Source organism: Pseudobdellovibrio exovorus JSS, assembly GCF_000348725.1.
In the GTDB taxonomy this organism is placed as follows: Bacteria; Bdellovibrionota; Bdellovibrionia; order Bdellovibrionales; family Bdellovibrionaceae; genus Pseudobdellovibrio; species Pseudobdellovibrio exovorus.
Genome location: NC_020813.1, coordinates 2,127,711 through 2,185,381, shown reverse-complemented (window position 1 = coordinate 2,185,381; position 57,671 = coordinate 2,127,711). Strand labels below are relative to the sequence as shown.

The 57,671-nt window shown below is 40.9% G+C and carries 54 protein-coding genes (2 of these 54 cut by a window edge); 25 read left to right on the top strand and 29 right to left on the bottom strand.

Annotation, left to right across the window (positions count from 1 at the left end; translation table 11 throughout):
• The 11 genes from A11Q_RS10800 to A11Q_RS10750 form a co-directional block, all read left to right on the top strand.
• A protein-coding gene (locus tag A11Q_RS10800) for a FliH/SctL family protein (RefSeq protein ID WP_015470850.1) crosses the window boundary here: on the top strand, positions 1-260 show its 3' end. The gene continues 529 nt to the left of window position 1, outside the view; the window shows 260 of its 789 coding nt (coding positions 530-789); the start codon falls outside the window, past its left edge; its stop codon occupies positions 258-260.
• A complete protein-coding gene (locus tag A11Q_RS10795; RefSeq protein ID WP_015470849.1) occupies positions 257-1,576 on the top strand; it encodes a FliI/YscN family ATPase in 1,320 nt (439 codons plus the stop codon). The genes A11Q_RS10800 and A11Q_RS10795 overlap by 4 nt, the downstream gene beginning before the upstream one ends.
• Positions 1,577-1,615: 39 nt before the next feature.
• A complete protein-coding gene (gene fliJ, locus A11Q_RS10790) occupies positions 1,616-2,095 on the top strand; it encodes a flagellar export protein FliJ (RefSeq protein ID WP_015470848.1) in 480 nt (159 codons plus the stop codon).
• Positions 2,079-2,822, top strand: a complete 744-nt coding sequence (locus A11Q_RS10785; protein ID WP_015470847.1) for a MotE family protein — start codon at positions 2,079-2,081, stop codon at positions 2,820-2,822. The genes fliJ and A11Q_RS10785 overlap by 17 nt, the downstream gene beginning before the upstream one ends.
• 43 nt (positions 2,823-2,865) lie before the next feature.
• Positions 2,866-4,416: a flagellar hook-length control protein FliK gene (locus A11Q_RS10780; RefSeq protein ID WP_015470846.1), complete on the top strand. Its 1,551-nt coding sequence runs from the start codon at positions 2,866-2,868 to the stop codon at positions 4,414-4,416.
• Positions 4,417-4,449: 33 nt separating this feature from the next.
• A complete protein-coding gene (locus tag A11Q_RS10775) occupies positions 4,450-5,445 on the top strand; it encodes a flagellar hook assembly protein FlgD (protein WP_015470845.1) in 996 nt (331 codons plus the stop codon).
• Between the two features lies 1 nt (position 5,446).
• Positions 5,447-5,908 carry a TIGR02530 family flagellar biosynthesis protein gene (locus A11Q_RS10770; protein WP_015470844.1) on the top strand — a complete coding sequence of 154 codons (462 nt, stop codon included), beginning with the start codon at positions 5,447-5,449 and terminating at the stop codon, positions 5,906-5,908.
• Between the two features lie 116 nt (positions 5,909-6,024).
• Complete coding sequence (locus A11Q_RS10765; protein WP_015470843.1) at positions 6,025-7,311, top strand: flagellar hook protein FlgE; 1,287 nt, start codon at positions 6,025-6,027, stop codon at positions 7,309-7,311.
• 234 nt (positions 7,312-7,545) lie between these two features.
• Positions 7,546-8,793: a TolC family protein gene (locus tag A11Q_RS10760; protein WP_015470842.1), complete on the top strand. Its 1,248-nt coding sequence runs from the start codon at positions 7,546-7,548 to the stop codon at positions 8,791-8,793.
• Entirely contained in the window at positions 8,786-9,730 is a 945-nt protein-coding gene (locus tag A11Q_RS10755; protein WP_015470841.1) for an efflux RND transporter periplasmic adaptor subunit, read from the top strand. The genes A11Q_RS10760 and A11Q_RS10755 overlap by 8 nt, the downstream gene beginning before the upstream one ends.
• Before the next feature lie 3 nt (positions 9,731-9,733).
• A complete protein-coding gene (locus A11Q_RS10750; protein WP_015470840.1) occupies positions 9,734-11,680 on the top strand; it encodes a MacB family efflux pump subunit in 1,947 nt (648 codons plus the stop codon).
• A 262-nt stretch (positions 11,681-11,942) separates the two neighbouring features.
• Here A11Q_RS10750 and A11Q_RS10745 read toward each other — a convergent pair whose 3' ends face one another.
• Together A11Q_RS10745 and A11Q_RS14080 are read right to left on the bottom strand one after the other, a co-directional pair.
• Positions 11,943-12,452 carry a hypothetical protein gene (locus tag A11Q_RS10745; RefSeq protein ID WP_148284990.1) on the bottom strand — a complete coding sequence of 170 codons (510 nt, stop codon included), beginning with the start codon at positions 12,450-12,452 and terminating at the stop codon, positions 11,943-11,945.
• Positions 12,452-12,685, bottom strand: a complete 234-nt coding sequence (locus A11Q_RS14080; protein WP_476704231.1) for a hypothetical protein — start codon at positions 12,683-12,685, stop codon at positions 12,452-12,454. Before A11Q_RS14080 ends, A11Q_RS10745 begins: the two co-directional genes overlap by 1 nt.
• A 25-nt stretch (positions 12,686-12,710) precedes the next feature.
• Between A11Q_RS14080 and A11Q_RS13900 the strand changes: the two genes are divergently transcribed.
• Complete coding sequence (locus A11Q_RS13900; protein WP_158320373.1) at positions 12,711-12,863, top strand: hypothetical protein; 153 nt, start codon at positions 12,711-12,713, stop codon at positions 12,861-12,863.
• An 85-nt stretch (positions 12,864-12,948) separates the two neighbouring features.
• Here A11Q_RS13900 and A11Q_RS10740 read toward each other — a convergent pair whose 3' ends face one another.
• From A11Q_RS10740 to A11Q_RS10730, 3 genes are read right to left on the bottom strand one after another with little or no spacing between them, the layout of a single operon-like run.
• Positions 12,949-14,019, bottom strand: coding sequence for a hypothetical protein (locus A11Q_RS10740; RefSeq protein WP_015470838.1), 1,071 nt, complete (start codon positions 14,017-14,019; stop codon positions 12,949-12,951).
• Positions 14,016-17,609 (bottom strand): RHS repeat protein, encoded by a 3,594-nt coding sequence (locus A11Q_RS10735; RefSeq protein WP_015470837.1) that lies wholly within the window; start codon positions 17,607-17,609, stop codon positions 14,016-14,018. Before A11Q_RS10735 ends, A11Q_RS10740 begins: the two co-directional genes overlap by 4 nt.
• A 9-nt stretch (positions 17,610-17,618) precedes the next feature.
• Positions 17,619-18,941, bottom strand: coding sequence for a hypothetical protein (locus tag A11Q_RS10730; RefSeq protein WP_015470836.1), 1,323 nt, complete (start codon positions 18,939-18,941; stop codon positions 17,619-17,621).
• Between the two features lie 365 nt (positions 18,942-19,306).
• Here A11Q_RS10730 and A11Q_RS10725 point away from each other — a divergent pair, with 365 nt between their 5' ends.
• Positions 19,307-22,303, top strand: coding sequence for a transglutaminase domain-containing protein (locus tag A11Q_RS10725; RefSeq protein WP_015470835.1), 2,997 nt, complete (start codon positions 19,307-19,309; stop codon positions 22,301-22,303).
• Here the strand turns inward: A11Q_RS10725 and A11Q_RS10720 are convergent.
• The 20 genes from A11Q_RS10720 to A11Q_RS10625 form a co-directional block, all read right to left on the bottom strand.
• Positions 22,300-23,004, bottom strand: coding sequence for an ABC transporter ATP-binding protein (locus A11Q_RS10720; RefSeq protein WP_015470834.1), 705 nt, complete (start codon positions 23,002-23,004; stop codon positions 22,300-22,302). The two genes, A11Q_RS10725 and A11Q_RS10720, sit on opposite strands and share 4 nt — an antisense overlap.
• Positions 22,997-23,782 carry an ABC transporter ATP-binding protein gene (locus tag A11Q_RS10715; protein ID WP_015470833.1) on the bottom strand — a complete coding sequence of 262 codons (786 nt, stop codon included), beginning with the start codon at positions 23,780-23,782 and terminating at the stop codon, positions 22,997-22,999. The genes A11Q_RS10720 and A11Q_RS10715 overlap by 8 nt, the downstream gene beginning before the upstream one ends.
• Positions 23,775-24,737: a branched-chain amino acid ABC transporter permease gene (locus tag A11Q_RS10710; RefSeq protein WP_015470832.1), complete on the bottom strand. Its 963-nt coding sequence runs from the start codon at positions 24,735-24,737 to the stop codon at positions 23,775-23,777. The genes A11Q_RS10715 and A11Q_RS10710 overlap by 8 nt, the downstream gene beginning before the upstream one ends.
• 1 nt (position 24,738) lies before the next feature.
• A complete protein-coding gene (locus A11Q_RS10705) occupies positions 24,739-25,638 on the bottom strand; it encodes a branched-chain amino acid ABC transporter permease (protein WP_015470831.1) in 900 nt (299 codons plus the stop codon).
• Positions 25,639-25,657: 19 nt separating this feature from the next.
• Positions 25,658-26,782, bottom strand: coding sequence for an ABC transporter substrate-binding protein (locus A11Q_RS10700; RefSeq protein ID WP_015470830.1), 1,125 nt, complete (start codon positions 26,780-26,782; stop codon positions 25,658-25,660).
• A gap of 44 nt (positions 26,783-26,826) precedes the next feature.
• A complete protein-coding gene (gene pfkA, locus A11Q_RS10695) occupies positions 26,827-27,810 on the bottom strand; it encodes a 6-phosphofructokinase (RefSeq protein ID WP_015470829.1) in 984 nt (327 codons plus the stop codon).
• Between the two features lie 136 nt (positions 27,811-27,946).
• Entirely contained in the window at positions 27,947-28,219 is a 273-nt protein-coding gene (locus A11Q_RS10690) for an HU family DNA-binding protein (RefSeq protein ID WP_015470828.1), read from the bottom strand.
• A gap of 186 nt (positions 28,220-28,405) precedes the next feature.
• Positions 28,406-30,244, bottom strand: coding sequence for an APC family permease (locus A11Q_RS10685; protein WP_015470827.1), 1,839 nt, complete (start codon positions 30,242-30,244; stop codon positions 28,406-28,408).
• Positions 30,245-30,305: 61 nt separating this feature from the next.
• Positions 30,306-30,527, bottom strand: a complete 222-nt coding sequence (locus A11Q_RS10680; RefSeq protein ID WP_015470826.1) for a DNA gyrase inhibitor YacG — start codon at positions 30,525-30,527, stop codon at positions 30,306-30,308.
• Positions 30,528-30,535: 8 nt separating this feature from the next.
• The gene (locus A11Q_RS10675; RefSeq protein WP_015470825.1) at positions 30,536-31,306 is read right to left on the bottom strand and encodes a hypothetical protein; all 771 of its coding nucleotides are present in this window, start codon (positions 31,304-31,306) and stop codon (positions 30,536-30,538) included.
• Between the two features lie 179 nt (positions 31,307-31,485).
• Positions 31,486-32,244, bottom strand: coding sequence for a prolipoprotein diacylglyceryl transferase (locus tag A11Q_RS10670; RefSeq protein WP_015470824.1), 759 nt, complete (start codon positions 32,242-32,244; stop codon positions 31,486-31,488).
• The gene (gene lspA / locus A11Q_RS10665; protein ID WP_235044604.1) at positions 32,241-32,741 is read right to left on the bottom strand and encodes a signal peptidase II; all 501 of its coding nucleotides are present in this window, start codon (positions 32,739-32,741) and stop codon (positions 32,241-32,243) included. The genes A11Q_RS10670 and lspA overlap by 4 nt, the downstream gene beginning before the upstream one ends.
• 8 nt (positions 32,742-32,749) lie before the next feature.
• Positions 32,750-35,548 (bottom strand): isoleucine--tRNA ligase, encoded by a 2,799-nt coding sequence (gene ileS / locus A11Q_RS10660; RefSeq protein ID WP_015470822.1) that lies wholly within the window; start codon positions 35,546-35,548, stop codon positions 32,750-32,752.
• Positions 35,549-35,666: 118 nt separating this feature from the next.
• Positions 35,667-36,215, bottom strand: coding sequence for a hypothetical protein (locus tag A11Q_RS10655; protein WP_015470821.1), 549 nt, complete (start codon positions 36,213-36,215; stop codon positions 35,667-35,669).
• A 90-nt stretch (positions 36,216-36,305) separates the two neighbouring features.
• Positions 36,306-37,886 carry a sigma-54-dependent transcriptional regulator gene (locus A11Q_RS10650; protein ID WP_015470820.1) on the bottom strand — a complete coding sequence of 527 codons (1,581 nt, stop codon included), beginning with the start codon at positions 37,884-37,886 and terminating at the stop codon, positions 36,306-36,308.
• A gap of 139 nt (positions 37,887-38,025) precedes the next feature.
• Positions 38,026-39,906, bottom strand: a complete 1,881-nt coding sequence (locus A11Q_RS10645; protein ID WP_015470819.1) for an ATP-binding protein — start codon at positions 39,904-39,906, stop codon at positions 38,026-38,028.
• Between the two features lie 124 nt (positions 39,907-40,030).
• The gene (locus tag A11Q_RS10640; protein ID WP_015470817.1) at positions 40,031-41,398 is read right to left on the bottom strand and encodes a radical SAM/SPASM domain-containing protein; all 1,368 of its coding nucleotides are present in this window, start codon (positions 41,396-41,398) and stop codon (positions 40,031-40,033) included.
• A gap of 52 nt (positions 41,399-41,450) precedes the next feature.
• Positions 41,451-43,268, bottom strand: coding sequence for a sensor histidine kinase (locus A11Q_RS10635; RefSeq protein ID WP_015470816.1), 1,818 nt, complete (start codon positions 43,266-43,268; stop codon positions 41,451-41,453).
• Positions 43,265-43,852 carry a DUF4126 domain-containing protein gene (locus A11Q_RS10630; RefSeq protein ID WP_015470815.1) on the bottom strand — a complete coding sequence of 196 codons (588 nt, stop codon included), beginning with the start codon at positions 43,850-43,852 and terminating at the stop codon, positions 43,265-43,267. Before A11Q_RS10630 ends, A11Q_RS10635 begins: the two co-directional genes overlap by 4 nt.
• The gene (locus tag A11Q_RS10625) at positions 43,849-44,307 is read right to left on the bottom strand and encodes a YkgJ family cysteine cluster protein (protein WP_015470814.1); all 459 of its coding nucleotides are present in this window, start codon (positions 44,305-44,307) and stop codon (positions 43,849-43,851) included. The genes A11Q_RS10630 and A11Q_RS10625 overlap by 4 nt, the downstream gene beginning before the upstream one ends.
• Positions 44,308-44,374: 67 nt before the next feature.
• Between A11Q_RS10625 and A11Q_RS10620 the strand changes: the two genes are divergently transcribed.
• From A11Q_RS10620 to A11Q_RS10575, 10 genes are all read left to right on the top strand, one after another.
• The gene (locus A11Q_RS10620; protein ID WP_015470813.1) at positions 44,375-45,334 is read left to right on the top strand and encodes a polyprenyl synthetase family protein; all 960 of its coding nucleotides are present in this window, start codon (positions 44,375-44,377) and stop codon (positions 45,332-45,334) included.
• A complete protein-coding gene (locus A11Q_RS10615; protein ID WP_015470812.1) occupies positions 45,334-46,416 on the top strand; it encodes a UbiA family prenyltransferase in 1,083 nt (360 codons plus the stop codon). The genes A11Q_RS10620 and A11Q_RS10615 overlap by 1 nt, the downstream gene beginning before the upstream one ends.
• Complete coding sequence (locus A11Q_RS10610) at positions 46,413-47,138, top strand: class I SAM-dependent methyltransferase (RefSeq protein WP_015470811.1); 726 nt, start codon at positions 46,413-46,415, stop codon at positions 47,136-47,138. Before A11Q_RS10615 ends, A11Q_RS10610 begins: the two co-directional genes overlap by 4 nt.
• Complete coding sequence (locus A11Q_RS10605) at positions 47,135-48,091, top strand: hypothetical protein (RefSeq protein WP_015470810.1); 957 nt, start codon at positions 47,135-47,137, stop codon at positions 48,089-48,091. Before A11Q_RS10610 ends, A11Q_RS10605 begins: the two co-directional genes overlap by 4 nt.
• A gap of 20 nt (positions 48,092-48,111) precedes the next feature.
• Positions 48,112-48,981, top strand: coding sequence for a PP2C family protein-serine/threonine phosphatase (locus tag A11Q_RS10600; protein ID WP_015470809.1), 870 nt, complete (start codon positions 48,112-48,114; stop codon positions 48,979-48,981).
• 49 nt (positions 48,982-49,030) lie between these two features.
• Positions 49,031-50,167 carry a citrate synthase gene (locus A11Q_RS10595; RefSeq protein ID WP_015470808.1) on the top strand — a complete coding sequence of 379 codons (1,137 nt, stop codon included), beginning with the start codon at positions 49,031-49,033 and terminating at the stop codon, positions 50,165-50,167.
• 9 nt (positions 50,168-50,176) lie between these two features.
• Positions 50,177-50,620 carry an LEA/WHy family protein gene (locus A11Q_RS10590; protein WP_015470807.1) on the top strand — a complete coding sequence of 148 codons (444 nt, stop codon included), beginning with the start codon at positions 50,177-50,179 and terminating at the stop codon, positions 50,618-50,620.
• A gap of 18 nt (positions 50,621-50,638) precedes the next feature.
• On the top strand, positions 50,639-51,097 hold the full coding sequence (locus tag A11Q_RS10585; RefSeq protein WP_015470806.1) for an LEA type 2 family protein: 459 nt from the start codon (positions 50,639-50,641) through the stop codon (positions 51,095-51,097).
• 40 nt (positions 51,098-51,137) lie between these two features.
• On the top strand, positions 51,138-51,530 hold the full coding sequence (locus A11Q_RS10580; RefSeq protein ID WP_015470805.1) for an HIT family protein: 393 nt from the start codon (positions 51,138-51,140) through the stop codon (positions 51,528-51,530).
• Between the two features lie 375 nt (positions 51,531-51,905).
• Positions 51,906-53,318 (top strand): aldehyde dehydrogenase family protein, encoded by a 1,413-nt coding sequence (locus A11Q_RS10575; protein WP_015470804.1) that lies wholly within the window; start codon positions 51,906-51,908, stop codon positions 53,316-53,318.
• On the opposite strand, the gene A11Q_RS10570 is transcribed toward A11Q_RS10575, so the two are convergent.
• From A11Q_RS10570 to A11Q_RS10555, 4 genes are all read right to left on the bottom strand, one after another.
• Positions 53,319-53,516 carry a hypothetical protein gene (locus tag A11Q_RS10570; protein ID WP_015470803.1) on the bottom strand — a complete coding sequence of 66 codons (198 nt, stop codon included), beginning with the start codon at positions 53,514-53,516 and terminating at the stop codon, positions 53,319-53,321.
• An 87-nt stretch (positions 53,517-53,603) separates the two neighbouring features.
• Entirely contained in the window at positions 53,604-54,683 is a 1,080-nt protein-coding gene (locus tag A11Q_RS10565) for a D-alanine--D-alanine ligase family protein (RefSeq protein WP_015470802.1), read from the bottom strand.
• 14 nt (positions 54,684-54,697) lie between these two features.
• Positions 54,698-55,546, bottom strand: a complete 849-nt coding sequence (locus A11Q_RS10560) for a hypothetical protein (protein WP_015470801.1) — start codon at positions 55,544-55,546, stop codon at positions 54,698-54,700.
• A complete protein-coding gene (locus A11Q_RS10555) occupies positions 55,543-56,667 on the bottom strand; it encodes a GNAT family N-acetyltransferase (protein WP_235044603.1) in 1,125 nt (374 codons plus the stop codon). Before A11Q_RS10555 ends, A11Q_RS10560 begins: the two co-directional genes overlap by 4 nt.
• Before the next feature lie 137 nt (positions 56,668-56,804).
• Between A11Q_RS10555 and A11Q_RS10550 the strand changes: the two genes are divergently transcribed.
• Together A11Q_RS10550 and nth are read left to right on the top strand one after the other, a co-directional pair.
• Complete coding sequence (locus A11Q_RS10550; protein WP_015470799.1) at positions 56,805-57,047, top strand: ferredoxin; 243 nt, start codon at positions 56,805-56,807, stop codon at positions 57,045-57,047.
• Positions 57,022-57,671, top strand: partial view of an endonuclease III gene (gene nth / locus A11Q_RS10545; protein ID WP_015470798.1) — the 5' portion only. The gene runs 34 nt beyond the window's last position; 650 of the gene's 684 nt are visible here — the first part of the coding sequence; its start codon is at positions 57,022-57,024; its stop codon lies beyond the right edge, outside the window. The genes A11Q_RS10550 and nth overlap by 26 nt, the downstream gene beginning before the upstream one ends.

Below are 57,671 nucleotides of genomic sequence, written 5' to 3'. Positions count from 1 at the left end.
AAGCTGACGAGAATGTGAATGTTCTGGTAGCTCCTGAACAATTGGCTTTCCTAGAACATGTTCAGCAATCAGCGGGACGTCAAAATGACTTTTTGAAAAAAATTAAATTTGTCGCGTCTGACAGTGTCTCTGTTGGTAGCTGTGTTGTCGAAACTAACTATGGTGTGATCGATTCTCGAATTGAAGAACGGGTCAGTAAATTATGGGCTGAATTAAAACAGGCCGTACCTAAGGTGAAATCGCCAATCGAGCCCTCATGATTATTAACTTTGATAAATATCAAAATTTAATTAACAACACTCACCTTACTAATGACAGTGGTAAGGTAACGGAAGTAACGGGCCTCATTATTAAAGGCTACATTCCAGGTGTAAGTGTCGGCAGTATCTGTGAAATTCAGACTGCGGCCTCTGATAAGCCGGTGTTGGCTGAGGTCGTAGGATTTCGTGATCGCCATGTCTTGATGATGAGTTTGGGAAGCCAACAGGGTATTTCCATGGGCTCAAAAATTACTCTTAGTAAATCTATAGCGACAGTTAAAGTCAGTGAAGAACTACTTGGACGTGTTGTTGATGGTATGGGAAAAGCGTTAGATAACGGCCCTGAAATCGAAATCACCAATGAAGTTTCTTTATATGGCGAAGTCGTTAATCCACTGATGCGGGCTCCAATTCGCGAGTCTTTAGATGTGGGCGTGCGCGCCATCAATGCGGCCATCACCGCAGGCCGCGGGCAGCGTGTGGCGATTATGGCCGGTTCAGGTGTGGGTAAGTCCGTTCTGATGGGAATGATGGCGAAACAGACCGAAGCCGATGTGAATGTGATCGCACTGATCGGCGAGCGGGGCCGCGAGGTCCGTGAATTTATTGAAAATGAATTGGGTGAAGAGGGTATGCGCAAAACAGTGGTTGTTTGCGTGACCAGTGATCAAAGTCCTCTATTACGTATGCGTGGAGCCTTTGTCGCAACAGCTATTGCTGAGTACTTTGCTCACACAGGCAAAAGCGTGTTGCTGGTGATGGATTCCGTAACTCGTTTTGCCATGGCCATGCGTGAAATCGGATTGAGTATCGGTGAGCCACCGAGCACAAAAGGTTATACACCTTCTGTATTTTCAACTTTACCAAAGCTTTTAGAGCGCGCCGGAAACTTTGAAGGTTCTGGTTCTATTACAGGTTTTTACACCACCCTTGTTGAGGGTGATGATATGAATGACCCTATCGGGGATGCAGTCCGCTCTATTGTGGACGGGCATATTGTTTTAAGCCGTGCTATTGCTCATAAAGGGCATTTCCCCGCGATTGACGTCTTACAAAGTGCAAGCCGTGTAATGAAAGCGGTGACAGACCCAGATCACGTGCGTATGGCGCAAAAACTACGCGAGATTCTAGCGACCTATCGTGATGCCGAGGATCTTATCAATGTGGGAGCCTATAAAGCTGGAGCTAACCCTAAGATCGATAAAGCGATTAAGCTCATTGACCCAATTAATGAGTTCTTACGTCAAAGAACAGAGGACCACTCGAATATGGAGCAGTGTATGCGTAAGCTGTCCCAAATCGTAGCTGGTGCCTAAGACCACAGAACAAGCTGAAGATAATACGGAAGCCAAAAGATGAAGAAGTTTAAGTTCACTTTAGAAAAAGTACTCAAACAGCGCCAAATCGCTGCGGACATGGCCCAGAAGGGCTTTGCCGAGGCACAGGCGGCTTATGACGAGGAAGTGGCTAAAAGGGACGAAATGGTTCATGTTAAAAATAGTTCGCTTGATCAAAGGGCGACTATGATCCAACAGGGCTCTGGTTGGGTTAATTCTGTTGAACAAATTAATGAATTTGTAATCGGGCAAGACTTAAGAATTAAAAACCAGAACCTACGTCTACTGGAATTCGAAAAATTGGTCGAGTTGAAACGTGAAATTTTGCGACAAGCCGTTTCTGAGGTTAAGATATTAGAGAAGCTTGAAGAAAAGCAGCGGGCTGAGCATAAAGCACAGACTGATCGCGAACAACAAGCGGATATGGATGAGTTAGCTGTATTGAGGTTTTCTAGGAAGGAAAATCTAATAAAAGGAAGTCATGAAGACGGGATATGATCAACACTTCAAAAAAATGAAACAGACGCCTCAGACGTCTGCTACTCAGGTAAAAACTAAGAGTTCATCTTCTGTGGCAAATAACAGAAGAAAGGAAAAGAAATCTTTTCCAGTGATGCCTCTTTTTAGTTTTATGTTGATTGCCGCTGCCGGATTATTGTTTTTAGAAAACTTTGACTCGGTTGAATCTTATTTTAAAAAAATTGAAATCAGTGTGGGCACAGCGCAGGCGAATGAAACGACAAATGCCCAGCCTGTCGAGGCGACTCCGGTTGTTCCTGCCGGAACAGTGGATAAAGTTCCGACTGTAGATGCGAAAAAAGTAGATGATACGGATTATCTATTTAAACTAGCAGAACGAAAAAAGCAGTTAGATCAACGTGAAGAAGAGTTGAATAAACTAGCTGAAAAAATCGAAAAACAAAAAGTAGAGATCGCTGAAAAATTGCAAAAGCTAGAAGAAACGCGTGCACGTATTTCGACGGCACTAGAAGAAAAAATTCGCGACGACGATACGAAAGTGGATACGCTGGTGCAAATGTACTCGAACATGAAACCGCAACAGGCGGCAAAAGTTTTCGAGACATTGGATGAAGATTTAGTTATCGAAATTTTAGGTCGCATGAAAAAGAAAAATGCGGCAGATATTTTAAATTTAATTGCTCCTGAGAAAGCTCAGGTGTTTGCAGAGCGCTATACGGGATATAGAGCTCCAGCAAGCAAGTAGCTGGATCGGTAAATGAGTAACAAGAACGGCAACAAGGAGGGAAATGCTCGATAAAATGATAGGTGTCAGCCCCCCACAAAAGGGAGAGGCTCTAGAAACCAAACTTGCAGAGAGCAAGCGGTTTCGTGATACTTCCGGTGGTGACTATCGAAAAGACTTCGAAAAAGCACTACAAGACAAACTAGATCGGCGATTGGAACAAAGAAAAGACGATCTGGCGGCGAAACGGGAAGAAGAACGAAGAAACGCAGCACAAAGGCAAGAAGGGTCAAGAGCTGAAAAGGATTCAGAAGGGCAAAATAAAAAGTCACTTGGGGGAACAAAAAAGAGAGTGACGGAAGATGAAGACAAGATAGTTTCAAATGTTATGGCCTCAATCGAGAATAATATTGAAACTCCAGAGTCGAAGATAGACGGACTGGCGAAGATCGAAGTTGGAATCACAGAAAATGCTCAATTAGCTGATCTACTAGCCAAGGCTTCATTGCCTGCGGCAGAGGGATCTGATGTTATGGCTCAGACCGTGTCTGCAGATGCAGAGCTGTCTTTAGCACAACTGTCAGACCAGATGCCGACGTTAGAGGGCGAAGTGGCCTCTTTGTCGCCAGAGCAAGCTTTAGAAGAAGCGGCTTTGCAACAGCAGGATAAAGCGTTGTCATCGAAGTTGGCGTCATCGTCTTCTTTACAAGCTGACTTAGAAGCGGCTGTGGATTTCACAGAGGGTTCTAAATCTCTTGTTTCAGAGGGGTTGAATGCGCAAGCTAAGCCTTTGAATGAGGTGCAAGCACAAGGGGCTCAGAAAGCGCAGCAATTCGAGCAAGATATTTTAAGTAAGCTTCAGCAAGATAAAACATTTAGTGTACCTCAGGCTCAAAGCAAAGGATTTTCAGAACAAAGTCAGTTCGAACAAAAAAGTTTCGAGCAGATGAAAGATCTAAGATCTGACCTGATGGGAAATAATGGATTACATCAAGCTGCAGGACAGTCTCATGGCGAATTTAAAACTCATTTGCAAGCGACAGCAAGCACTTCGACAGCAATGGCGAATGCTGATGTCAATGCCGATGTGGGTGACGCCAGCATCCGCGAAATTATGAATCAAGCACAGTTCTTGGTAAGACGCGGTGGTGGTGAAGTTAACGTGAAGATGACTCCTGAAGGTATGGGCGAGGTTCAGTTAAGAGTTCTTCTACAGAATGGAAAACTGAATGTTGAGATGCAAACTCAGACTCATGAAGCAAAAAAGCTTCTTGAAGAGAGTTTATCTGATCTAAAGTCGGGTCTAGCTGCTCAGCGTTTAAGTTTAGAACATGTTAAAATTGACACTGTAGGTGCGACAAATGCTGACAATACGGCTCAGAATCAGTCAAACTTAAATCAGGGTAACTCGCAACACCAAGCGCGTGAATTCTGGAATGATATGCAGCAAAACTCTCAGCAGGGTTTTTCTGGTAACTCATCTGGTAGCTCTTCAGGGCAACGTGAATGGTCAGGGTCATCTGTAGATCTTCAAGCTGGCAATCGTGCGCAATCCGCACAAGCTTTAAGAACTTATGGTGGAACTAAAGGCGCAACTCTGAACAGAGTGGCTTAAGTAATGGTTTAACAAAATAACCGAGGAGACAGAATGTCAACAATGGGAATGAAAGTCGGAACGAAAACTTGGAATGATCAGTCAACTGAAATGGTCAATCCAAAAGAAGTTCAGTCTTTAACTGATGAGCAGAAACAAAAAATTGGCTCTGAAGATTTAAGTGCATTGTTGAATCGCGCTGCCGATAAAAATTGGGTCGACAACTCTAAGCGAGTTGCAGGACACGGGAATGAAAAAATGGATAAAGATGCATTTTTCAAATTGATGTTAACTCAGTTGAAACATCAAGATCCGATGAACCCGCTTAAAAATCACGAGATGGCGGCGCAGTTGGCGCAATTCTCGAGCTTAGAGCAAATGACGAACATGAATACGACTCTTGGTAAGATCGAAGCACGTGGCTCACAGCCGCAGGATTTCCAAGCTTTAAACTTAATTGGAAAAACTGTTGCTGGTGACTCTTCACGAGTTGTTAGAACACAATTCGATAAAGAACACGATTTCAATTTCAATCTTGTACAAGATGCAGGCGATGTCAGTGTGAAATTATTTTCTGCGCAAGGTGAATTAGTTCGTGAGTTTAACATGACGAACTTAAAAGCCGGTGAAAATAAAATCACTTGGAATGGACAAAATGATAAAGGTGCTCCGCAAACTGCTGGTGAATATTTCTTCCAAGTAGATGCGAAAAATAATGTTGGAAATCGTATTCCTGTGCGTACTGAGTTCAAGGGAACGATCACTGGTATTAGCTTTTCGTCTGAAGGACCTGTACTTCAGGTGGGAAATCAGAGCATAAAAATGAAGGACGTAAGTCAGATTACAGACTCAAGTGCTAAGCAGAACGACCAGAATTTAAAAAACTCTACTAGCCTTGACTTGAAAAACACAGGTGATGCATCGCAAACTAATCTTACAGCAGAAGACACTTTATCAACGGTGCCCCGCTTCTCTCAGAAGGGCAACGTGATGACGGATGTAGCGATGGCACCAGAATTAATGGAACAGTTACAGAAGGAGATAAAGTAGCATGGAAAAGATGAAGTTGAATAATCCTGCCCTGATGAATGGGTTGGATAGAATACAGAATCTGATCCCGACCAAGCCGACGGAAATTAAAAAATCCGGTGGTGAAGGCGAAGTATCTTTTAAGGACACCTTCAAAGATGCTTTGAAAGAGGCGAACTCAGCGAATGAAACGGCAGCTCTGAAGACAGGTGCCGCGAAAGCAGACGGGCCTCAGCTTAAGTTTTCTAATCACGCTATCGAGCGGATGCAGTCGCGAGGGATTTCCTACTCGCCTCAGGATCTGACAAGATTGGGTGAAGCGGTTCAAAAGGCCGCGGCTAAGGGTTCGAAGGATACATTAGTGTTAATGGATCATTCAGCCTTGATCGTGAGTGTGAAGAACAACACGGTCGTGACGGTGATGGATAAGAATGCATTAAAAGAAAATGTGTTCACCAACATCGACAGCACTATAGTGATGTAGACTTGCATCTCTGTAGTTAGTTTTAAAAAAGAATATTAGGGCTGGTCCTCGTAGAGGGGGCCCTTCATAACAGTGTCAGCTAACGACAGGCTGACCTAACATGACATGGAGGTCATATGAGCGTTCTAGGATCAATGTGGACAGGTGTATCTGGTTTAAAAGCACAAGGCGAAGGCTTAAGTGTAGTAGCAGATAACATTGCCAACTCAGGCACAACAGGTTTCAAAGCATCTCGCGCAGAATTCACAGACATTATGTCTCGCAACTTAAAAGGTATCGATGGTGGTAACCAATTAGGTCGCGGTGTTCGCTTAGCTGCAGTAAACCCTATCCTTTTACAAGGTAACATTGATCATACAGATCGCGGTACTGACCTTGCTATCAGCGGTGATGGCTACTTCCAAGTTAAAGGAAGCCAAGGTGTTAACTATACTCGTGATGGTTCTTTCTTATTCGATAAATCAGGTCACTTAGTAACTCAAAGCGGTCAAAAAGTTCAAGGTTACATGGCTGATGAAAAAGGTAGAATTGAAAACCGTGTTGGCGATATCAAATTCCCTCGCGCGTTGATCAATGCTTCTGCGACTAAAGAAATCAATTTAGAATTAAACTTAGACTCTCGTGCGGTTGCTGATGCAAAAGTATTTGATGCTAATGATCCGTACAGAACTTCAGATTACGCTACAGCGGTAGAAATCTTTGACTCTCAAGGTAACAAACACGTAATGAACTTGTTCTTCAACAAAGGTCAAGATCGTACATGGACATTCCGCGGTTTAGTAGATGGTAAAGAAGTAGAAGGAACTCCACTTGGACAAGAAATGGCTCAAGTGATAGAAGGTCGTCTACAATTTACTGAAGATGGATTGTTACAATCTCAAGAAACAACGACATCTAACTTCAACTTTGCTGGTGGTGCACAACAAAACCAACAAATTAACTTAAGCTTCGGTGATGCTATTGCAACTGGTGGCCGCGGTGAAGGTACTAAGCAATACGGTAAAGAGTCAGATGTTATCCGTTGGGATCAAGATGGATACTCTGCTGGTACAGTAACTAGCTTAGCGTTCAATGATGACGGTGTTTTAACAGCTTCTTACACGAACGGTCAAATCTTGAGCCTAGGTCAAATCCTAGTAGCAAAATTTGAAAATCCAGAGAAATTATTCAAAACAGGTGGAAACATGTTTAAAGAATCAAGAGACTCTGGCAGCCCTTCAGTAGGTTCTCCAGGTTCATCTGGTCGCGGTACAATCATGGCGAAGTCTCTTGAAAGATCAACTGTGGATATCGCTTCTGAATTCGTGAATATGATCACGAGCCAAAGAGCCTTCCAAGCGAATGCTAAAACAGTTTCAACTTCTGATGAGTTGCTAGCTGAAGTCATTCAAATGAAAAGATAGTAAGAGCTAGTTAATTTAACTAGTTCAATAGCTCTAAAGATAACTCCATAATAAACAACATGTCGGAAAAGCCCACAGTTTTAAACTGTGGGCTTTTTTTTATTTCAGAGCAGAGTCGTTACAGCAGTGTAAAAAACAAATGTTGAAACAATATGGAGAGGCCACTCTGTATAGATAAATTAAAAAAAATTAATGAGTTGAAATTTAAGTCGGGCCCCCACTAAACTAATCAACATGAGGATTTTAGTAAGCGCTTTAACTGTATTGATCGCGACCATGACGCTTGAGGCTCGCACTCTCAATTGGAGTGATGCCATTCAGATGGCGAAGCAAAATAGTCTTGAATACCAATCAGCATTAAAAAATTATGAGTCAGTCAAAGAAGCTCAGACAGCAGGCATGAGTGGGTTTCTACCACGAGTGAGCGCTTCTATGGGGGCTTCACATGGACAAGTGATCGGTAGCCCAAGTACTCACGGCTATAGCGCTCAACTTTCAGTAAGCCAAAACCTGTTCGCAGGGTTTGCCGATATCAACTCGTATTATCTATCAAATACAAAAACTCAGCAAGCTAAGGCCAGCTTGGATTCGACGTTATCGCGTTTAAGCAGTGAACTGAAGCAGGCCTACGCTGAAGTGTATTACATGCAGGATTTTAAACGGCTGACGTCTGACATCTTAAGACGTCGTAAAGAAAACTATGAGAATGTAAAGCTACAGTACAACATGGGACGTGAAAATAAGGGTTCCCTCTTACTATCTGAGTCTTATGTTGAGATGGCGAGTTACGATGTGATGAGCGCCGAAAATAGCTCGGATCTTGCCCTTGATAACCTCAAACGTATTTTGGGTCTTCCGACATCTGAAGAGATCACGGTCGACAGCAATGTGCCACGGGGGAATGAAGACATTAAATCAGTGGACTTCGAACAAATAGCGAATCGTCACCCTGATGTTTTAACAGCTCAGTACGATGAAACGATGTCTTTGCATAGCCTTAAAATTACACGGGCTGATTTTTTACCGAAGCTGGACTTATCAGGCAGCTATGGTTATTCGGATAATAGGTTTTTTCCAGAAAAAGACTCGTGGTCTGTGGGACTGACTTTGTCGATTCCTTTATTTGATGGATTGCGAACCTATTCCAGTTATCGCTCGTCTTCGTCGACTTATGAAAGTAATAGATTGAGTGCGCGTAATGTATTTTTGAAAGTCTCAAGCGAGATCAAAAAGTCTTACTATGACTATATGCAAGCGCTACAAAAGGAAAAGATAGACCGAAATTTCGATAAGGCCGCTATTATGCGTGCTGAAGTTGCGCGTAATAAATATAAAAATGGTTTTATCAATTTCGAAGAGTGGGACATTGTTGAAACCGATCTTATCAACAGACAAAAAGAAAATTTATCAAGCGAACGCAATCGTATCATCAAGCAAGCACAGTGGGAGCAAGCTCAGGGTATTGGAGTCTTACATGAATAAGAAGTATGTTATTATTTCCCTTGTTTTAGCCATTCTGATCGCCGGTGGCGTGTGGTTTTTCTTTTTTAAAGCGAAACCAACGCAGTATCGCGAAGCCGAAATCAAAAAATCCGATATCGCATTAAAAATTTTAGCCACGGGTACAGTACAGCCCGAGAACCGCTTGCAAATTAAGTCTCCGCTAGCAGGCCGCGCCGAAAGTATCAATGTACGCGAAGGCCAAAAAGTTAAGAAAGGCGAAATCTTGGCATGGGTCAGCTCAACAGAGCGTGCTGTGCTATTAGACGGCGCGCGCGCTCAAGGTGAGGCGGAGGTCCGCAAATGGGAAGAGATCTATAAACCCACACCGATTATTGCTCCGCTGGCAGGAACGATTATTCTGCGCAGTATTGAACCAGGACAGACCTTTACTACTGCCGATGCTATTTTGGTGATGGCAGATCGTCTGACGATCCAAGCTCAGGTGGATGAAACGGATCTGGCGCAAATCTTTGTGAAGCAAAAAGCCGAAGTGGTTTTAGATGCTTACTTAAATAAACCTCTAGAGGCGGTGGTGAGTCACATTGCCTACGAAGCCAAGACAGTGAATAACGTCACCACTTACACTGTCTATGTGTTGCCACTGGAAGAAATTGATTTCTTACGAAGCGGTATGACAGCGAATGTGAACTTTATCGGAGAATCTAAGCAAGATATCACTGTTGTTCCCAATGCCTTTGTGAAATATGAAGCGGGACGGCCCTATGTTCTAGTGAAGACGGGGAAAGAGCCAGAAAATCGTCCCATTCGTCTTGGCATTACCGATGGAAAACAGACAGAGGTGCTGTCTGGCTTAAATGCCGGAGATATCGTTGTCGAAGCCATCGTGGCCGAGAAGAAAAATACCTCTAGTGGTGGGATTAGCTTTGGCGGTCCCCCTGGTGGCCGTAGAAGGTAAAGTATGATTGAACTACGTCAGATCAAAAAATCCTATGTGATGGGCGATTCAACCCTTGAGATTCTTAAGGGGATTGATTTGCGTATTGACGATGGTGAGTTTGTGGCGATCATGGGCCCGTCGGGTTCGGGTAAATCGACCTTGATGAATATACTGGGATTACTTGATGTACCCTCTGATGGTTCGTATAAGTTTAATGAAATTGAAACCGCACACATGAGCGAAGACGAATTGGCCATTGTTCGCCGTCGTGAAATTGGCTTTATCTTTCAACAGTTCAATCTGTTATCGCGGATGACCGCCGCTGAAAACGTGTCCCTTCCACTGCTGTATTCGAAGCAGGCGGTGGGATTTGAGCGAGCTCACAAACTTCTAACGGATGTCGGATTAGAGTCCCGCTTGGATCATAAACCCAATGAACTTTCGGGCGGTCAGCAACAGCGTGTGGCGATTGCACGTGCTTTGATTAACAATCCCCGCATGATTTTGGCCGATGAGCCTACGGGAAATCTAGATTCTAAAAGTGAAAAAGAAATCATGGAGATTCTAAAAAAGCTCAATGCTTCGGGAATTACTGTGGTTATCGTGACTCACGAAGAAGAAATCGGGCATCAAGCTAAGCGCCTGATTCGTATGCGTGATGGTCAAATTCTTTCAGATGAACGAATTGAAGATTATCAAAAGGCTGATAACAGTTCGTCGGGAGCATGGATTGAAACCAAAAACTCGATCAAGGATTTTTGGGTCTATTTCAATCAGGGCTTCAAAACACTATTAGCCAACAAGGTGCGCACAGTGCTTTCTATGCTCGGCGTTCTGATTGGTGTGGCGGCGGTTGTGACGATCTTAGCACTAGGCAAAGGAGCCGAGGCTCAGATCAAAGAAAATCTATCGTCCCTAGGGACTAATTTGTTGATGGTGCGTCCCGGAGTCACGCGGGTTGGGGGAATTGCTCAGTCCACAGGTGCGGCCAACCGGTTACTTTATAGTGATGCCGATGTGATTAAAGATAAAATTGAATCGGCCCATCGTGTTTCGGCTGTGGTCAGCACTCGGGCGCAAGTTACTTTTTCTGCTAAAAACTGGAATACCACTGTTCAGGGGAACTCGTCGGATTGGGCTGAAATGCACAGCTCGGTTCCGTTGGTGGGACGATTCTTTACCACAGATGAGGATGATCAACGGGCCCGCGTAGCTGTTATTGGGGCCACGGTTAAGAATGAACTTTTCGGTGATCAAAATGCACTTGGTGAAATGATTAAAATCAACAAGGTCATTTTTAATGTGATCGGAGTACTTCCGGCAAAAGGGGCTTCGGGCTGGCGTGATCAAGACGATATTATTTTAGTGCCACTGAAGACGGCGATGTTTCGCTTAATGGGAACAACCAGTGTCAGTTATATCGAAGTGGAAGTGGATAAACCTGAAAATATGGTACAGGCCCAAGATTCGATTGTGTCTGCCTTGAACACCGCCCATCGCATTCCCGATACGCGCGCAGAGCCTGCTTTTGAAGTGCGTAATATGGCGGATATTCAAGAGGCAATGGAAAGCACCATCGGAGCCATCTCGTTGTTGCTATCGTCGATTGCGGCGATTTCACTTTTGGTGGGTGGTATCGGTATTATGAATATTATGTTGGTTTCGGTCACCGAGCGCACGCGCGAGATTGGTTTGCGTAAAGCCTTAGGGGCACGCGCCAACGATATCCTGTCACAGTTCCTTTCTGAATCCGTTGTGGTCAGTGTGACCGGTGGATTGATGGGAGTATTGCTCGCGGGAATTATCTCGATGGGCATTAACATCTTCGGCGGTTGGGCGACCAGTATCACTCTTCAGTCTGTTGTCCTTGCCATGGTTTTTTCCTCATCTATCGGCGTTGTCTTCGGAGTTTATCCGGCGTTGAAAGCGGCGAGGTTGAATCCGATTGATGCGTTGAGGTCGGACTAATCTCTGTGTACTTTGGGGCTTTTGAAAGCTCAGACAGCTGCAAGCTGAAGTTGTCGTGTGTGCAGATGATGTTGTTCAGGATTTTTCAGCTTGCAGAACTCGTTTCAAAAGTCCCAAAGCATACAGGGAAATCAGTTTTGGTCAATTCTAAATGGCGTTAATTTTTTTCGTTATTGCGAGGTCAGCAAAAATTAAAGTTTCTTCAAAGACCCTTTCTTTTGAGTATGTGGGGTCTTGGGCCGTTCAACACCCTCGTAATGTATTAAATTTTTTCAGTAGATTTGATGATTACTTCAAGGGCTTGAGTTAACATTGCCATAGCTTTTTGTATTCGATTTTCTGAATCTAATCCATTCTTTGGTTCAGAGAATAAAAGTTCGTTAACTTCAATAGCCATACAATATTGTCCAATATTAGGCTTATCGAAAACTGTTAATTCGTTACAGTGCTGCTCTATGTATTTGAAGCCTGGGGTCAGAAAAGCTAGCTTAGTCATATTATAAAATATTCGAGACTCTTTTGAAGCTAAAGGATATTTAATAATAACTTCATTTTCGGAATATGATGGTATAACACAGACATCAAGTAATGCTATTTTAGAGTTATTTTTACTAAGAGTAGTCAAGATTTCTGAAATTTTTTTATTGTTAAAATCATTAGTAACAATAATCTTACCCATAAAATTAAGAGCTGAACAAAAGACTTCATTGGCGATATTATTTGGATTCATCTTTGTAGTTGTTCTTAATATGCATAATATTGGTATGCTCATTATATAATCCCTATGGTACTGCCAGCAAAAGTTAAGGGTTGAAATTCTGGATTCGTGTTTTTTATCATATTTCCGTACTCATCATATTCTATCTCTTCAACTGTCTGGCGAGTAGTGGGATTGATTACATAGCGAATAGAGCCAAGCACTGGGTCGTGTAAGATTCGATATGAGACACCATTTTTAACGACATAGCTTGGTACGTGCTGTATTTCGGGGCCATAAAGATACACAAGCTTAGTTTTTTTAGAATATAATATGCGTACGGCGATTGGGTTTATAATACACCTAAGTACAATTATCGAAATGATTCTTACTGATTTTGAAGAAAATAATTTTTACGATGCACAAGATCTATTTCACATGCGAGGTTTTCTTGAAAAAGCGCAAGATGTGAGGGCGTTATCTTAACTCTATGGTGTTTCATTAATTAGATTTTAGACATAGGTCAGGGATGTTGCGGCTCTTTGGAATCTTTTAGAAGTAGTTAGTATAACTAAGTATTTTTATGCTTCTTAAATCTTTTTATAAAGACTATTAGTCCTAGGATGAGGCCAATTAGTGGAACAGAGATGTATACTAAAACATTGCTATATGGAGTTTGAAATGATCTTTCTTCGAGAGAGTCTGTTACTTCTTTAACAATATTTTTATCTTCAATGGTAAGATAGGGCCAGCTGGCTTGTGATTTTGTTAGATAAATTTTAGCGTTGGTCATATCTTGAGCGTCATAGTAATAATACTGTAGTAACCTAACATCGATTTCTGGGTAATAAAGCACATTGTCGCTTGAAATTTCTAAGTATAAATCTTTAGCAAGCTCTATTTTAAAGTGACTATCTTCAATAGCAGCAAAACTAAAAACAACAGCTATATCTTTTGGGCATAACTGGTATGCTTTCTGGATTAATTCAGTGATTTTCGATGATTTACTTTCCCAGCCATATAAGAACATCTCTTTATTGGCTAATAGAAGATATTTCATGGGGTTAGAGTCTTGCAGATTGTTTATTAAACTTAATGATTTATTTATTGTGTTGGGAGGTTCAGGTAGTTTAATTGCGAGACTAATTAAAGACAGAATCATTCCTTCATCAATAAAAGGCAAATTATCGATGGCTAATTCGATCTGTTTGTATCCATTTTCTAGATTTCCCATATATGAATCTAGGACTCCATCATAATACATTCTGTAACTCTCAATAATACGATTCTCAGATGAAAAAGATAGGAACTGTCGTATCTCTTTTAAATTATTACTGCGAGCCATCATTAAAATATTCGCGGCAAGAATTCTTTCGGAAAAAGACATTTTCGTTAAGTTTTCTTTAAGGGCTTGAGCTTTATTTAACTGTTCAATTTGGCCGACTTTAGTTACAGTCGAGATTAATCCGATTAATAGCTGTTCAACTTCGTCTTTTGCAACGAATGGGTCCATAGTTCCAGAAGAACAAATTTTTATGTAATTATCTGTCAAAAGTGGATTTGTTTTTTTGTCATTAAATGCAAATGCTATGCTTTGGAACATAAAGAATAGAGATATAAAAGAGATAGTTATATTTTTCATCTATTTATCCTCGTATCCGAGTCCCAAAGACCTCCAGCAAAAGTTAAGGGTTGAAATTCTGGGTTCGTGTTTTTTATCATATTTCCGTATTCATCATATTCTATCTCTTGAACGATTTCCCGAGTAGAGGGATTGATGATATAACGAATAGAACCAAGTCCTGGGTCGTGTAAGATTCGATATGAGACACCATTCTTAACGACATAGCTTGGTACGTGCTGTATTTCGGGACCATAAAGATACACAATCTTAGTTTCTTTATTTTCATCCAAGATCGCAGCAATACGAGTCTGATCGTACCACAARTAGTATTCGCTTGTAACGCCATTGACGAGTTTTTTTAGTCGACGATTCATGCCATCGACTTTGTATTCAATGATTTTTCCGGATGGCAGGGTTACCTTTTTTAAATTACTGAAGACGTCGTATTCATATTGAGTGCTGCCGTAACAGTTTGTCATCGATTTTAAATCACCATCATCGTTATAGAGGTAATCACGATTAATCGAACCACGTAGAGTCAAGAGTTGGTCATCGTTGCTATGAGTGGCTATTGTACGTTTTTGCGGAGTTGAATTTAAATCCACTTTTTGACGGAACTCTTTTAAGTTGTTGTTTGAACCGATAGGAAAATCATATTGATTATAGTGATCGACACTTAAGACCTCTTGATTATTAACCAAGTGACGACGATTTCTTTGCACTTGAATCAAGCGATCATTCGCATCGTATTCAGGTTTTAGCTCGTAGTGAGACTGTAAGGTCTCATTATTACTATTTATAGTTAAAGAGGAAGCAGAGCTGGCGTGTCCAAAATTGTCATAATGACGATAAGAGTAGATACGTAGCGGCTCGGAATCCCCATCTTTTCCCATCCCCCAAATTGTTTGCATAGGTTTATCCGTGGCAGGATCTTTACCATTTTGGTAATAAGCACTAAAAGAGCCTTGCCATGATTCTATTTCAAAATATTGATTTTGTGCTCTAAAAGAATAGTTAACCTCATTGATTCTATTGATTAATCCATTAAAGTAACTCAGTGAAGCGATCTCATTCGAGTTTAATAAAATTTGATTGTGGCGTAAGCGATTTTCTTCAAAATTATAATCCAAAGTCGCTATTACGGAATTGTCCGTGTCATACCATTTTTGCTGTTTAATTTCTGAACCAAACCATTTGTGTTCTAAACGAATACCATCGGCAGAATTGACGGCCTGCAAACGTTGATGGGCATCATATTCATAAGAATATACTCCCGAGGATACCCCTAAAGAGCTCAGTAGGCCATTAATAGGACTATAGGTATATTCTAAAGTCTTACCACTTGGCTTTGTGACCTCAATTAATCTATGGCTGGTATCATAGACATAGCCAGTTTGCTTGTTATTCGGAGTTATATATTTTTGCAGAAAGTCCCCTAGTCCCATTTGAAAATAATGGACTTGATTTGAAGACGTTGTGATTTTTTTTAGATCGCCCGCATCTGTATATTCGTAATGAGTTTGCTCGCCGTTAGCTGAGGTTTGTGTTAGTACTTTACCTTGAGAGTCACGCATAAAACTAGTGATCTGGTTTTTAGAATTTGAAATCTGATTTACATAGCCCTTAGTATCATATGTATAGTTTTCATAATCAGAGCCAGTCTCGATTTTAATAAGTTGGCCATCTTGATTATATGTAAATTGTTTTGCTTCTTGAAATGGGGCTTCAATGCGTGTGATCTGCGCCGCTTCGTTAAAATACCAATAAGTATCGTGATTTAGTGGTGAGCGATACCAAATATACTTTTCAGGAGCATTCGTAACATAGCGCTCAGTATGCGAGTCATTAGAATAATTAATCGTTTTGACAATAGTATTCAAATCTAGGGGGTTATTGCCAATGTAAGAGTACTGAGTGCTTATATGTTGAGTTTCGGAAGAGGTTATACCCTCTTCCGTTACCACTTTTGTGGTTTGTGTTGTTAAAGGTATATTCAATCCAAATAGGGGGTGAGGGCTATGCTGAATTGATTCGCTGTTTTGCCCTTGATAGGTAGTAAAGCTAGAAGGATTACCTTCTGCATCCTTACTGAAAACTTCGGATTGAACAAGTGAATCCGAATTGTCGGCTCTGTAAGTGACCTCATAACCAGAATCAAATGAAAATAAGACTTTTTTAGCAATACCCCAAGGGTGTTCTAATTTAAAAACACGATAGCCTTCTTCAAGCTGTGTCAGTAACTTTTGATAAAAGCCAGTATTTTTATTTTCAGCAGTTAACTCATTAAAGGCATTATATTCAAAAGAAGTGATAACGCCTGTTAAGTCCTGAAAAGAGGATATTAATCCTGTTGTCAGAAAATAATTAATATGATGGCTCTTTTGAAGAGAGTTCGTCACCGTAACGATGCGATCGTTTTGCATCTGAATGAGTGTTTCTTGTCCATAGGGTGCGACGATTTTAGTTAATTTGTTCTCTGTATCGTAAATTAATTGAGTAGTCTTCCCATATAACCCTTCAATCGAAGTTAACTTATAGCCTTGAGCGTAGTTGAACTTATATTTTGTTGTATTCGTCAATGCTAGACGTGTTTCAAGATGCTGTCCTAACCCATTAAATATAAAATATTCATTTGGGTCCAACTTGTTTGGTACTATGTAGGCAGTTACACCTTGTATTGTAGTGGTATGAAGTGTTTGGTCTTGCACATATTCCGATATAGTTCCGTCACCTCGAAAAAGAGTTTTACTTTCGTGATCGAAATAATGATGTATGCTGAATGTCCATCCGCCCAATCCCCAAACTTCAGGATTGTAAACAGTTAATTTTTTAGAGAAAGACCATGTTGGGATGTCCAGCCTTAAAGGAGGTTCAATAATCGGCATCAGCACGTTGTCTATAAAAGACACTTCGTATGAAACTTTAGAAGTAAATATATTTGAAGAAGTGTTACCTGTTACGGTATCCCATAAATTTTTATAAGGATTAGATGAAGCAAAAACTTCAATAGGCTCTTCCTCTGCAACTGTGACCTGTATTTTTGTATAAGATATCTGCGGAACCATCGAATGGTCTGCTTCTATAAGGCGAGCTCTACTTTTATGAAAAGAACTGTAATTCAAATAAAAAGGCACACCATCTAGAGGAATTTGCTCATCTACGGTTTTTTGAGCGTAGTTGATAATACTACCGCAAGCTGAAGTATTAGATGAATTATTGGATGATGGTGCTGTACTGTCTCCATTAGCACCTCTACCGGGGCCTCCGCTGCTTCCTCCAGTTCCTGGCCCTCCATTGCCTCCAGAGCCCCAACCAGATCCAGGAGCTGGGGGGTCTGGAGTTATGAGTGGATAACCACATTGCGAAGATGATGGAGTATTGGACCCAGGGTTATAAAAGTAATATTTCATAATTAGGAAATTGGGGCCAACTTGATTTATTAAAACACTACCTGTAACAGAAACGCTTCCACCTGAGCCTGTATATAAGAGAGACTCTTGCTTTTGATGCTCTAAGCAACCGAGAAAATTAGGATTGTTCGAAAAATCAAAAGCCTCTGATTTAGAAGATAGAAAAACAGTAAATACTAGTGTTAAAAAATACTTCATAAATTCCTCTTACTCCACCGGACATTCTGTATAAGACCACAAGGCGCTACCACCAAGTTGGATTGTGGAACTTACATTTTGAGTTATTTCGTTAGAAAAAATATCGACAACCTTAATTTCTAAAGTAAAAGGTCCATCAAAAGGGCTTGTCCATAAATACTCAACGGACTTTCCATCAGTTTGTATGGGAACGGATACACCATTTACAAAAGCTGAACTTAAAGGATGATTCGTGTTGAATTTGACCAGTAAAGAACTGCTTTCGTAAATAGTGTTACTCGCAGGAGCTTGAACTTGTAAATTTAAAGGAGCAGTGCTGCGAACAATGTCTAAAGATTGCTCGCTAATATTTCCGGCAGCATCCGTTGCGCGTACAACAATTTGATAGTTATCATCTTCGGGAAGTTCAATAAGATAAGAAAACTGTGTTTCAGAAGTTTGAGAAATTTCTCTTTGATTAATTAAGATATATGTTTTTGTCGGTGAACTATCTTGTATATTCACAGGTAGTAAAACATTTCCTGCATTCGTGTAAGTAGGTGTGGAACCTAAAGTAATCACTGGAGCTATATCATCTAAAGAAACTTGTAAGTTATAATTAACTTCAGTCATATTTCCCGCTAAATCTACAGCTTTAACGTGTATCTGATTTCCCTCAATAGCAGTGATGTTTTTCTGAAATGTATAGATAAAGCTATCACTTGAAATTATTTGTCCATCAACTTCGAAACTTTGCAGAGCTTCGTTTGTTGTAATGGATAAATTTAACAAAGATGGAATCGTAGAAACATACTGCATGCCAGACGAATTATGTGTCAAAATTGGCGGTGTTTGATCCAGTGGGAGTTCTTCACCATAAGCTCGAATGCTCACTTCAACATATGAGATAACAGAGCCAGTTACTTTTATTTGTAATTGATTATTAAGTTCTACAGATAGAGGTAACTCAACCTGTGCGGTATTACGATTAAAAGCAGATGGTGTTAGGATAGGTTGTCCATTTAAAGAAATGCTAACCGCTGATGCGCGAAGAGTATTAACGTACAACTGCTGAGCTGCATTTTCCACTTGGCATAGTAATTTGGCAATCAAACCGAGCCCGTTACAATTACGTTGTGAATGTAACCCACCGTCGGCATTTTTGACGATAAGACGATAGTTCTGCTGAAGCTGAGATTCTGTACGTGCCCATGTTTCTTGCCGAGTGGACGAACTGTGAAAATATATCTTAGGGCCAAAAATCGTAGTGCTGGCGCTCTGCTGAGCCACACTGCCAATTGAAAACAAAACAATTCCCAAAATAATTTTAAAATAAAATATCAAACGTAGCATAAGGTCACCTTTCAACGTACAACAGCGGATAGTTTAGAGGTGATCTTGATGGAAAATAAAATTTTGCTATAGGAAATATCGAGTTAATACGATTGTAAGATTTAAGATGAGATTTTGTTAAAGATCTTTAACGATAAATTAACAGCTTTGCGAGAAGTTATGTCATAAAAAGTATTAATGAATCATCGAAGTAAATACGAGTTATTCAATAATTTTGAAAATATTGATGAGTTGAAGATAAATGAAGAATATGTAGAAAAAGTTATCTTCGTTTCGCTCGTCTAAAGTCTAGCAAATCCAAGCCTCTATTGTCTTACTCAAGATATTGTTTAGTTGGTCCGATATTGAAGTTTGTAGAGGTGTCTATGGCGTGGACTGCGTGTTTATATTTTGTTGTCACATTCTTTTTTACTTTATCTGTCTGGTCGCAAGAACCTCCTACGGGTGTAAAAGCTAATAAATTTATTATTAAAACTCAGATCGACAAATCGGGTAAGGCGATCGCGACAACCGAGATTGAATTCATAGTTGAATCTGAAGTGGGTCGCACGGCTTTAACAAACTATCGTGTACATTTTTCTGGTTCTAAAGACAATTTCAGACTACTTGAGACGTATTCAGATACAATGGGACAGAAGTCAAAGGTTTCGCCTGGATCTATTACTGTATCAGAGCACCAAACATTACAAGAGGGACTATCTGATCTGAAGCAGGTAGTAATTCCGATAAGCGGTGTCGGAATAGGAAGTCGAGTCGTAATTTCTTACCAAATAACTACTCCCGCTGCTATATCGGGACATTTAAGTGAAGTTCTTGCCTTAGCAAATGATTCTTTAGCTAAAGAAGAATTTTATTTATATGAGTCAGATTTGCCGATTAAGTTTATTTCTCAGGGAGTAACCCCATATTTTTCAGAAAAAACATACATTCAAAAAAATTCTAAAGGTGAACCTGAAAAATATTTTCTTGAGTTTCGACCAACTGAAATAGGTTATGCAACAATTGGTAAAAATAATGAAACGGGTATAATCTACATTAGTACATCCCCTGATTGGAACAGCATTCGAGAATATTTTTCTTCACAGTATCAAAAAGTTTGGAACGATCGACTTCCACAGCCTTTACAAGATATTGTAAAAAAAATTGCTCCCCTTACGACTCCACAAGAGCAAATCGAAGTTGCTTCTCTAGAGTTATCTAAAATTATTGCGTACTCTGGTAATTGGAAATCGAACGAAGGGAAATTTATACCTCAAAAATTTTCTAGTTTGATTAAATCTAAAATGGGTGACTGCAAGGATTACTCAAGTGCTTTAGTAGCAATTTTACGTCAAGTAGGATTCGAGGCTTTTCCAGCACTCACATTTCGTTCGCGACAGTATTTAGGTATGGAGTATCTAGAGAAATTGAAAGAAGTTCCGAACATTGCCTCTTTCAATCATGCCATTGTTTGGGCAAAAGATAAAAATAACAAGGTTTGGTGGGTTGATCCGACAAATCCGTTAGTTATTGCAGGAACAATTGCATCTGATATTTTAGGAAATTTTTCACTGATACTCGATGGGGCAAGCCAAGATGTAGTCTTTTTGCCTGCCGAGAATCTAATGCCCAACGACACTTCAATTGAATATGTAATTAAATTAAATCCTGACAATTCTGTTGAGTCCAATGGAAAAATTTTGTTAAACGAAGTCAGTTATAACTCTATTGGATTAATTGAAAAAGCTCATGGACTCGATTTTGTTAAAAATGTAATAAATTATATTATTAGTCCAGGTGCAAAATTAGATATGAGTTTAAAAAAAGAGGCGATAGAAAAGGTTCCTCGATATGATTTTCAATTTGTATCGAAATCCTTAATATATGAAGAAACAAAGAAATACAAAAAATTCTATTTACCTCATCCAGCACTTGTGCAGTTACATTCGATTGAAGCCAATAGAGCTAGTTATGTTGGTGAAATAGGTACTTTCAAAGTCGTTACAAAAATTGAAAAAGCACAAGCCGTAGAAACTTATTCAGAGGACTGCTACACGCGAACTCCGTGGTTTGAGGTCGATAGAGTAGTTGAAAATAAAGAGGATTATATTTTAGTTACGGACACGATAAAAACAAAGCAAAGAACTATTAGTAAAAAACAGGCTTCAGATGCAGATTTTAATGAAAAACTAAATTCGGTACATGACTGTACGCGAAATATGTTAATTACATTGTCTTTAGATCCATCACTGAAGACTGAGGAACAGTTAAAAAAAGAAAAAGATTTAGGGCCAGATGTTTATAGTATGACGGAACAAGATGCTAAACGCATACGTGAATTGAGTAAAGGAGCTGAATACTCTTTTGTCGGACCTAAAAAACTTCTGAAATATTATAGTTTAAAGTTAAAGCAAGAGCCGAATAATCCTGAATACTTAGTTCGCAAAGCGCAGGCTATTACAGACTTGGGATATCTTTCTGGCAGAAAATATGACCAAGCATTTTTAGAAGACAGTATTTCTTTAATTGATAAAGCCTATGATTTAAAACAGAAAAAATATGATAAGCTAATATATCAAAATCGTATTTCAACACATATTAAGCAAAAAAAATATAAGTTGGCAGGACAAGATTTAAAAGTCATGTCGGAGTCAGAAAAAGAAGATCGCTTTCTTGTGTATAGCCTTTCTGCAGACTTAGCTTATGCTCAGGAAGCTTACGAGTTGGCTGAGCAATGGTTGCGAGCTTCAGAAAAAATAGCAAAAACCCAAGAAGAAAAGGAAAGCTTCTACAGAAGTATGTCCCATGTTTTAACAGGACAAAATAAAATAGCAGAAGCGATTAAGTTTTCTGAAGAGTTGTTAAAAACTGACCCTAATAATGCCTGGAAGTATCACAATGTGGCGATTCTGTACAATATGCAGAAAGATTATGACAAAGTGATAGAGTATGAAAAAAAAGCATTAGCTATAACAGAGTTTGGTATGGCTAAAAGAACTTTGAGTGAGGCGTACTTAGCAAAAGCTTTTGCATTAAAACCGGCTCCTCCTTTGATCGATCCTCGCTTGCCGACATCTGTAGGAGTTCAGAAAATTGCAATGGCAGCACCTGTAAAATTTGACAAACAAAGCTATGAAACTCTGCTGTTAGAATCAATTAATGCTGATTCAGAAAACAAGGAGTGTCTGATTGAGTTGATTACTTTTTATAGTACAGAGATGCTGCAGGGGACAGATTGGAAAACTCCATCTCAGAAAGCCAATATATATTTAGAACAGTTGCGTAAGGTCGATGCTCAGCACCCATTGCTAGGTACTTTATCCTCTGTTTTACAGATGTATACAAAAGTTGTAGAGCAAAGATTGCCGTCGAAATCCAACTAAGACAAATACGCATCAATAACGCGCTTGTCATGCAGCAGATCCTCGCCACGGCCTTCTAGGGTGATGCTTCCTGTTTCCAGCACGTAGGCCTTTTCAGAAACTTCTAAGGCTAAGCTGGCGTTTTGTTCGATGACTAAAACTCCGAGGCCTGTTTTTTTCAGGTCGACGAATTTTTGGAAGATCTGCTCGATAATGATGGGTGCTAAACCCAATGACGGCTCATCTAATAAAAGCATATCGGGCTCAGACATCAAAGCGCGTGAAATAGCCAGCATTTGCTGTTCACCACCAGATAATGTTCCTGCTAATTGGTCTTTGCGTTCAGCCAAGCGGGAAAACATAGTGAATTGTTGTTCTATTAAATGCTGGATTTTATCTTTTGATTTTTGTAAGTAGGCGCCCAACATTAAGTTTTCAGTTACTGTTAGGTTAGGGAAGATGCCGCGGCCTTCTGGGCATAGAGCGATCTTTTTTCTAAGGCGATCTGGAGCATTCAATGTCGCGATGTCTTCACCATTTAATAGAATTTCACCTTTGTGAGGTAAAAGACCACAAAGCGCTTTAAGCGTCGTTGTCTTCCCCGCGCCATTAGAGCCAATTAAAGATGTGATTTCGCCAGATTTAAAGCTGAATGAAATACCTTTAACAGCTTTAATAAGTCCATAGTTTACATGTAAGTTTTTTACTTCAACATTAGTCATGTTTGCGTTTTCCTAAGTAGGCCTCGATCACTTCTGTCGAGTTCTTGATATCAGCAGGGTTACCATCAGCGATTTTTTTACCACGATTCAAAACAACGATACGGTCACAGATATTCATGACCAATTTCATGTCGTGTTCGATCAATAAAACAGTTAAGTTAAATTTTTCTTTGATGAAACGGATAAGCTTATTGAGTTCTTCTGTTTCCTGATGGTTCATACCAGCGGCAGGCTCATCTAGAATTAACAACTGTGGTTTCGTCGCTAAGGCGCGCACGATTTCAAGTTTTCTTTGAGCCCCGTAAGGCAAAGCACTTGAAACTTCATGGGCTAATTTGTCTAATTCGAAGATTTTTAAAAGCTCGATCGCTTCTGCTTTTAAGTTCGCTTCCAAAGCTTTATGCGACTTTGTATTGAACAAAGAAGAAAACCAGTCCGCGAAGCTACCATTGTGATTGCGTTGCTGTAGGGCCATCAAAACGTTTTCTAAAACAGTCAGCTTTTTGAAAAGGCGAATATTTTGAAATGTGCGGGCAATACCAGCTAAGTTAACAGCAGAGGCATTGAACTGTGTGATTTCTTGATCTTGGAATACAATGGAACCCGTATCCGCTGTGTAGAAGCCCGAGATGATATTAAATACCGTTGTTTTTCCGGCCCCATTCGGCCCAATAAGGCCCAAAAGTTCTGACTTGTTGATGTGAAAGCTTACAGAATCAACGGCTTTAAGACCGCCAAATTGAATCGAGATATTATCGACGTTTAGAATTTTACTCATTTGGCTTACCCATTCTGATGTTTTTAAAGCTGAAGCTTTCAAGGTTAAACTCTTTACGACCCAATAATCCTTGCGGTCTTAAGATCATCATCAAAATCAATAGAATTGGAAAAATAATCATACGTAAATCGAGATTCCCAATTTGAACACTTCTTAAAGCTTCTGGTAAGAACGTCAAGAAAAGGGCGGCAATAACTGAACCAGTTAATGATCCTAATCCACCGAAAACGGCGAAGATCAAAATTTGTACCGAGATAATAAAACCAAATGAACCAGGGCTGATGAAACCTAAGTGGTGGGCGTAGAAACCACCGCCAAGTCCTGCGAAAAAGCTCGAGATCACAAAAGCGCGGCGTTTAGTTTTAGCCACATTTAATCCCATAACTTCTGCGGCAATATCGTCTTCATTGATGGCCCAAAGATTGCGACCAAACCAAGAAAACTTAAGGCGATACATAGTCAGGAATGTGAATGTTAATAAGATCGCCGCAAATCCGTAGCTCAGAAGAAAGCTAGGGAATTTTGCGATGCCCATGTAACCACGCGGTCCACCTACGTAGTCCCAGTTTAAAAGAACTACGCGCACAATCTCTGCCATCCCCATCGTGACGATAGCCAAGTAGTCCCCTTTTAAGCGGAAAGAGGGAAGTGAAATCAGATAACCCGCGAAAGCCGCAACAAAAGCTGCCGCTAATACTCCCACAGGAATCATGTACCATTCACTGTTTAAGAACTCTTTATTGATCAAGGCTGCGGTGTAGGCACCGATAGCCATTAAGCCGGCATGACCTAATGAAAATTGATCGGCAAGACCTGTGATAAAGTTCAAGCTCAATGCCATGATCGCGTTGATCATAAAGCTAATAAAAACTGCTTGGATGTAAGAATTTAAGAATGTCTCTAATGCAAAACCCAATGCGATAACGCAAACTAAGAAGATCAAATAGCGTTTCATATTAAATTTTCTCTTTTCTTGCAGTTCCAAAAAGTCCATTTGGCTTATACAGAAGAATGACGATCAGAATAGAAAACGAAAGGGCTTCTTTGTAAGTCGAAGCGCCGTAGCCCACAAGATAGTATTCTCCGAGGCCCAACAAGAAGCCACCGATAACGGCTCCGTGTAGACTTCCGATACCACCAAAAACCGCAGCTACGAAAGAGCTCATACCGATCTTCACGCCCATCATAGGATCGATTTTTGGGTATTTGATAGAAACAAGAACAGCCGCGATACCCGCTAAAGCTGAACCGATGATAAATGTAGTCGAAATAATTTTGTTATTGTTAATGCCCATTAACGGAGTCATGTCTGGGCGTGTACTAACAGCTCTCATCGCACGACCTGTTTGTGTACGATAGATGATATAACTTAAAACCCCTAATGAAACGAAGCTGACGAAGTAGATAAGAATGTCGATCAAACGGATCGAAATGTCAGCCACAGTGAAAAGAGTTTTATCTTCGATTAGATTTGGAAATGGCTTTGGAGCAGATCCGAAGATAATTTGTCCACCGAATTGGAATAGAATACTGACGCCAATTGCAGTGATAAGAACATTCATTTTTGCTGAGTTACGAAGTGGCTTATAAGCTAGTTTTTCTACGCAGAACCCGATAAGTGCTGCGCAGATCATCCCACCTAATAAGCCAATCGTGAAATTTAACGGAGACGGAGTATCAATGTGAAGAAAACGCGCCAGATAATAAGTAGCAAACGCACCCATCATGTAGATTTCAGAGTGCGCGAAGTTGATCATGGTTAGAATCCCGTACACCATAGTGTAACCAAGGGCCACAAGGGCGTAGATGCTACCGAAACTAAGACCATTAAGCGTATGTTGTAGGAATTCTTGCATTTTCTATCACACTTCCTGATTACGGATTAATACTTGTAATGTATTTGTATTCAGGGCCTTGGATTTGAACGATAACCGCGCTCTTAATAGCATCACGATTTTCATTCATCGACATTTTTCCAGTAACGCCGTGGAAGTCTTTAATTTTTGTTAACTCTTCACGGATATTTTCAGGAGTCACTTCAGTTGTGTTTTTGATAGCTTCCGCCATGAAGTAAACAGCGTCATAAGCCAAAGCAGCCATCACGTCTGCATCTTCTTTGTATTTTTCTCTGTAAGCTTTTACGAAAGCGATTGTTTTAGGATCAGTAGATTCAGTTGTGTAGTGATTTGAAAAGTAACTGCCATCTAAAGAGTTTTTCGCAATTTCGTAAAGTTTCGGAGACGACCAACCATCACCACCAAGAAGTGGTTGTTTGATTCCTAATTCTTTAGCTTGCTTCGCGATTAAAGCCACTTCGTTGTAGTAACCAGGAACAAAGATAGCATCAACGTTTTTAGATTTGATCGCTGTTAGCTGAGATTTAAAGTCGATGTCACCTTCTTGGTACGAAACATCGATTAAAATTTCTCCGCCAGCATCTTTAAGTTTTTGTGTGAAGATATCAGAAAGACCAACAGAGTAGTCATTTTTGATGTCACGTAAGATAGCAGCTTTTTTAAGTTTTAAATTCTCAGTCATGAATTTTGCCATCACAGTTCCTTGGAAAGGATCAATGAAGCAAGCGCGGAAAATATAATTACCAATTTTTGTTACATCTGGATTTGTTGCAGATGAAGTTAACATTGGGATTTTGTGTTGTTGTGCAACCTGAGCGCCGATTTTAGAACGACCAGAAGTCGCTTCACCTAAAATAGCAACGACACCATCTTGGCTGATCAAGCGATTTACAACAGCAAGTGTTTCATCGTTGTCAGACTTGTTATCGTAATTGATGTGTCTGATTTTTTTTCCGTTGATTCCACCAGCGGCGTTGATCTCTTCAATCGCCATTTGAGTTCCGTTCATTTGGAACTGTCCGAAGGTAGCTGTCGCTCCTGTATTCGGGCTGTAAGAACCGATTAAGATTTCGTTTTCGTTAGCTTTTTTTGTACAAGAAAATACAAATAAAGAAACGGCAATAACAGATACTAGCTTTTTCATAGAAGCTCCTTTTGAAATAGGCTTAAGTAGCTGATAAGATTGAACTAAATCGAGAGCAATCTGGCAAGATGAATCAGGGTCTTATCACCTGGTTTTTCTTTACTAGTAACAAGATCTAGGGGGATTTCAACCAGTTTGTCGGCCTGAACGCCAATCATAGTGTTATTTCGCCCCGCAAGAAGCGCTTCTACGGCAGCATTGGCTAGGCGAGAGGCTAAAATACGATCATGTGCAGACGGAGTTCCACCACGTTGCTGATGGCCTAAGATGCACACTTTTGCATCTAATCCTGACTTTTTGCGAATAGCATCGGATAGATCGTAGGCTCGACCGGGCTTTTGTCCTTCGGCGGTGATGATAATGCTACTTGTTTTACCACGAGCACGTGAGTTCTTCAGGTTTTCAACGATTTTGTCCACACTGATGATATTTTCAGCGGTTAGAATTTCCTCGGCTCCGCCGGCAAGTCCGACATGGCTAGCGATCCAACCAGAATTTCGTCCCATCACTTCCACAATGAAAATTCGATCGTGACTGTCAGCGGTGTCACGGATTTTGTCGATAGCCTGAAGTGCTGTGTTCACTGCGGTATCAAATCCGATGGTGTCATCAGTTCCATAGACATCGTTGTCGATTGTTCCAGGGATTCCGATGATTGGAATTTTATGTTCAGCACCTAAAAGCTGAGCTCCGCGAAAAGAGCCATCACCACCGATACAAATAAGGCCATCAATACCTTGAGCTTTTAAATTATTAGCAGCAGTCGCACGATATTCAGGTTTCATGAATTCAGCCGAGCGTCCTGTTTTTAAAATAGTTCCGCCGCGCTGGATGATGTTGGCCATGTCACGCATCTGTAAGGTGATCATTCTGTTTTCGATCATGCCCACATAGCCATTTAGAATTCCAACGACTTCTACTTTTTGAGAAAGAGCTGTTCTAACGGCAGCACGAATTGCGGGGTTCATCCCAGGGGCATCGCCGCCACTTGTGTAGACACCAATTTTTTTCAGTGAAGAAGTTGTCATGCAGACGATTATGGATGCAGAAGAAGAGGGGGTCAAAAAAAAAGAGCTTCTTAATCCTTAAGAAGCTCTTTTTAGAATTTGTAGAAATTGGCAAATTATTTGCCGCATCCCATTCAAACTTATCAGTTAGTAGGAATTACTTAACTAAGTGTTTGAATTCAGCGCCAGCGCGGAATTTTGGAGTCCATGCTGCAGGGATTTTGATAGTTTTGCCAGTTTGTGGGTTGCGACCCATACGAGCTTTACGTTTAGCTTTAGTGAAAGTACCGAAGCCAACTAACTTAACGTCGTCACCTTTTTTAACAGATTTTTTAACGTTAGTCATAAAGCAATCAACGATGTGTTCACATTGAGCTTTTGGCATTTTAGTTTCCGCGGCGATCTTTTCGATCAATTGCGCTTTGTTCATTTGTCGTGCTCCTTCTTGAGACGACTCGCTTTGAGGGCGAGGGTTGTTGTTGTTACGTCCTGTTGTTGATCATCATCCCTGATGAGCCTATCAGAAAACAAAAACAAATTTCCGTCAAGTGGACAAAATTAAAATATGTCGCTCTGTGGTGCTGTGAGCGGATTTCACGTCATTACTGAGTTATTGTTAAGTTGTTGTTAAATGATATTTAACACTCGTGACAATCACGTTCTTTTTGTAAAGCAGCGACAGCCGAATGAGCCATGCCGTTTGGTTGTGGAGTAGCTGGTGATGCCACTTTGCCGTGACAAACTCTGGGAAAATCACCGTTACAAACTCGGTTGGCTTTTCCTGACTGACTTTATCAATGAAGTTAATAATCGGGCTAGAGATCGAACGATAAGGCGACTCTAAGACATGTAGTTGTAGCTCTGGAAATTTTTCGTTCCATGCTGTGAGCATACGTTGATAAGACTCTTCATCTGTTTTGACGTAACAAATACGCAAATCGTGAGTGATGCTCATCCCATAGCGAATGGCATTCATCACACCTAAATGTAAGCCAGATACGGGAATGATCACCGTGTGCTCTGTGACTTTTTCACTTATTGGGGCGTTATAGTGCGATTGTGAAATCTCGCGGGCAAACATCACATAGTGCACGTGAATGCGATGGAAGATGTACACCATGGTTGGAATAACTAAGATCACAATCCATGCTCCATGCATAAATTTGAATGTGGCCACGATACACAGAACGACGGCTGTACAAATGGCTCCGAAACCATTTAAGGCGATAGAAAACTTCCAGCCTTGTTTCCTGTTCTTCCAGTGGTGAATCACCATACCGGATTGGGACAAAGTAAATGAAAGGAACACACCAACGGCATAAAGCGGGATCAAGTAATGCGTGCGACCTTGGAAGAAGATAATCAGACCGATGGCCACAACCGACAGACCGATAATACCATTTGAAAATACGAGTCGATCACCAATACTGGCCAACTGACGGGGAGCATAACGATCCTTTGCTAGTAACGATGCGACTCGCGGGAAATCAGCGTACGCTGTAGACGCAGCTAGGAAAAGAATAAGCATAACTGCGATTTGGAATACATAGAAGAATACACCGCCACCAAAAATTAATTTATTCAATTGAGAAACCAGCGTCACCCCTTCAACGTGGGTTAAGTTGTGGGCGTACACAAGATAACTGATTCCAAAGAATAAACTGGCTAGCAGGAAAGCCATCATCATCAAAGTGGCTTTAGCATTTTTAGCTTTTGGATTTTTAAAGATAGGCACCGCATCTGATACAGCTTCGATACCTGTCAAAGCCGCACATCCCGAGGCAAAAGCTTTTAAGGCAAGAATCAATCCAATTTCGGGGTAGTTGGTTTGCATCACATCCACAATGGGATTGATATTTTCATGGGGGTTTTGCCAAAAGCCTTTAAAAATTAGAATTCCGATAGAAATAACGAAGAAATATGTGGGAATAGCGAAGACTGTGGCGGATTCTGAAACTCCGCGAAGACTTAATGTCATCAGAATCAGAATTACCCAGATACAGAAAAATATTTGAACTCCTGCTAAACTAGGGAATGCAGAAACTAAATTTTCAACTCCGGCAGAAACAGACACGGCAACAGTGAGTGTGTAGTCGATCAGAAGGGCTGCTCCAGCGACAAGGCCGGCATTCTGTCCCAAATTTTCTTTAACGACGGTGTAGGCGCCGCCGCCTTCTGGGTACGCTTGAATAGTTTCACGATAAGACAGGGAAACGATAAACATCAAGACAACGATGGCTCCCGCAATCGGTAAAAGCCAGTGAGTAGCAAATGGAATGGTGGCCGCGGCTAACGCCAAAGGAATGACGATTTCTTCCGTTGCATAAGCCACTGATGACAGGGCATCCGCAGCTAGAACCGGAAGCGCTTTCCATTTTGGAATCAGGTTATGATGTTGATTGTTAGAACTCAAAGGTGAGCCAATAAGAATACGTCTGAGTTTAGAGATAACCATGTTCAAGCCTCAAATAAGATATGAGGTCATCATACTCTTTTAGCTAGTGAAAACAAGGGCTTTAGGAATTGAATTCAGAGTCGTCATCTTCACCAGTTTCACCCAATGCTTGGTTAGGTTCTGAGGGGGTGTTGTTTTCGGCTGGAATCGAGTAAGAACCGCTGGCCCACTGACCTAAATCGATAAGTTTACAGCGCTCTGAGCAGAAAGGGCGAAAAGGGTTTTCAGGAGAGTAAAAAGCAAAACGCCCGCACTGCGGGCATTTTATCTGTTTATTTTGCATGAATCTAATTAAAGACCGCAATTAGCTGCTTGGCAACGTTTCATTGTACCTTGAGCTGCAGCGGTATTTCCGATGAAAAGTGTGTAGCTCACATTAGTGCTATTAACAGAGCCGTTTGCTACTTGCAATGTTACCATCGTTTGGTTCAAACCTGTCCATGCATCACCGTAACCAGTGGCTTGGAACCCTTGGTTTTGGTTGATTGGTGAAACCGCCATTTGGATTTGCAATGGATTTCTGTAGGCACCTTGGTAGTACGAGTAATCTGGGATGTAAATACCAGTGATCCATCCTAAAGCAAGTCCCAGTAATCCACGTCCATTAGGTAATTGTCCGTAGAAGTTGAAGTAAGGGTCTTGCTTTGGACGAGCTATGATCGTTGCCAGGGCTGTTCCTGAGGTTGTTGAAGGTAACAACAAGATAATATCTGTATAACCTTGAATATAAGCTTCGCAATTCGCTTGGCCGTAGTTATTGGCAGCGCGGTCACAAACACCCATGCCTTGCTTGAACAACTTTTTCATTGCCTCAATGTTGGTAATTCTTAAAGTTGTTGTATTCGAGTAATTATCTGAATACATACCATTATTCAGAAAGTCTCCAGCACCTGTTGCGTTGTTACCATTGTAACATTGGCCATTAGAATACCAGTAACCGACAGGGCAGATTGAGTTACTTGTCGCTGTTGCGCCTACGTTACCTGTTGTTTTCGTATTCGGTCCGCAACCAGTTAATAGCAATCCAGCTAATAAAGTTGATGCCCAGAATAGTTTTTTCATAAAAAACTCCTTAATAAAAGTCTTCGTCACTAGGATGTATTACAAACCTGATACCAGTTTCAGAAGCGATATAGGTAATTTTTAGCTGTCAAAATAGTAAACACTAACAATTAGCGCTTACTGCTATAGGGGGGTGCTTCAGGAAGTGTCTCAGAATGAAACGAAGTGAATAGGACTAATTAGCGTGAGGAACGACGGAAAGAAATCAGCGATCTCACAAGAAAAACACAGCCATTAAAGATAATAAACAAACTGATTAACTGAGAAATCGAAAGCGATCCAAATAGGGGAAGACGAATAAAAATACCACGGAAATCATCGCGGAAGTACTCTGTATAGAAGCGAACGCTGCTGTGGACGGTGAGCCAAAGCACAAACAAAGCTCCCGTTGTTTGTTGGAAAAAGCGATAGCGGCGTAGCCCAAGTAAGCTGAAAAATATCAATAATTCACTGAAGAAAAGGTAGAGGGTTGTGGGGTGTCGTCCATCGATAGCCCACGGAAGTGTGCAATAGGAACCATAACAGCAGCCCGATAGGAAGCAACCGATGCGTCCCAGAGCATGGCCCAAAGAAAAAAGCGGAGTGAAAAAGTCAGCCCATTCTAAAAAATTAACTTTGTGGATACGGGTAAATATGTAACCAGCGATAAGGCAAAGAAGCAACCCGCCTAAAAAGACGAATCCACCATTCCAAAAGTAAAGAACCTGTAAGGGATTGGCACTGTAATACGTCCACTCTTCATAGAAGACATGCAGTAGACGTCCTCCGACAAAGCCTGCGATCATCAAGGTCAGAGCTAAATCAAAAGCTAACTTTCGACTTTTTTGTTGTCGGTCCACTTCGCGAGACAACAAAAATAACATCAAACTCAGGCTGACACTGATAACCAGAAAAAACGTGGGAATCTGTAAAGAGCCGAGGTTGATAAAAGGTATCATGCTTTACTTGCAGAACTTTCTTTGAACATAAAGTACAGCAGAAAACAAACACCGCCCACGATCGCCATGTCGGCTATATTGAAAGCCGGCCACGATAATTTTCCATAGTGAAAATCAAAAAAATCCACAACGAAGCCGAAATGTAGGCGATCAAGATAGTTCCCTACAGCTCCGGCAAAGACAGAACTCAGGGCTAACGTTTGTTTTGTGTCTTTGTCGTCAACGCCCTTTAAGATAAAAAGAATGATGAGGCAGGCTATTGGGGGAACCGCTAAAAAGAAAATATCGCGAAAAGCAGTAGGGGCCTGCGACAAGAATCCAAAGGCGGCTCCAAAGTTACGAACGTAGGTGATATGGAAGAAGTTTTGAATAACGGGAATGCTTTGATGCAGTTCCATCTGTGTATGTACCAGTAGTTTTGTTACTTGGTCTAATGAAACCATCAGACCCGTAACACCCATCAATAATAAATACTTTCGCTGTAAATAGGAGCTCACGTAAGCGCTCACGTTAAGGCCTCAACACATTTCGGGCATACCCCTAACGTGGTTTCAGCCTTTGAAATGTCGTGAGAATAAACCCAGCAGCGCACACATTTTTCACCAGTAGATTTTTGTGCGGTGATCGCATACGGGCCATCAACGAGCTTCACTTCAGAGACAATCAAGATTTCGCGTAGATCCTGAATAGCTTTAAGCGCCCCTAAGGTCTCTTTTTCTGCTTTGATTTCCACAGTGGCTTCAAGGCTGGCTCCGATCACTTTAGCGGTGCGTAGCTCTTCCAATTTTTTCTGAACATCACTGCGTACATTTAAAACGGCAGTGAAAAGCTCATGTAAAGAGTTGTTTTGCCATGCCGGTTGCGCCACAGGGAAGCTTTCTAAGAAAACTGAATCCTGATTTTTACCTTTGAAATACGAGTAAGACTCTTCTGCTAAGAACGATAGAATTGGAGCCATCATCTTAATTAAAGTCTCAGTCGTGTGGTGAAGCACAGTTTGCGCGCTTCGACGAGCTAAACCATCGTGCTTCCATGTGTAAAGACGATCTTTTAAGATGTCCATGTAGGTTGCCGACAGAGTCACAGTAAAGAAATGATTCAATAAATGATAAACACGATAGAACTCGTATTTATCATACGCATTGGTTACATCCATAATCAGTTGGTTTAATTGGTGAAGCATCCACTGATCAATCTGTGTCATTTGTTTTGGTTCGACTTTGTCTTTTGCAAAATCAAAATCAGAAGTTGAACCTAATAGGAATCTCATCGTGTTACGAATTTTACGATACGTTTCAGTTACACGTGTTAATTCCTCTTTTCCACAGCCGACATCGTTACCATAGTCGCCGTACGAAGCCCAAAGGCGTACGATCTCAGATCCGCTTTTTGCAGAGACTTCATTCGGGTCAATTGTGTTTCCTAAAGACTTACTCATTTTACGTCCTTGGGAATCATTGACGAAGCCGTGTGTGATCAAAGCTTTGAACGGCGGTTTTCCTGTTGTGGCCATAGATGACAACATTGAAGTATTAAACCAACCACGATGTTGATCCGAGCCTTCAAGGTAAATATCGGCTTGGACATTTTTATAGCCATAGCCTGAGTGTTCAGAGTGAACGGCAGCATGGCAGACTCCAGAGTCAAACCACACATCCAAAATATCGCGGCCTAGTTTGAACCCTTGAGATCCAAATTCTGGTTTCGCGTTAGCTGGTTTTTTCCAATTCGAGCCGACAAGGGCATTTGCATCAGCTTTGTAATAAGCTTCAATACCACCTTCAGCGACAATGTCCGCTGCGCGCATCATTAAGTCGTAATCTGCTAGAGGCTCACCAGTTGCTATGCAGGTAACAATAGGGATTGGTACGCCCCAGATTCTTTGGCGGGATACGCACCAGTCAGGACGATTTTCCATCATCGCTTGGAAGCGAGCGCGACCCCATTCCGGGAAGAACTCAATCTTATCTAAAGCTTCTAATGTTTTTTTGCGAATTTGAGTCTCTTCTTGGTCAATACCGATAAACCATTGCGCAGTCGTGCGGAAAATTAACGGAGTTTTCGAACGCCAGCAATGAGGGTAGCTATGTACAAACTCAGAAAACTTCAATAGATGACCTGAGGTTTTTAATTTTTCAACAATCAAAGGATTGGCTTTGAAAATATTAACACCTTTCATTTCAGGGAAGTCGTCTGTGTAAAGACCGCCATCATCAACAGGATTAAGAACAGGCAATCCATATTTCTGTCCCACGCGGAAGTCATCCGCACCATGGCCCGGGGCTGTATGAACAGCGCCTGTACCAGCATCGGCTGTTACGTGAGGACCTAATACGATGATAGAGTCACGATCAATAAATGGGTGACGAGCTTTTCCTAGCTCCAGATCCGCGCCTTTAACGACATTTTTCTCAGTTAAAGTCAGTCCTATTTCTTTTTCGAAGAATTCTTTTAAAGCTTTCGCGATAACCAGATTTTCTTTTTGACCATTAAGCTCAGTTGAAAACACTGCATAGTCAAAATCAGGGTGTAAGGAGATTCCTGTGTTTGATGGCAATGTCCACGGAGTCGTTGTCCAGATAACGAAGGATGTTTTTTCAGTTGGATTTCCTAGCTTTTTAAGAGTCTCGGCATCAGTCACTTCGAACTTAACATAGATGGAAGGTGACTTATGATCATGATACTCGACTTCCGCATCTGCTAGAGCGGTTTTTAGCGTCCAATTCCAGTAGACAGGTTTAACACCTTGATAGATCACTCCACGTTTGTAGGCGCGTGCGAACTCACGGATTTCTTCAGCTTCATAGGCGCGTGACATTGTCAGATAAGGGTTTTCCCAATCAGCTAAAATACCGAGGCGTTTAAATTGCTCACGCTGATGATTCACCCAGTGTGTTGCTTCCGCACGGCATAGAGCTAAGATCTCTTGATCTGTTTTGATTTCTTTTTTTGCAGCAAGGTCTTTCATCACCTTGTGCTCAATAGGCAAACCATGGCAATCCCAACCCGGAACAAACGGAGCATAGAAACCCTTCATGCCTTTGTATTTCAAAATAAAATCTTTCAAAGACTTGTTCAGTGCATGACCGATATGGATCGAACCATTGGCGTAAGGAGGTCCATCCGGCATGGTGAAGCCTTGACCATCCTTATTTTTTTCAAGAAGGCGTTGATAGATTTTGTCCTGTTCCCATTTCGCAATAGTTTTAGGTTCGTTAATTGGCAAATCGCCCTTCATAGGGAACTGCGTTTGCGGCAAACGGATCGTACTTTTGTAGTCAGGTGTTTGTGGGGTAGTCGACACGTGGAAACTCCTTGAAATAAGCAAGCAGTCTATCAAATCGAGCGACATTTGGGCAGGCCTTTAAGACCTAAGAACGGGGATTTTGCATGGTATAAAACAGAATCAAACAGGTGCAGAACTACATTTTCTTGAACTGTTTGTATCCTAAGGCAATTAGCGCTCTAAGAGCTTCGATATCAGAGCTTAAATTGAGGGTTTGGCGGACTTCACTCAGGGCTTGTAGCGATTGGATATCCAGCTGTCCTAGGCTAGAAGACGAGCCGCCGCCCATATTTCCCATAGCATGGGCCGCTTGATTGACAGTCTCTTTGAAGCTCAGGGGTAGACCTGTTACAGGAAGAGATCTTGTCTGAGCTGTTGGAGCTTCCAATGTAGTTTGAGGCTGAGCTTTTGGCATAGTTGGAGCCGCAACCGGAGCTGACTGAGCCGGTGTTTGAAGATCACCAATCATCGATGCCAATTGCTTTAACTCTTGCTTGAAGTTTTGAATACTAGGCGCTTCTAGTGAAGCTTCACCATTGCGTTGGGCTTTAAGATAAAGACTCACAAGAATATCCTGTGACGTCGCCATATCTTTTACAGATGCTGGCTGAGTCAATAACCAAGAGTAGGCTTTTTGCAAAGTCTCTTTGGTATAAGCTTGTGGAGGCAATGGGTTTAACGTCATGGGATGGCTACGCTAACGAGCGCCTTAATTAGAGTCAACAACATCATTTTGCAACAGTCTTCGTCACATTTTTAAGTGTGAAATGAACTGCTAACTTTTTGGCTCTGCATATTCTTTCGCCACGATTCCATACTTTTCAATCTTACGAAGAAGAGTCTTTTTTGGAATATTTGCGTGCAGTGCTGTTTGGTTGATTCTGCCTTTAAACGTCTTTAAAGCCTTGATAATAAACTGTTTTTCGAATTCCTCTTTTTGAGCATTGAAGTCTAAAGAGGCACTGTCCGAAATGCTGATGCTGATATCTTCGTCAGCACAGGATTCGAGACTGTCGTCGTCAATTTCTGAGTCAATATCAAAATCATTTTCTGAATCAATTTCTGTAGAGCTGAAGACCTGAGCAGATTTTTTTAATGTTTCCGATTGACTCTCTAAATTCTGCATCGTTTCGACTAAACTCACACCGGCAGCCTCAAGAAGTGCTTCTGGCAAGCTTCCTAGGCTGATCGTATTTGAACTCTCTAATACGAAAGAATGCTCAATAACATTTTCGAGTTCACGAATATTTCCGGGCCAGCCATAGCGTTTCAAAACAGACAGCGCTTCAGCGCTGATACCCGTTAAACGCTTTCCATGAATTTGGTTGAACTTGCGAATGAAGATATGAATCAAAACTTCCAAGTCATCTTTACGATCCGCTAACTGTGGTAAGAATATAGGAACGACGTTCAGACGATAGAAAAGATCTTCGCGGAAGCGGCCATCTTTCATCATCTCTTCCAAAGGGCGATTTGTCGCGGCAATGATACGAACATTAGTTGGAATTTCGCGATTCGAGCCGACAGGCATAAAGAGCTTTTCCTGTAATACACGCAGGATCTTCACCTGCATCAATTGAGGCATGTCACCGACTTCGTCTAAGAATAGAGTTCCACCTTCGGCAAATTGAAACTTACCGATTTTGCGTTCACTGGCTCCAGTGAAAGATCCTTTTTCGTGACCAAAAAGTTCTGACTCAAAAAGATTTTCAGGAATAGCTGAGCAGTTAATAGCAACAAACTTTTCGTCTTTGCGTGCAGAGTTGAAGTGAATCGCTTTAGCTACTAATTCTTTACCTGTACCTGAAGCGCCACGAATTAATACAGGAGTATCAACCTTAGCGAGCTTGTGGATAACATTGAAGACCTTTTGCATTTGCGAGGTGTTGCCGATGATTTTACGGCCTTCATCTACAAATACCGGAGACGATACAGCCAGTGTTGAAATCAGAGTGTGTGCCGTAACGGCCTTATCGATTAATTGAATCAGCTCATCACTAGATAGGGGTTTAGATAAGAAGTTATAGGCGCCGTCTTTAACTGCTTGTACGGCCACTTCTACTGTGGCGTGTGCCGTGAGCATTAATACGATAATGCCGGGGTCCATTTCTTTAATTTCTTTAAGTGTATTCAGACCATTTTTGCGTGGCATATCCACGTCTAAAATAACGATATCGAAAGCGCGAGCTCCAGCTTGTTGTGTTTTGTTCTTTTCTGCAGTTCTTTCTTTGATTTTTTCAATAGCATTCACACCATCGAAGGCCTCTTCAATATAGAACTTTTTCGTAGCTTCAAGAGCTGATCTGACTGAAAAGCGTAGGGCCTGATCGTCATCAACAACAAGAACTTTAAGCATAATCGAACCTCCAAGCAGAGTCGTTACCGTCACTGGGGCCAAAGATATACTAAGTGGTGTCACTTTTGCCTCTGTTATTTTTCTGACAGGAAAAATTTAACTGTCGAAACTTTTGACGATTCGAGGGGGAGGAAGGCTGCTAAGAGTTGATCGGTAGCTCAACGCGGAAGACAGAGCCCTTTTGAACTTCACTGGTAACAGTGATTTCGCCCTTGTGTAACTGAATAAAGTATTGGGCTAGGTAAAGGCCAAGGCCCGTACCTTTGATAGTTGAGGTCTTAGCATTTTGGCTGCGGTAAAATTTCATAAAGATATTAGAAATCTCTTCCGGAGGAATCCCCACGCCCTGATCTTGAATTTCAATAATCACTTTATCCGCACTTTCATAGGACTTGATCGTGACTGTGGACTCTTCGGGACTGTACTTGATAGCGTTTTCGATCAGGTTAGAAAAAACTTGGCGAACAAGCTCTGAATCCACCGAAACCGGGAACATCGGCTCTAGATCTGTTGTGAGCTTGATACGTTTAACCTTGGCAAGGAAATCGTGTTTCTTGACGATCTCTTGTAGGATTTTATTGATATCCTTGGATTGACGATTGAGTTCGATCCCTTGGCTTTCGATACGTCCATACTGCAGAATTGAATTGATAAAGCGCAAAAGATCATCCGAGCTGCTTTTGATTGTGTCTACAGCCTCGCGCTGATTTGAGCTCAACGAGATGTTATCTTTCAGAATAACCTCCGTCATCCCCTGAATGCGTGCGATAGGGGTTTTCAAATCGTGAGACATCATCGAGATAAAATTACTTTTGAGTTCTTCTACCTGTTGTAGAAGTTTATTCTTTTGCAGGTACTCCCAACTGCGCCGATTTTCAATGATCAGACGATAAGGAATAAAAAAGTAATAACACAAAAAGATCGTAAGCAACGGATGCGCCATCCCGATCCAGATGTTGAAGTATAAAAGTATAACAGCAAGAAAACTATACCCCAAGAAGGTACTTACTAAAAGCATAATGCCTTTAGATGGTGTCATTGAGAGGGCTACATATACTGTTAAAATTGAAATAGCGGCTGTTACAATAATATTAATATAAGGCGGCACTTTTTGAGGAGCGCTATTGTCAATTAATGTTTGGAACATATTGGCTTGAAGTTCCGTTATAGTAATAAGATCAGGTGTTTCAGATGAATAAGGAGTAGCAACATAATCTTCAATGAATTTATTTGTATTTGTACCAATTAATATAATTCGATCTGTTAAGTACTGTGGGGGAACATTGCCAGATAAAACATCTTCGAATCTAAATGCATCAAATGAGTTGGGCTTGTGGAAATCAATGTAGACTTGATCTGTTCCAATGTAGTGATATTTACCTCTGATATTTTCTACATTTACGATGCTGGGGTTATATATGCTCGCTAGTCTTTGATGGATTAAGAGCTGATCCTGATAGCTAATCAATATACGACGACTAATTTTATTTTTTGGATTAAGTTTTATATCTTTTGTTCGTGGTCCTGAGACAACCTGTAAATCATTTAGTGGAGCGGCGAGCTTTAAATTACTTTCTTGGCCTTTAAGCTCAAGGTCATCGGTTATAAAGTAAAGATTGCTAAAGGTGGATGCCGTTTTAGCAAAGAGTTTCTGATCGTTAGTGCTACCAGAGATTTCTATAATCTGTTTGTTTTCAAAGCGAAAATTATAGACGATCTGTGACGACTTGTATAAAGAGAGTTTTTCTAGGAAAGTGCTATGATCTTTGTACGATGGATAGCCGTTAAAAGATTCAATGGTATTTGAATCAATATAAATAAGAGTGATCTTTTTGTTTTTTGGATTTGAAAGACCAAGATCTGCTTTGATGGTAGTACCTAAATCAAAGAGAAAAAGCTCTACCAGCTCAAATTTAAAAGAACTAATGATAATTGTAGCAACAAGTGCAAATGCGATTTTATAATAAGAAAAGTGGATTGATCGTAGTAAAGCTAGAGTTTTAGAAGAAATATTTTTCACAAAAAGCTACGGCTTTGTACTATCAACTAATTTGTTGGAGTACAAGATGTCCCCAGTGCTCCTTTTACCAAAGGAGAAGCTGATTTAGGATTCGGTTTAACTTTTTTAATGTGTTGCGCCTTTTTCATAATATCCCTCCTTCAGTATCAGAACACTGCTGCTCAATACGAGCTATTTTGTAATATATAAGTGTTGTCAAAATCAAGCTTCTTGTCTTTTTGCAGAAAGAAACACTCTTATTGTGTTTATCACCTGTATGCAAATTATTGATGTACATACAGCCTCCGCCACATAGATAGCGAGCCCAACAGGAATTGCAGTTGTTTAGTTCTATCAGTGATTTCGAGTACTTAGATATGGCGGAATCTTCTATTTGGCTATGTTGCCCTACAGATGTCTTGAGATCATTTGGGTCCCAAACACAGCTAAAGAGGCGATTTTTTGCATCAATTGTTAAGTGGGTTTTTCCAGCTCCGCAGTGATTTTCCACACGTTGCTGACCATCTAGTAAGGAGAAATAGTGGTCAAAAGTGCGAATTTTGCGGAGTTCACGTTCTCCACCTTTTTGCCAAGCTATTTTGGCAACATTGTTTATTTCAGTAATAAATTTTTCCAATAGTAAGTCATCGAAAGATTCATTATCAAATATAAAGTCTACGGAGTCAGGGTTTAAGGACATCAAAAACAAGTAGTTACTTGTTATATCCGTGTTGTGTTTTGAAGTAATAGCGGAGAAATGTATAAGAGAGATATTCCCGCGATCTTCATTTAAAAGCCGAAGACCCTCAAGAATTTTATCTGTAGTACTATTGTTGTCTTTTGAAGGGCGAACTAAATCATTTACGTCTCTTGTGCCATCTATACTGATCGTTAAGTCTAATTTCATCGTTCGCAATATACTTATTGTTTCTGAATTAGAAACAAGTGTGCCATTAGTCACTATCTTAAAAACAGAAGTTATGCCCCTTTCTAGACATAGGTTCACTGTATAGTCATAGATTGCTTTTATTGCATGTGGGTAAAGTAGTGGCTCACCGCCGATAAAAGAAATCGAAAATGTTGATTGAGGGGGCAGACGAGATATAAAAAAACTAATTTGCGGAAGAGTTTTTTCTATTGAAATCTGTAAAGTAGGAGCTCCGTATGTTCCATCTCCTCCAGCAGAGCAATAGTTGCATTTAAGATTGCATATTTGACTAACATTTATCGTTAAGTTTTTGATTTGTGAAGTTATTCTGCCAGAACGAAGCTGGGTAGATGACGGTTCTTCATTCCAATCGTTAAGAGCATTATACGCATCACTTAGCGGGTGAGGTGTTAAATGAGGTTGTTCATCGGTAGTAATTGAAATTTCTTGCATTGCCTCAAAGGCCTCTAGACTTAGCTCTGCGACCTCTAGGTTTGAAGCATGAAACGCAACGATACTGTCAAAAGAATCAACACTTGTCGGCTTTCTAATTGCAATAATATCTTTAAATCGTTTTAGTTCCATTTTATCCCTAGTACAGTGATTTAAAGATTAATCTAGCAAATATGTAGCCAGATTATATTTGAATTAGTCGAATTACGATGGACGTGCCGATATTTTCTGTACTTGAAATCTCTAGGGTACCACCCATCATTTCAATTGTTTGCTTTGCATGTAAAAGACCAATTCCATTGCCGCCAGTATCTTTTTTTGAGGTGATTCTTTGTTGCCCTAATAAAGCTAGCATATCACTAGAAATACCAACACCATTGTCAGAGATTGTAATAAGGAACTGATTAGAGAGAGCACTAAGTTCAATAGTGATTTGGGGTGATTCTTGCGTCTGGGTTGCATCGATGGAGTTATCAATTAGATTGCTGATCACACGTTCTAGTTCTGATGCTGATGATTTGGCATGAGTAAGAGCAGTTTTGACACTTAATTTAAACACTATGTTGGGTCTTAGGGATCTTTTTTCGGATAAAATTACAGAAATAGTATTTATGATATTAACATCTTCTAATTTCATTTCAGAATTAGTTGCTCTGTATTTTTTTAACAGATTTGCAGCGATAATATCAATTCGCTTGAGTGAAGAGGTTATAAGATTTTTATGTTCAGGATCATCAAATTTAGCTTTACTTATTAGTAAATTCGCTACAGACAGTGGGGAGCGAATGTCATGAGCAACTTTTTCGGAAATTCTCAAAACAGAGTCTATACGAGCATTTAAAAGCTCAGTTTGCTTCTGCTGTTCCTGAAGTCGCATCATTAGGAACATTAATAGTGGTACGACAATATATTGAGCAAATATAAGTAATGAAATGGAGCGAGAAAAGTCAATATAGTAGCTTGAGGTAATATATAAAATAAATATGAAGATCAGATTTATAGGAATCAATGAGAAGAATAAGATTAGCTTTGTTTTAGGTTTAAAATTGCAAAGTATCAGAAAAGTTAAAACTATAAATAATACGATTAAGTCATTCCAGCTTTGTAGATACTTAATGTAGTCTCCAGTGATATGCAAATTTACTAAATTTGCGACAAGCTCTTGAAACGGATAGAAATGATCTTGAAAGTTACTATTTAATTTGTTGTTTAGTAAGTTAAGGGCTGAAGGTCGATGTAAAAATGAGAACTCGTTAAATGAGCCAATAAAAACAAGCTTGTTGTTGAAGAAATCGGGCCGATAGTTGTCGGTAAAAAAATTGGGTGATTGGAAAAAGGTAAATGTTCCGACTCTTGGAGTCTTCATATATACTTGAGTAGTTCTCCAAAATTTATAAGGATACTTGAAATCTGAGATCTCTTTTGTTTGTACTCCAATTTTTTTAAGACTGATAGAGGTTTGAGATTCCCCAATTTGGTCGTAACTCAAAAGAGCGCGTCTAAATTTCGCATCATTTTTTGAGGCGCTAATTCGATCCCCTGTGGTTGTGATGTAGAAGAGATTTTTATAGTTTCTAAATACCTCATCAGATTCAAATCCCGTAGCAAAATAAGAATCTTCTAAAGCAAATAAAGAGAAGTTCTCAAGAGAGTTAATATAGTTAAAAAAAGCAATTCGCTCTTCTGGATTTTGAGATAGTTCTGATGGTTCAAGAACTAATATAATATGCTTTGGGGCGCCTAATAAGATTTTATCAATAATACTAATAAGGTCTTTAGTTTTGAGTGGATGTGTGAAATTGTTTTTTGTAATGTCAATATTCACAGATACTATGGATTTATCGACTGTGTATCCAAAATTGAAATGCTGTAAAGCGTCCCTGATAATAAAATCTATAGAATGAAATGATGCTTTAGAAAACCCCCAACAACTCACTCCCAGTAAAACCACCAGAAGCGACTTCCCCCAATACTCCTTTAGAAGACCCCACACCTTTTTCATCGTTCTTTTGTCCTGAAAAATCGTTTGAGTAACCAGAGGGAGCCCCAGCAGATCAACAGAATTAACAGGATGCCAAGAATAGGGAATAAGACCGCAAGTAAAGAACCGACAAAGGCGGTGATGGTTTCAATCAAAGCGAAGATGGGATTACCAAGGCCAGCCGTCCACTGGCTCGAGGTCGCACGTACAGCAGAAGTGGAGGCTTGGATAATACCAGCCCCAAGGCCACCGGTGATCGCACCTAGAATAAAACGCATATAGGAATCTTCTGCGAAAGTGAAAAAAGAAGACGATAGTAACGTGGCGGCGACAACGGCTAGCGGTGTGGCGATAGTATCTAGAAAGTTATCGACGAATGGAATTTTGTACGCGGCGATCTCAATAACAGTGGCCACAGTAATTGCGGCCGTGAAAACATCGTTGCGAATCAGATGAACAGAGGCTTCATTGATCCACTCTGAGGGAATAAAACCAAAGCGGACACCGAAAGTCGCGATCAGTAAAGGAATAAAAACACGGAATCCACAGCAGGCTGAAAGGGCGATCCCCGCGATGATGGCGATGATCACTTCCGTATGGCTCATAGTCCACCTAAAAGCTTACGTTCATTTTCCCGATCTTTGCTCATTTCCTGTTCGATTTCTTCTTTGCTCCAAAGACGGCCTTTGCCGACTCCGGGGCAGAAGTTGGCGACTTCTGACTTCCATGCCTTGGCATTCATCACTTCTGGCCAAAAAGGCCACGTGCGACACTGATTGGGGCGAGCTTCGTAAACAGAGCAACCTTTGTTCTTTAAAAACATGCAGTCAGGATTGCCTTTATCTTCTTTCAAGTGCCAGATGCCATTGGTTTGATCGCAATACTTTTTGGTAAAGGCGCTAGTTGTAACTTTTAAGTGTTTGGCAAAACGGCGGCGGTCATCCTTAGTGAGGAAGACGAAGCCAAATTCGCCATGTGAGGTACAGCATTTGCCCGAACCTTGGCATTGAAATCTAAGGCCGTGCTCATAAAATAAATCTTTCTTTGTATTTTCCGACATGATTTGATCTTATGCCTGAGTCCGCCTTGACTCAAGCCTCAGAATTAACAAAACTAGCTTTATTATTATGAATTACAAAATTTACTCCCCTCAGGACTTTCCTGCTTATCTGCCTAAGCTGAATTCTTTGTATGATGATTTATTTTCAGGTGGGAAGGGGTTTCGATCTAAACTGATAGGTTTGGTTTCAGAACCATTAAAGCTCGAAGTTTCTACGCAGACCCTATTGGCACAAACTATTGAATTTATCCATAACGCCTCGTTATTACATGATGACTTAATTGATCGTTCGCATCTTCGTCGTGGTAAGAAAACGGCGTGGCTTAAATACACGCCCGAGTATGCCGTGCTGGCAGGAGATTATCTTTTAGCGCGAGTCATGGTGAATCTGTCTTCTTTTGGAAATATTAAGCTGGTGCAATACACGGCTGAGATCATTTCCGACCTATTGGAAGGCGAGTGGTTACAGGACTCTGTGGTTGGGGATTATTTTGTCACGCTAGAGCAATTAGATCGCATTCATCATCTTAAAACCGCGTCACTTTTTAAATGGTGCTTGCGCTCGCCGTTCATAGCACGTGAAGACTACACTCAAGACTTACATTTCGTGCTAGGGGAAATGGGTGCGATTTTAGGACAGCTCTTCCAGCGTAGCGATGATCTGTTGGATTATGATATTCGTAATCACGAGGGCAAAGCGGTATTAGGAGATTTGAAATCAGGATATTTAAACTCTGTGGGTGCCTTTATGACCCGTGACTTAAGCCGAACGCAATTAGATCAGGTGATTAAATCCAGTTCTTTAGCAGATCTACATTTAGCTTTTTCTTCGGACCCGCAAAAAGGTAAAGAGATTTTTGATAAAAAGATAGCAGAATTCGACCAGATGAATACGAAGCTCATTGATTTATACAATCACCATTTAAGTACGCTCGACAGTCTTCTGAACGGAGACGAAAAAAAATTAGTTAATAATTTGAAGCCACTGACAGAAATTCTTTACTGGCGCAGAAAGCCTTCGAGCTAATGGCAACAGAGTACGTCACCGTAAAACGCAGCAATAATGCAGAGTTTTTAAAGTACCTTTGGGGGCGAAACTCGAAAGATATACGTGCAGTTCCGGTTAAGACCTACAATTTAGGAACTCCTGAAGAGTCGGTGACTTTTGAGCTAAGAAAAGCTACCGAAATTCAAAGACCTAATTTGTTTAAGTTTATCGCTTCGTTAATTAAGTTACGTAGTTTTATTCTGATTCTATTTCCTCTTTTTTTCGTGCTGACAAAAAACTATGTGGATGATCGTCTGTTTGATCCGATCTCGATAGTGTTGGCCTCTGTGGGGATGCTGTTTTTATTTTCGGGTTTAAACATTCGCAATGATATTCACGACCATATCTCGGGTTTTGATCGTGTAAATATCGATTCTAGTCCTAAACCCCTGCGTGAGGGGTGGATTACAGCTCGTCAGGCCTCTTGGCTTTCGATGGCTTTGATATTGGTTTCTGCTGTTGTGGCATTTCCAGCTTTTGTCTTTCAGCCTGAATTGGTACGTGTCCTGATCGTGTCTTCAGTGCTTTTCTTTGTTGGGCGTTTTGCAAAAAAGAATTCTTATAAGCATCAGCATTTCGGTGAATTGATCTTGTTCCTTCTTGCCGGACCGGGCTTAGTTTCTGGATATCAAGTGGCACTTGGTGCGGGTATTGACACCGAGATTTTATGCTTTGGAGTATTGTGGGGATTTGCTGTTTTGTACTTGGTGCAGGTGAATAACTTCGCGCACATTATGACCTCGTCGCAATCTAAAATTAGCAATACGATAACCAAGCTGGGATTTGATTTGTCTCAGAAATTTTTGCTGTTAATGTGGGGTGCGTTCATTGTCCTATGGACGGCATTCCATCACTACTTTGGCAGTCGCTATTGGACTATTTTTGGAACGATGCTTTTGATTTTCTGGTCGGTCCCACTGTTTATGAAAATCACTGACATCAAAAGCCCAATGGGTTCTGGTCCACGATTAGTTAAGCGCATCGCTCATCAGACATTTTTAGCTATGGTCTTTATCTTTTTCCTACAGAGTTTGTGGGTCCTTTGGGTTGACGCCAATTGAATGTAAAGAATCTTATTATCCATTCAGACACGGAAGAGGGCCATGTAAAAGCGTCCCAGTGTCTTGAGTTTTTAACACAGAATAATTGCGACTTAAGCTCTATTAAATCTATTGATCTTACGATGGATATTCCTGTTATGCAGGATTTGTCGGGGAATAAATTTAAAATAGATTTCATAAATGATAAAAAAAATTACCAAAAGATAAAACAGTCGATGAAAAAAGAACTCATTGCCCGCGCTATGGGTTCAGGGCGCTATGGTGACAAAGTTTTAGATCTCAGTGCTGGCTTAGGGATCGACTCTGTGTTTTTGGCTCAGTTGGGGTTTTCTGTGACCGCATTAGAGCGAAACCCATTGATTTATTATGCTCTGAGTGAAGCCCAAAAGCAGTGTTCTGATTTAGATGTGAAATTTGTTTTTTCGGAAGCTCTAGAGTTCTTACAGAATACACAAGAGGAGTTTCCTGTTATCTATTTTGATCCTATGTTTCCAGATAAAACGAAATCGGCATTGCCTCGTCAAGAGATGGTGTTCTTCCGTCAGATGGTCGGAGCCGATGAAGACGCGGCAAAGGTGCTGGAAACTTCGATACAGAGGCAGGGCGCGCGCCGCATAGTGGTCAAGCGACCGATCAAAGCTCCATGGCTAGGGGATAGAAAACCTCAAAGCTCGATTGCAGGAAAGTTAATCCGATTTGATATCTACGGAGGTCTTATATGATGAAAATGATTTTATCGGCGCTTAAAGATGCGCTGTTGTCTTATATGCCGACGCGCAGTTTGATTGAGTCCATGATCAAATATGACTTTAAAGTAGGGAATGCACGGACGCACTTGATGGAATTGTGTTTTTCAAATTTAGCAGCGTGGCCGTTGTTTTTATTGATCGGACTCATTTTCCTCGATCCATTTAAAGGTTCTTGGTCATTGGTGCACTGGTTTGGCTATGAAAGTTCTATCGTGCTGGCTTTGTTGAATGGCCACATGGCCGCTATGGTTACATGTTTTTTTGTATTTTTTGTGATGGAGTGGCTTTTGCGTAAAGAGTACTTATGGATTGGTTTAATTTTTTATTTTCTAAACAGATCCGAACTTCATATTCACTTGGCTGTTTCAGGTGTTCTTGGTGTCTACTTTGCCCGTGTTTTGTATGTGTGGTGGCTCGCTATTGATATCAAAAGTAAAACGCAACAGATTTGGAAATGGGTGAACGCATTGCAGTTTTCTGTCTGGGTTATCACAGCCGTTGTGTCCTTGATCGCTCTTGATTTCTTGCAGGTGAATCATTTGTTTAATCAGGCGATTTTCAGTGAGTCTTTGGTTGTCACTCGTGGCAGCTTTTTACTTGCTGTCGTGTTCTTGTTTCATTTGTTGTCACATGTATTTCTATGTGTATGGGGACATTTTTATTACCAAATAAAAACAGACCCAGCGGATTTGCCAATATACTATTCCACAGCGAATTGGATTTTACGTTTTAGCATGAGTTATCATTTACAAAGTATTCTTAAAAAAGTAGTTCCCATCCAAATTGAGAAGCACAGTGAAAACGTCCAGAAAATAGAGGGTCTTACGGCGTCTCATGCTGGACTCGAGTCCTTGCCGGTGAATCGTGTTTTGCGTCAAGAACTCGACTATCTTCGCGAGGCTAATTTAAGATTGACCAAAATCTGACCCCACATCAGACTTAACGCATGTCTATCGATGAGAACGCACGTCTTAAGCAAAAAGTAGCTTTGCTAGAGTCCGAGCTGAGTAAGAAAAATTCAGAAGTTGTTATTTACCGCCAAGAGTTGATTAAGATCTCTCAGCGGTTGGACTATTTGATGTCGCAAATTTCCCACGATTTAAAAGTTTTATCTGAAGTTCAAAAAAATTTAATGCCGACTGAAATTCCCACAATTCCGGGTTTTGAGATCAGCAGAAAGTTTGTTTTCGGCTCTAAACATGGCGGAGACTATTTTGATATATTTGAACATGAAGATAAGTTCAAATTCGGAATTCTGGTGGCGTCATCGTCGGGCTATGCAATGTCAGCCCTTTTTCTATCGTTAATTTTAAAAGTGTCACATGTGTTGGAAGCTAAAAAGGGAAATGCGCCCGATAAAATTCTACAACAAATTGCGGACGAAATAAAAAAAACGGCTAAAGGCGAAGACCTGACCAGCGCTTTTTATGCGGTGATTGATCGGCGTGATTTCTCATTGCAGTTTTGCAGTGCAGGAAAAGTGAACGGGTATTATTTAGCTCCACACAAACCGGTTCAAGTTTTGAAATCTTCGCACAGCGCATTCGGAGTGCAGTTTTCAGAAAAATTAAGTCTGGCCACACTAGAGCTAGAACCCAAGTCGCGCATTTGTGTAGTGACTGAGGGGCTAGAAAACGTACTTGGAGTTGAAAACATAGTGAGAATCATGACTGACAATGCCAAAAATGGTGTCCATGACTTACGCAATGAATTACTTTTTCAGGCTCAAAGAAAAGCTGGGACAGAAGAACCAATTCGCGACCAGACTGTCGTCGTTATCGAAGTCAAAGACAGAGTGATAAAGCTAGCCAAATAAGCCTGCTTTTGGTAGTTCTCTTACATACTAAAAAGCAAAGGACAATATTATGGCAGAAGTAAATATTTATGAAGGTGCAATAGATAAGGGTCTTGAAGGAGTTGTTGCCTGCACAACTTCGATTTCATTTATCGTAGGAAATACATTAAACTATCGCGGCTACACGATCGAAGATCTTGCGGCTAATTCAACATTTGAAGAAGTTGTATTTCTACTTTGGAACAATCGCCTACCAAATAAAGCAGAGTTAACAGCATTTTCTGCTGAGCTAAATAAAAACATGGCATTGTCGCCTGAGTTTATCGCGGTGTTAAAAACATTGCCGACAAACGTTCATCCTATGGCGTGGTTGCGTACGGCAGTTTCATTATTAGCTCACTGGGATACAGATGCTAACGATAACTCAATTGAAGCTAACAGCCGCAAAGCGGTTCGTTTAACAGCTAAGATGGGTGCGCTGGTTACTGCGTTTGAAGCGATTCGTAACAAACGTGAAGTGTTAGCCCCAAAAGCTGACAAATCTATCGCGTACAACTTCATGTACATGTTAAAAGGTGCTGAGCCAGAAGCTGACTTAGTAAAACTTTTTGATACATGTCTTATCTTGCATGCAGACCATGAGTTAAACTGTTCTGCATTCGCAACTCGCGTAACAACGTCATCACTTTCAGATATGCACTCTGCAATCGTATCCGCTATCGGTGCTTTAAAAGGACCTTTACATGGTGGAGCGAATGAACAAGTAATGGTGATGTTAGCTAAAATCGGTACTATCGAAAAAGCACAACAATTTGTACAGGATGCTTTAAGTGCTAAAGAAAAAGTAATGGGTATCGGTCACCGCGTTTATAAAGATGGCGATCCTCGTGCAGCGATCTTAAGAAAATTCTCTGAGCAGTTAACTAAAAAAATCGGCAAACCTGAATTGTATGAAATGTCAGCTTTGATTGACGATACGATGAATAAGCAAAAAGGTTTGATGCCGAATGTAGATTTCTACTCGGCAACTGTTTACCACTCAATGGGTATCCCAACTGATATCTTCACTCCGATCTTCGCAGTTTCTCGTATTGCAGGTTGGATTGCTCATGCTAACGAACAATACGAAAAAAATCGTATCTATCGTCCTCGTGGCAAATGGCAAGGTAAAGAAGGCTTAAACTGGCAGCCAGTTGAGCAAAGATAGGAAATTTCGATGAAATTCTGGATCTCAGCAGTATTAGTTCTTATGCTCTCATCATGTTCGTCTTTAACTAAGGATCTTTTAAAAGATCCTGAAGTTAAAGTGATCGACTTCAAGGTCACAAATGTGACCTTAGAAGATGTGTCTGTTGCGGTTCAGATGAATATCAAAAATCCAAATCCAATCCCACTTAAGTTGGATGCGGTTAACTACGCGCTGAAATTTTCTGGCGAAAAAGTAACTGAAGGCGTTTTTGATGATGGAGTTAATGTTCCCGCATCTGGCGAAAACAATGTAACTGTGCCTTTTCGCTTCAAATACAGTTCTTTGGGCAATTTAGTGACGAGCTTGTTGAATAATACATTCACACGCGAGTATGAATTAGATGGCTCAGCGAAATTGGGAATCTTTTCTATTCCATTTAAGCAAAAAGGCGAAGTGAAGTTTAATAAATAGTCCGCTATTGGAGGCTGTATGTTCCGTACTATGAAGTTAAGTCTATCAAATTTAATGTGCTTGTTGATGTTTTTTGCGATGTCATCTTGTACAACGATTTCAGAGACCTTCCGTCACGCTGAGCTGACGTTGGTTGAATTTCAATCTACACCAGTTGCTGGCAATGAATATGCGGCCACGATTAAACTTTCTTTTAAAAACCCGAACACTTACGCAATCCAAATTGGTGAGGTTAATTACAAACTTGTTATTAACGATGACGATGTGGTTTCAGGTAAGTTTGATAAAAGCATGACTCTTCAGCCAAACTCAGAAGAGTCTGTAACTGCAAAAATTAAATTTAAGTACACATCAGACCAACAAGGGACATCTAATAATCTTATTGTTGAGCCCTATGTTTTGTCGGGTACAGCTAGTGTTGGGCTGCATGTTATGCACTTCAATCACAAAGGCGAATTCGTCAGTAGCCGTAAATAAGTTAATTCAGATAAATCACCTGATTCAATAGGAGGAAGTTATGTCGTCAATTTTTACAAAAATCATTCAGGGCGAACTTCCTTGTTATAAAATCCACGAAGATGACAAGACCTTTTCTTTTTTAGCACTAGACCAAGTGAATTTAGGGCACACTCTTGTGATTCCAAAACAAGAGGTCAATCATTGGTTTGATGTGCCAGCCGATGTTTACACGCAAGTAGGATTAAACGCTCAGAAGATCGCTAAGGCGATTCAGGCGGCGACAGGTTGCCCTCGTGTTGGCACTATCGTTGCGGGCTTTGAGGTTCCTCATTACCACTTACATTTAATTCCAGCATGGAGCATTCCTGATCTGGACTTCAAGCGAGCACAAAAAAAATCTGCAGACGAGATGACAGATATTCAAAATAAAATTTTGAGTTTTTTAAAGTAAGTCATTTTGTAGATCATTCCGAATCATTAGTTCTTATTATGGATCAGATTAAAATATTCACTTAGGCATTCTGGCTGAGGGTGTTGTATTCTCTTTTCATAAGCCGTTCTAACGGCAAGAAAGGAGGTGGTGTTATGATTGGTAAACAATATGACATAACAAAGGCGGAGGTGCCGACTCCTTAGTCGCACACAAAGGCTGACGCGGTCTGAGAGGCTGGAAACCTCCGCCGTTTAAGCGTCATAGTTGTAATTTCGGTGGTTAGAGGCACCAAAGATGCCCTAACCACCATCTTCAAAACCTTCTTTCAAATCTCTCATCATCTCTCTTTGCATATTCCCTTGTATTTTCAGCTAAATCCCCTAAATTCAAAAAATGCAAATCGCCAGTTTTATTGATAACGAAATCTATCAATCGAGTGAGTCATTTACCGCATTAAATCCCTATACCTTAGAGCCACAGCATGAAGTAAAGTCCTGTGACCTGATGGGCTTAGTTATGGCCATACAGGCGGCTAATCGTGCGTTTGCGCAGTGGCGTACAAGTTCATATGACGAACGTATCCAAGTTGTTGAAAAAATATATGAATCTTTAAAACAGAATGCCGATCGCTATGCTTTGTTAGAGGCTCAGGATCAGGGGTTACCGCTTCATTTTGTTCAAAAGTATGGGATTCAAAAAAGTCTACAGACGATAGAGTCCACACTGAATATATTTAAGTCGTCGGCGGCCTCTATCACTGACGCCAATACAGAGCTGCCGCAGTATGCTCCTGTCGGAGTTATCGCCATCGTAGCTCCGTGGAATCTTTCTTTAAGAGTAACATTGGATCGCCTAATTCCTGCATTGTTGGCGGGGAATGCGGTGGTGGTAAAGGTCTCGTCACATTCTGTTGTAACGGCGGCTATTCTGGGCGAGATCCTACAAAATGCGGGTATTGTGAAAGGCTTAGTGAATGTTTTGGTCAGCCAAGACAAAGAAGTTAAAAAAGCCCTGTTGGCCCATCCGGGTGTGCGCGCTATTTCGGTTGCAGGGAATATTCAGACAGCCCAAAGTGTATTGGCATCTTCTGCTACATTTTTATCGCAGCAATTTAAAAAAGTTCAGATATCTTCTGGCTCTAAAAATTCAGCCGTAGTTTTAGCTGAACCTACAGATCAGATTTTTACAGAGGTGATGGAATCTTTTATGTTAGGGCAGGGACAATTGGTCTGGAACTCATCCCGTCTTTTTATCCTTGAAAAGTTTGAGTCCGATTGGGAAGAACGTATTCGTAATTATTTAGCCGCTTTGCGACCATCGGAGTCTGTTGAAGACACATCCGTTTGGACACCCTGTTTGAAGCGAGATTCCTTCGAGAAGTTTGACGAGATCAAACAACAGGCCCACGTAGATAAAGCGAAGCTTTTGCTGACCGAGTTCATGTTAAGTGAGCAACAAAAGAAAGTCTTTTTGCCGCCAGTATTCACTAAAGATATGTCTCGCTGTTCGACTTTGCAGCAAGACCAAATTCATTCTCCGTTTTATATTTTATCTGCGGTCAAATATCCATTTGATGTGGCGAAGTATTCGAATGTTTCTTATTTTGGATTTGCGGCTCACCTTTGGGGTGAACCCGAGAAACTGAAGAAGGTGGCTGAGGCTCTCGATGTAGGTCTAGTGACCTACAATCGTTCTTCATTTGATGTTGTCGGGCCTGTAGCTGGCGTCAAGCAGTCAGGGTTTGGCCAGCAGGACTTTCAAAGTTTTGGCGATTTCTTTTCAAACGTCAAAAAGCTGTCTTTTTAACTACTGAAGTGTGTGAGTTTTGGCACGTGTACGAATTTCACATTCGGGGCACGTTGCCTCTTCTTTAATTTCGGATTCATTCAGTTGCTCAAACTTTAACTCAAGTGCTGTATTGCAGAGCACGCAGTTACATTGCAGCTTTAAATAGGCCATTTGATTCGCAGAGTTCGTATTTTCGTAATAATTGATGTCTTTCATTTGCTTCCCCAAAAAAACGTGTTTTAGCAAATGAATAGATATGCAAAGTTGAGACACAGGCCGAAGTCGGGCTGTGTGAGGCGATTTCTAGAAGCTCATCTTAAGGCTATTGTCGTGCTGATGTTTTTCAAAAGCCAAATGAATCAGATCGGAAATCAGCTGTGAATAGGAAATTCCACTGGCTTCCCACATCTTTGGATACATCGAAATTTGAGTGAAACCAGGTAGAGTGTTGATCTCGTTCACATAGACCTGTCCATTTTTTCGAATGAAGAAGTCCACACGAGTTAAACCATCGCATCCCAAAGCTGTGTAAGTTTGCTTTGCTAGAGTTTGCACGGCTTGAATTTGTTCTGTTGTTAGATTGGCAGGAATAACAATTTCAGCCCCTTGCGCATCTAAATACTTCGCTTCGTAAGAATAGAATTCATGTTTTACAATCAACTCACCTGGCAAAGAGGCTTTTGGATTTTGGTTTAAACCCAAAACAGCGCACTCCACTTCACGCCCTTCGATAAATTCTTCAGCGATCACTTTGTGATCATATAGAAAAGAGTCAGCCAAAAGAGTAGTAAACGATGTGGCATCTTTCACTTTGTGAACGCCCACAGAGGAACCCGCATTAGCAGGTTTAATAAAAAACGGACTTCCTAACTTTTCTGTGATTTGCGCGTAACTTAAAGGTTGAGACCTTGTCAGAACAACATAACGTGAGTTGGGAATCTGAGCTTCAGTCAGAAGACGTTTCATGTAGTCTTTATCCATGCCGACAGCACTGCTTAGAACACTACAGCCGACAAATGGGATATTGAGAATTTTAAAATATCCTTGAAGAGTTCCATCTTCGCCCATAGTTCCGTGAATGATAGGGAAGGCACAATCTAAAGATACTTTTTCGCCGTTTTTAAGTAAGAGCATGTGAGGCTTTTCATTATGGCTCAGCAGGCAAATCGCTTGATCTGGATTCAAATTGTTATCTGTCAGAGCGGGCATTTCAAAAACGGAATCATTTTCGAAATGATACCAACTTCCCTCTTTGGAAACACCGATTAGAATCGGGGTAAATAATTGAGTATCGATAGCTTTGTAGATATTGCGAGCGGATTTAATTGAAACTTCATGTTCGGCTGAACGACCGCCGAACACTAAGGCGATTTTTTTCTTCATTTACGCATTGTAAACTATTGATCTCCGAAAGTGTAGTCCCGAACGGAATAACATACATCAGCTAGCAGTTTCCCACCAGACTCTGTCGGATAAAGGGCTCTTGAGCATAGCTCTAAAACCCGTGCTGTAAAGGGAGTGTCTTGACTAATGACAAATGTGTAATGAACTCTATCCGGTCGGTTATCATCATCTGGTTGTTTGTGTCGAATAATATCAAATTCAATCTGAGTGGCATTGATTAGGCAGTTGTCAGGAGTAGAGGGACAAGTTGCCTTTTGGGCTTCTGATCCAGAGGGTAATCTTTTTTGAACTGCCTTTGTTGTCAGTTTGTGGCAGCTTTCTTGGTAGTCTTCATCGGTAATACATGAAGTAAAAGCAATACGCTGTAGGATCTCAAATAAGAAAAGAGGACGGCGGTCTTCAGTACTTAAAAATGGGATAGTATCGTCTACAAAGGCGACACCACTTATGCCTGATGGCTTAGTAAATGACACAATTCCGGATTTGACGATTCCGGGTGTAGATCCTGTATTCGTAAGAAGGTCAATATCGAGATAGAGCTTGTTTGGATCTATTACTCCATCATTAATTTCGTAAATCACAACATCTTGCACGAATGCAGTTTGAGTAGAGCCGCCTTGGACACGTTCTGTTGAGGCGATCCGATAGCTTTCTAATGGTCTGATTTCGCTGAAGTTAAAAGGTCCAAATGCACTAAATAAAGCAATAGCCACTTCGTCTCTGCTAAAGGCAACCCCGAGATCCTCTTCTTTCAGATTTTGTTTTTTCATACAGGCTGTGCTGACCAATGCCAGCGAAAGTAGAATAGAGAAGAGTCGGAATGTAGTAGAAAAATTTTTCATATAGAGTCCCAACCCCATACCCAAAGCGGCATAGGCAATAGTGCTGAAAGTTTGTAACGAGTGTCGTCCGAAACAAAACTTAAAGAGTTGATATTCATTGGACCAAATAAAAGTTGAACGAGGTCCGATTCATGTTCAAGAGTATAAAGATCTGTGCCAAAGCCGAACACAAAATGACTTTCTTGTTTTTCAAGAACGATTTTATCAAAGCCTTCAGCGCGGAAAGCTTTTTTTATTTTAGCTAACAGAGCATCCGTATTGACGATCTTTAGCATTCCTAAAAAGCCTTGATGGGCTAATGTAGCACCTTGCTCAAGGTGACGGCGCATATTCTGAGAATGTGATGGCACCATGACCGTTAGAGTTTCATTCTTTTGATTGCGGATGTAACGAAACAGATCCATCAAGACATCGACTTGTCCAGCCCACTCGTGTACGTAGTTTGTGAGGTCGGCTCCTTTTCCTTCAGCAGCATAAGCCAGTAATTGATTGTTTTGATTCCATGCTGTGAAAAGGTGAGTATTCGGAATTTTTAAAAACTGTCTGAAGTCTTCGGTGCTGCGCACGGCATGTACTGTGTGTTGCGAGTAAAGACGCTGTAGAGCTTCTGGATCTACATTGTTCCCAGAAACAAATCGCAGTTGATTATTCTTAACAGGTTCTGATTTTTCTAAAAGGTAATTGTAATCGAAACCGGCTAATTCAAAGCCCATTTTGCGATAGAAATCAAATTGGTCGGTCCATAGAATCACCAGATCACATTCTTGTTTTTGCGCCAGCTCGATGCATTTTTCGATGTTTTTTCGGCTGTAGCCTTTTTGGCGATGTTCGGGGTGTGTGATCACAGATCCGATGGCCCCCACTTTAAAAACGGCATGTGGGGTCTTAACGATCAGGGTTTTCAGCACGGCATGGGCTATAATTTTTTCATCTTCGGTGATGATGCTCATGTTGTGAATATTGTTAGCAGTTAGAGCCGTTGGGTACTCGCTCGTGATAGGCCACTGCTCATTTTGCCTTAAATTTGCATTTAAAAAGTCTACAAGGCGAGTCCATTCATGGCTCTCGGGTGAACGGGGTCCTTCCATAGCTCCTCCAGTATGCAGCGCAGTCGTGCTCATTCAGGCTCAGTTTACCCGTTTTCTGCACTTGGATATACATCTGGCCGAGATGAATTTGACTTAGGCCCAGAAGTTTTTTACATATAGGGTCCTAATCTATTAGGCAGTTAATTGGGACAGAAGTCGTTCGGAGGCATATGGCTGAGCTGGATCAGAAATGGAAAGAAAACAAACCAGGTAAAATGTTTGTTGATCAGTCTTGTATTGCCTGTGACGCCTGTGTTCTTTCAGCGCCGAAAAACTTTGCCATGCACGAAGAAGATGGCCACGCCTTTGTGGTGAAGCAACCCGATACTCCAGAAGAAGAAGCTGCATGTAAAGAGGCGATGGAGGGATGTCCTGTAGAGGCCATCGGTGACTTTGGCGAATCGGAAGGTTAGTTCTTCTCGGCAGCTTACTAAAAAATCTGCGACAAAAGTCGAGTTTGATTTCGTCCTTAAAAAACTAAAAAAACATTATCCCTATGCTCACTGTGCTTTGCACTTCACGAATCCATTTGAGCTTTTAGTGGCCACGATCCTGTCGGCACAATGCACTGATGAGCGAGTTAACAAAGTGACTCCGCATCTATTTGAAGCGTATCCCGATAGTTTCAGTATGAGCGAGGCTCCAGTTGAAGAAATCGAAGAGATCATTAAATCCACTGGTTTTTTTCGCAATAAGGCTCGCAATATCAAAATGTGCGCGCAAGAGCTTGTGGAAAAGTACAAGGGTGAAGTTCCACAGACGCTAGAAGAGCTGCACGCACTTCCCGGTGTGGGCCGTAAAACTGCCAATGTGGTTTTGGGGAACGCTTTTGGTATAGCGTCAGGTGTTGTCGTGGATACTCATGTCACAAGACTGTCGAATCGTTTTGGCTGGGTTAAAATGACCGATGCGGTAAAAATCGAAATGAAACTCAATAAGATGTGTCCACAGAAGGACTGGATCATGCTGTCGCATTATTTGATCGCACATGGTCGGGAAATCTGTGTAGCACGTAGTCCTAAATGTGATATCTGTTT

Coding starts and splice junctions, on each gene's coding strand:
- A11Q_RS10795 (WP_015470849.1), top strand. CDS start 257: ATGATTATTAACTTTGATAAATATCAAAATTTAATTAACAACACTCAC.
- fliJ (WP_015470848.1), top strand. CDS start 1,616: ATGAAGAAGTTTAAGTTCACTTTAGAAAAAGTACTCAAACAGCGCCAA.
- A11Q_RS10785 (WP_015470847.1), top strand. CDS start 2,079: ATGAAGACGGGATATGATCAACACTTCAAAAAAATGAAACAGACGCCT.
- A11Q_RS10780 (WP_015470846.1), top strand. CDS start 2,866: ATGCTCGATAAAATGATAGGTGTCAGCCCCCCACAAAAGGGAGAGGCT.
- A11Q_RS10775 (WP_015470845.1), top strand. CDS start 4,450: ATGTCAACAATGGGAATGAAAGTCGGAACGAAAACTTGGAATGATCAG.
- A11Q_RS10770 (WP_015470844.1), top strand. CDS start 5,447: ATGGAAAAGATGAAGTTGAATAATCCTGCCCTGATGAATGGGTTGGAT.
- A11Q_RS10765 (WP_015470843.1), top strand. CDS start 6,025: ATGAGCGTTCTAGGATCAATGTGGACAGGTGTATCTGGTTTAAAAGCA.
- A11Q_RS10760 (WP_015470842.1), top strand. CDS start 7,546: ATGAGGATTTTAGTAAGCGCTTTAACTGTATTGATCGCGACCATGACG.
- A11Q_RS10755 (WP_015470841.1), top strand. CDS start 8,786: ATGAATAAGAAGTATGTTATTATTTCCCTTGTTTTAGCCATTCTGATC.
- A11Q_RS10750 (WP_015470840.1), top strand. CDS start 9,734: ATGATTGAACTACGTCAGATCAAAAAATCCTATGTGATGGGCGATTCA.
- A11Q_RS10745 (WP_148284990.1), bottom strand. CDS start 12,452: ATGAGCATACCAATATTATGCATATTAAGAACAACTACAAAGATGAAT.
- A11Q_RS13900 (WP_158320373.1), top strand. CDS start 12,711: ATGCGTACGGCGATTGGGTTTATAATACACCTAAGTACAATTATCGAA.
- A11Q_RS10740 (WP_015470838.1), bottom strand. CDS start 14,019: ATGAAAAATATAACTATCTCTTTTATATCTCTATTCTTTATGTTCCAA.
- A11Q_RS10730 (WP_015470836.1), bottom strand. CDS start 18,941: ATGCTACGTTTGATATTTTATTTTAAAATTATTTTGGGAATTGTTTTG.
- A11Q_RS10725 (WP_015470835.1), top strand. CDS start 19,307: ATGGCGTGGACTGCGTGTTTATATTTTGTTGTCACATTCTTTTTTACT.
- A11Q_RS10720 (WP_015470834.1), bottom strand. CDS start 23,004: ATGACTAATGTTGAAGTAAAAAACTTACATGTAAACTATGGACTTATT.
- A11Q_RS10715 (WP_015470833.1), bottom strand. CDS start 23,782: ATGAGTAAAATTCTAAACGTCGATAATATCTCGATTCAATTTGGCGGT.
- A11Q_RS10710 (WP_015470832.1), bottom strand. CDS start 24,737: ATGAAACGCTATTTGATCTTCTTAGTTTGCGTTATCGCATTGGGTTTT.
- A11Q_RS10705 (WP_015470831.1), bottom strand. CDS start 25,638: ATGCAAGAATTCCTACAACATACGCTTAATGGTCTTAGTTTCGGTAGC.
- A11Q_RS10700 (WP_015470830.1), bottom strand. CDS start 26,782: ATGAAAAAGCTAGTATCTGTTATTGCCGTTTCTTTATTTGTATTTTCT.
- pfkA (WP_015470829.1), bottom strand. CDS start 27,810: ATGACAACTTCTTCACTGAAAAAAATTGGTGTCTACACAAGTGGCGGC.
- A11Q_RS10690 (WP_015470828.1), bottom strand. CDS start 28,219: ATGAACAAAGCGCAATTGATCGAAAAGATCGCCGCGGAAACTAAAATG.
- A11Q_RS10685 (WP_015470827.1), bottom strand. CDS start 30,244: ATGGTTATCTCTAAACTCAGACGTATTCTTATTGGCTCACCTTTGAGT.
- A11Q_RS10680 (WP_015470826.1), bottom strand. CDS start 30,527: ATGCAAAATAAACAGATAAAATGCCCGCAGTGCGGGCGTTTTGCTTTT.
- A11Q_RS10675 (WP_015470825.1), bottom strand. CDS start 31,306: ATGAAAAAACTATTCTGGGCATCAACTTTATTAGCTGGATTGCTATTA.
- A11Q_RS10670 (WP_015470824.1), bottom strand. CDS start 32,244: ATGATACCTTTTATCAACCTCGGCTCTTTACAGATTCCCACGTTTTTT.
- A11Q_RS10655 (WP_015470821.1), bottom strand. CDS start 36,215: ATGACGTTAAACCCATTGCCTCCACAAGCTTATACCAAAGAGACTTTG.
- A11Q_RS10650 (WP_015470820.1), bottom strand. CDS start 37,886: ATGCTTAAAGTTCTTGTTGTTGATGACGATCAGGCCCTACGCTTTTCA.
- A11Q_RS10640 (WP_015470817.1), bottom strand. CDS start 41,398: ATGGAACTAAAACGATTTAAAGATATTATTGCAATTAGAAAGCCGACA.
- A11Q_RS10635 (WP_015470816.1), bottom strand. CDS start 43,268: ATGAAAAAGGTGTGGGGTCTTCTAAAGGAGTATTGGGGGAAGTCGCTT.
- A11Q_RS10630 (WP_015470815.1), bottom strand. CDS start 43,852: ATGAGCCATACGGAAGTGATCATCGCCATCATCGCGGGGATCGCCCTT.
- A11Q_RS10625 (WP_015470814.1), bottom strand. CDS start 44,307: ATGTCGGAAAATACAAAGAAAGATTTATTTTATGAGCACGGCCTTAGA.
- A11Q_RS10620 (WP_015470813.1), top strand. CDS start 44,375: ATGAATTACAAAATTTACTCCCCTCAGGACTTTCCTGCTTATCTGCCT.
- A11Q_RS10615 (WP_015470812.1), top strand. CDS start 45,334: ATGGCAACAGAGTACGTCACCGTAAAACGCAGCAATAATGCAGAGTTT.
- A11Q_RS10605 (WP_015470810.1), top strand. CDS start 47,135: ATGATGAAAATGATTTTATCGGCGCTTAAAGATGCGCTGTTGTCTTAT.
- A11Q_RS10600 (WP_015470809.1), top strand. CDS start 48,112: ATGTCTATCGATGAGAACGCACGTCTTAAGCAAAAAGTAGCTTTGCTA.
- A11Q_RS10595 (WP_015470808.1), top strand. CDS start 49,031: ATGGCAGAAGTAAATATTTATGAAGGTGCAATAGATAAGGGTCTTGAA.
- A11Q_RS10590 (WP_015470807.1), top strand. CDS start 50,177: ATGAAATTCTGGATCTCAGCAGTATTAGTTCTTATGCTCTCATCATGT.
- A11Q_RS10585 (WP_015470806.1), top strand. CDS start 50,639: ATGTTCCGTACTATGAAGTTAAGTCTATCAAATTTAATGTGCTTGTTG.
- A11Q_RS10580 (WP_015470805.1), top strand. CDS start 51,138: ATGTCGTCAATTTTTACAAAAATCATTCAGGGCGAACTTCCTTGTTAT.
- A11Q_RS10575 (WP_015470804.1), top strand. CDS start 51,906: ATGCAAATCGCCAGTTTTATTGATAACGAAATCTATCAATCGAGTGAG.
- A11Q_RS10570 (WP_015470803.1), bottom strand. CDS start 53,516: ATGAAAGACATCAATTATTACGAAAATACGAACTCTGCGAATCAAATG.
- A11Q_RS10565 (WP_015470802.1), bottom strand. CDS start 54,683: ATGAAGAAAAAAATCGCCTTAGTGTTCGGCGGTCGTTCAGCCGAACAT.
- A11Q_RS10560 (WP_015470801.1), bottom strand. CDS start 55,546: ATGAAAAATTTTTCTACTACATTCCGACTCTTCTCTATTCTACTTTCG.
- A11Q_RS10555 (WP_235044603.1), bottom strand. CDS start 56,667: ATGAGCACGACTGCGCTGCATACTGGAGGAGCTATGGAAGGACCCCGT.
- A11Q_RS10550 (WP_015470799.1), top strand. CDS start 56,805: ATGGCTGAGCTGGATCAGAAATGGAAAGAAAACAAACCAGGTAAAATG.